The sequence below is a fragment of the Gabonibacter chumensis genome, assembly GCF_024741215.1.
Lineage (GTDB): Bacteria > Bacteroidota > Bacteroidia > Bacteroidales > Marinifilaceae > Gabonibacter > Gabonibacter massiliensis.
Map to the genome: position 1 here is coordinate 807,400 of NZ_JANSKB010000001.1, position 57,671 is coordinate 865,070.

Annotated in this window: 45 protein-coding genes and 1 riboswitch (2 of these 46 only partly in view); of the genes, 15 read left to right on the top strand and 30 right to left on the bottom strand. The window is 42.6% G+C overall.

Annotated elements, in window-relative coordinates:
- Positions 1-657 carry the 5' portion of a glycosyltransferase family 4 protein gene (locus tag NVS78_RS03550; RefSeq protein ID WP_286357953.1) on the bottom strand. 630 nt of this gene lie to the left of the window's left edge, so only the first 657 of its 1,287 coding nucleotides appear in the window; its start codon is at positions 655-657; its stop codon lies off the left edge, out of view.
- Between the two features lie 111 nt (positions 658-768).
- Between NVS78_RS03550 and NVS78_RS03555 the strand changes: the two genes are divergently transcribed.
- The gene (locus NVS78_RS03555; RefSeq protein ID WP_286357954.1) at positions 769-2,454 is read left to right on the top strand and encodes a phosphoethanolamine transferase; all 1,686 of its coding nucleotides are present in this window, start codon (positions 769-771) and stop codon (positions 2,452-2,454) included.
- 102 nt (positions 2,455-2,556) lie between these two features.
- Here the strand turns inward: NVS78_RS03555 and NVS78_RS03560 are convergent, their stop codons facing one another.
- From NVS78_RS03560 to NVS78_RS03590, 7 genes are all read right to left on the bottom strand, one after another.
- Positions 2,557-4,689 (bottom strand): peptidylprolyl isomerase, encoded by a 2,133-nt coding sequence (locus NVS78_RS03560; RefSeq protein ID WP_286357955.1) that lies wholly within the window; start codon positions 4,687-4,689, stop codon positions 2,557-2,559.
- Between the two features lie 113 nt (positions 4,690-4,802).
- The gene (gene topA / locus NVS78_RS03565; protein ID WP_286357956.1) at positions 4,803-7,175 is read right to left on the bottom strand and encodes a type I DNA topoisomerase; all 2,373 of its coding nucleotides are present in this window, start codon (positions 7,173-7,175) and stop codon (positions 4,803-4,805) included.
- Between the two features lie 187 nt (positions 7,176-7,362).
- Complete coding sequence (locus NVS78_RS03570) at positions 7,363-7,983, bottom strand: lipoprotein signal peptidase (protein WP_286357957.1); 621 nt, start codon at positions 7,981-7,983, stop codon at positions 7,363-7,365.
- Positions 7,984-8,077: 94 nt separating this feature from the next.
- The gene (locus tag NVS78_RS03575) at positions 8,078-8,458 is read right to left on the bottom strand and encodes a TraR/DksA family transcriptional regulator (protein ID WP_041503329.1); all 381 of its coding nucleotides are present in this window, start codon (positions 8,456-8,458) and stop codon (positions 8,078-8,080) included.
- A gap of 94 nt (positions 8,459-8,552) precedes the next feature.
- Entirely contained in the window at positions 8,553-11,981 is a 3,429-nt protein-coding gene (gene ileS / locus NVS78_RS03580) for an isoleucine--tRNA ligase (RefSeq protein WP_286357958.1), read from the bottom strand.
- Between the two features lie 134 nt (positions 11,982-12,115).
- Entirely contained in the window at positions 12,116-13,849 is a 1,734-nt protein-coding gene (locus NVS78_RS03585) for a hypothetical protein (RefSeq protein ID WP_286357959.1), read from the bottom strand.
- Positions 13,850-13,862: 13 nt separating this feature from the next.
- Positions 13,863-15,116 (bottom strand): aspartate kinase, encoded by a 1,254-nt coding sequence (locus NVS78_RS03590; protein ID WP_286357960.1) that lies wholly within the window; start codon positions 15,114-15,116, stop codon positions 13,863-13,865.
- Positions 15,117-15,227: 111 nt separating this feature from the next.
- Here NVS78_RS03590 and fbp point away from each other — a divergent pair, with 111 nt between their 5' ends.
- The 8 genes from fbp (at position 15,228) to NVS78_RS03630 (ending at position 25,415) form a co-directional block, all read left to right on the top strand.
- Positions 15,228-16,247, top strand: coding sequence for a class 1 fructose-bisphosphatase (fbp, locus tag NVS78_RS03595; RefSeq protein WP_286357961.1), 1,020 nt, complete (start codon positions 15,228-15,230; stop codon positions 16,245-16,247).
- A gap of 75 nt (positions 16,248-16,322) precedes the next feature.
- Positions 16,323-18,380 carry an acetate--CoA ligase family protein gene (locus NVS78_RS03600; protein ID WP_286357962.1) on the top strand — a complete coding sequence of 686 codons (2,058 nt, stop codon included), beginning with the start codon at positions 16,323-16,325 and terminating at the stop codon, positions 18,378-18,380.
- Positions 18,381-18,622: 242 nt separating this feature from the next.
- Complete coding sequence (locus NVS78_RS03605) at positions 18,623-19,309, top strand: hypothetical protein (RefSeq protein WP_286357963.1); 687 nt, start codon at positions 18,623-18,625, stop codon at positions 19,307-19,309.
- Positions 19,310-19,380: 71 nt separating this feature from the next.
- On the top strand, positions 19,381-20,025 hold the full coding sequence (locus tag NVS78_RS03610) for a flavodoxin domain-containing protein (RefSeq protein ID WP_286357964.1): 645 nt from the start codon (positions 19,381-19,383) through the stop codon (positions 20,023-20,025).
- Between the two features lie 358 nt (positions 20,026-20,383).
- Positions 20,384-20,962 carry a 30S ribosomal protein S16 gene (locus NVS78_RS03615; RefSeq protein ID WP_286357965.1) on the top strand — a complete coding sequence of 193 codons (579 nt, stop codon included), beginning with the start codon at positions 20,384-20,386 and terminating at the stop codon, positions 20,960-20,962.
- Positions 20,963-20,970: 8 nt separating this feature from the next.
- Positions 20,971-21,504, top strand: a complete 534-nt coding sequence (rimM, locus tag NVS78_RS03620; RefSeq protein WP_286357966.1) for a ribosome maturation factor RimM — start codon at positions 20,971-20,973, stop codon at positions 21,502-21,504.
- 284 nt (positions 21,505-21,788) lie between these two features.
- Positions 21,789-24,353, top strand: coding sequence for an adenosylcobalamin-dependent ribonucleoside-diphosphate reductase (locus NVS78_RS03625; protein ID WP_286357967.1), 2,565 nt, complete (start codon positions 21,789-21,791; stop codon positions 24,351-24,353).
- Positions 24,354-24,473: 120 nt separating this feature from the next.
- Positions 24,474-25,415: a bifunctional riboflavin kinase/FAD synthetase gene (locus NVS78_RS03630; RefSeq protein WP_286357968.1), complete on the top strand. Its 942-nt coding sequence runs from the start codon at positions 24,474-24,476 to the stop codon at positions 25,413-25,415.
- 47 nt (positions 25,416-25,462) lie between these two features.
- On the opposite strand, the gene NVS78_RS03635 is transcribed toward NVS78_RS03630, so the two are convergent.
- The 9 genes from NVS78_RS03635 to NVS78_RS03675 all read right to left on the bottom strand — a co-directional run bounded on the left by NVS78_RS03635 (position 25,463) and on the right by NVS78_RS03675 (position 35,450).
- Positions 25,463-26,701, bottom strand: a complete 1,239-nt coding sequence (locus NVS78_RS03635) for a porin (protein WP_286357969.1) — start codon at positions 26,699-26,701, stop codon at positions 25,463-25,465.
- Positions 26,702-26,945: 244 nt separating this feature from the next.
- Complete coding sequence (locus NVS78_RS03640; protein WP_286357970.1) at positions 26,946-28,502, bottom strand: glycine--tRNA ligase; 1,557 nt, start codon at positions 28,500-28,502, stop codon at positions 26,946-26,948.
- 42 nt (positions 28,503-28,544) lie between these two features.
- On the bottom strand, positions 28,545-30,239 hold the full coding sequence (locus tag NVS78_RS03645; protein ID WP_059027004.1) for a Na/Pi cotransporter family protein: 1,695 nt from the start codon (positions 30,237-30,239) through the stop codon (positions 28,545-28,547).
- Between the two features lie 204 nt (positions 30,240-30,443).
- On the bottom strand, positions 30,444-32,075 hold the full coding sequence (gene groL / locus NVS78_RS03650; protein WP_059027006.1) for a chaperonin GroEL: 1,632 nt from the start codon (positions 32,073-32,075) through the stop codon (positions 30,444-30,446).
- Between the two features lie 37 nt (positions 32,076-32,112).
- Positions 32,113-32,382 carry a co-chaperone GroES gene (locus tag NVS78_RS03655; RefSeq protein ID WP_041503344.1) on the bottom strand — a complete coding sequence of 90 codons (270 nt, stop codon included), beginning with the start codon at positions 32,380-32,382 and terminating at the stop codon, positions 32,113-32,115.
- A gap of 150 nt (positions 32,383-32,532) precedes the next feature.
- Complete coding sequence (gene secG, locus NVS78_RS03660) at positions 32,533-32,904, bottom strand: preprotein translocase subunit SecG (protein WP_286357971.1); 372 nt, start codon at positions 32,902-32,904, stop codon at positions 32,533-32,535.
- Positions 32,895-33,632 carry a DUF8458 domain-containing protein gene (locus NVS78_RS03665; protein ID WP_286357972.1) on the bottom strand — a complete coding sequence of 246 codons (738 nt, stop codon included), beginning with the start codon at positions 33,630-33,632 and terminating at the stop codon, positions 32,895-32,897. The genes secG and NVS78_RS03665 overlap by 10 nt, the downstream gene beginning before the upstream one ends.
- Positions 33,633-33,652: 20 nt before the next feature.
- On the bottom strand, positions 33,653-34,171 hold the full coding sequence (locus NVS78_RS03670; protein WP_041503502.1) for an LptE family protein: 519 nt from the start codon (positions 34,169-34,171) through the stop codon (positions 33,653-33,655).
- Between the two features lie 49 nt (positions 34,172-34,220).
- Positions 34,221-35,450, bottom strand: a complete 1,230-nt coding sequence (locus tag NVS78_RS03675) for a sigma-54 interaction domain-containing protein (protein WP_286357973.1) — start codon at positions 35,448-35,450, stop codon at positions 34,221-34,223.
- 235 nt (positions 35,451-35,685) lie between these two features.
- Between NVS78_RS03675 and NVS78_RS03680 the strand changes: the two genes are divergently transcribed.
- The 3 genes from NVS78_RS03680 (at position 35,686) to NVS78_RS03690 (ending at position 37,974) form a co-directional block, all read left to right on the top strand.
- Positions 35,686-36,375 (top strand): DUF4163 domain-containing protein, encoded by a 690-nt coding sequence (locus NVS78_RS03680; RefSeq protein ID WP_286357974.1) that lies wholly within the window; start codon positions 35,686-35,688, stop codon positions 36,373-36,375.
- Between the two features lie 131 nt (positions 36,376-36,506).
- Positions 36,507-37,088 carry an RNA polymerase sigma factor gene (locus NVS78_RS03685; protein WP_286357975.1) on the top strand — a complete coding sequence of 194 codons (582 nt, stop codon included), beginning with the start codon at positions 36,507-36,509 and terminating at the stop codon, positions 37,086-37,088.
- Complete coding sequence (locus tag NVS78_RS03690) at positions 37,072-37,974, top strand: energy transducer TonB (RefSeq protein WP_286357976.1); 903 nt, start codon at positions 37,072-37,074, stop codon at positions 37,972-37,974. Before NVS78_RS03685 ends, NVS78_RS03690 begins: the two co-directional genes overlap by 17 nt.
- Here the strand turns inward: NVS78_RS03690 and NVS78_RS03695 are convergent.
- Together NVS78_RS03695 and NVS78_RS03700 are read right to left on the bottom strand one after the other, a co-directional pair.
- Positions 37,945-38,919, bottom strand: coding sequence for a DUF4435 domain-containing protein (locus NVS78_RS03695; RefSeq protein ID WP_286357977.1), 975 nt, complete (start codon positions 38,917-38,919; stop codon positions 37,945-37,947). The two genes, NVS78_RS03690 and NVS78_RS03695, sit on opposite strands and share 30 nt — an antisense overlap.
- Positions 38,920-38,953: 34 nt before the next feature.
- Positions 38,954-39,790 carry an AAA family ATPase gene (locus tag NVS78_RS03700; protein WP_286357978.1) on the bottom strand — a complete coding sequence of 279 codons (837 nt, stop codon included), beginning with the start codon at positions 39,788-39,790 and terminating at the stop codon, positions 38,954-38,956.
- Between the two features lie 133 nt (positions 39,791-39,923).
- Between NVS78_RS03700 and NVS78_RS03705 the strand changes: the two genes are divergently transcribed.
- The 3 genes from NVS78_RS03705 to NVS78_RS03715 all read left to right on the top strand — a co-directional run bounded on the left by NVS78_RS03705 (position 39,924) and on the right by NVS78_RS03715 (position 43,026).
- On the top strand, positions 39,924-40,292 hold the full coding sequence (locus NVS78_RS03705; protein ID WP_286357979.1) for a DMT family protein: 369 nt from the start codon (positions 39,924-39,926) through the stop codon (positions 40,290-40,292).
- A gap of 222 nt (positions 40,293-40,514) precedes the next feature.
- Positions 40,515-42,329, top strand: coding sequence for a TrkH family potassium uptake protein (locus NVS78_RS03710; RefSeq protein ID WP_286357980.1), 1,815 nt, complete (start codon positions 40,515-40,517; stop codon positions 42,327-42,329).
- Positions 42,330-42,357: 28 nt separating this feature from the next.
- Positions 42,358-43,026 carry a potassium channel family protein gene (locus NVS78_RS03715; RefSeq protein ID WP_286357981.1) on the top strand — a complete coding sequence of 223 codons (669 nt, stop codon included), beginning with the start codon at positions 42,358-42,360 and terminating at the stop codon, positions 43,024-43,026.
- Here NVS78_RS03715 and NVS78_RS03720 read toward each other — a convergent pair.
- The 11 genes from NVS78_RS03720 to NVS78_RS03770 form a co-directional block, all read right to left on the bottom strand.
- Positions 43,006-43,641: an anaerobic ribonucleoside-triphosphate reductase activating protein gene (locus NVS78_RS03720; protein WP_286357982.1), complete on the bottom strand. Its 636-nt coding sequence runs from the start codon at positions 43,639-43,641 to the stop codon at positions 43,006-43,008. The genes NVS78_RS03715 and NVS78_RS03720 overlap by 21 nt on opposite strands.
- Positions 43,623-45,770, bottom strand: coding sequence for a ribonucleoside triphosphate reductase (locus NVS78_RS03725; protein WP_286357983.1), 2,148 nt, complete (start codon positions 45,768-45,770; stop codon positions 43,623-43,625). The genes NVS78_RS03720 and NVS78_RS03725 overlap by 19 nt, the downstream gene beginning before the upstream one ends.
- Positions 45,771-45,872: 102 nt before the next feature.
- Positions 45,873-46,053, bottom strand: a riboswitch (cobalamin riboswitch).
- Positions 46,054-46,210: 157 nt separating this feature from the next.
- Positions 46,211-47,116 carry a cation diffusion facilitator family transporter gene (locus tag NVS78_RS03730; RefSeq protein ID WP_286357984.1) on the bottom strand — a complete coding sequence of 302 codons (906 nt, stop codon included), beginning with the start codon at positions 47,114-47,116 and terminating at the stop codon, positions 46,211-46,213.
- 10 nt (positions 47,117-47,126) lie between these two features.
- Positions 47,127-47,930: a zinc transporter ZupT gene (zupT, locus tag NVS78_RS03735; RefSeq protein WP_059027020.1), complete on the bottom strand. Its 804-nt coding sequence runs from the start codon at positions 47,928-47,930 to the stop codon at positions 47,127-47,129.
- Positions 47,931-48,114: 184 nt separating this feature from the next.
- A complete protein-coding gene (locus NVS78_RS03740; RefSeq protein WP_286357985.1) occupies positions 48,115-49,137 on the bottom strand; it encodes an ABC transporter ATP-binding protein in 1,023 nt (340 codons plus the stop codon).
- Between the two features lies 1 nt (position 49,138).
- Positions 49,139-50,185, bottom strand: coding sequence for an iron chelate uptake ABC transporter family permease subunit (locus NVS78_RS03745; RefSeq protein ID WP_434802117.1), 1,047 nt, complete (start codon positions 50,183-50,185; stop codon positions 49,139-49,141).
- Positions 50,182-51,303: an ABC transporter substrate-binding protein gene (locus tag NVS78_RS03750; RefSeq protein WP_286357986.1), complete on the bottom strand. Its 1,122-nt coding sequence runs from the start codon at positions 51,301-51,303 to the stop codon at positions 50,182-50,184. The genes NVS78_RS03745 and NVS78_RS03750 overlap by 4 nt, the downstream gene beginning before the upstream one ends.
- Before the next feature lie 64 nt (positions 51,304-51,367).
- The gene (locus NVS78_RS03755) at positions 51,368-53,281 is read right to left on the bottom strand and encodes a hypothetical protein (protein WP_286357987.1); all 1,914 of its coding nucleotides are present in this window, start codon (positions 53,279-53,281) and stop codon (positions 51,368-51,370) included.
- Positions 53,282-53,307: 26 nt separating this feature from the next.
- Positions 53,308-55,389, bottom strand: a complete 2,082-nt coding sequence (locus NVS78_RS03760) for a hypothetical protein (RefSeq protein WP_286357988.1) — start codon at positions 55,387-55,389, stop codon at positions 53,308-53,310.
- An 8-nt stretch (positions 55,390-55,397) separates the two neighbouring features.
- On the bottom strand, positions 55,398-57,080 hold the full coding sequence (locus NVS78_RS03765; protein WP_286357989.1) for a PKD-like domain-containing protein: 1,683 nt from the start codon (positions 57,078-57,080) through the stop codon (positions 55,398-55,400).
- Between the two features lie 12 nt (positions 57,081-57,092).
- A protein-coding gene (locus NVS78_RS03770; protein ID WP_286357990.1) for a YncE family protein crosses the window boundary here: on the bottom strand, positions 57,093-57,671 show its end. It continues 591 nt past the right edge of the window; 579 of the gene's 1,170 nt are visible here — the last part of the coding sequence; the start codon falls outside the window, past its right edge — the gene reads right to left on this strand; it ends in the stop codon at positions 57,093-57,095.

Below are 57,671 nucleotides of genomic sequence, written 5' to 3' on the forward strand. Positions count from 1 at the left end.
TTTGATGAAATTGGCAGTTAATACAATATCGCTTTTTTCCAATACCTCTCTTTCGTAAGCCTTGTCAATAGCTTGTGCTATACGGGTGGGGTATAGTTCATGATAGTAGTAGATATCTGTCCATGGATCCCTGAAGTCGGCTATCCATTTTATGGTTTTGCTTTTCTTTAATTTCAGGCCGATCAGGTGGGTGGACATCGGGGGACCGGTTGTGATAACCGTTTGGATGTTGTATTTTTCGATCAGCTCTACGGCTTTAGCATAGGCATATTTATTCCACCCCTTTCGGGCGTCGGGTAAAAAAAAATTTCCTCTGATAAAGCGGGCTACTTTTTGTTTAAAACGGGGTTTCCCCTCGTTAACAAAACCGCTGTAAGGAGCTGTTTTAGCGCGTGTGAATTTTTTGTATAATGAATATAATCCTTTTGCCGTTGTCTTGTATACCAATATGTTAGGATCAACATCTTTCTGTAAAGTAGGGTCTTGTATGGGGTATTCTGCTTTGTACGGATCAACAGTTAAGATGACGGGTATGACTTCCGAAGTCGGCAGATATTTTGCAAATTTCAGCCAACGTTGAACGCCGGGTCCTCCTGCGGGAGGCCAATAGTAAGTAATTACCAATACTTTTTTTATTTTTGTATGCTGTTGCGTCATGATGATCTGCATTAACTTTTTTACAAAAATAGTGTTTTTTCGGAAACAGAGTGAATTGGAGAGAAGATAAGACGGATAAGAGGGCAATAGGGATTTGAAAAATGAGAAATAATGAAAAGATTCGGTTTTGCGTGGAAACCAATAGGGGGAATTTTTGTTCGTAATTTCTATTTTATAGTAGTACTTCTGTTGTTTAATTTTTCTACAGGGGCTTGGATGAATGCGGAACGAGAGATAGGAATATCCATATATACCAAATGGGTGCATGGATTTATCAATGCCTTTCTTGTTTGTTATCTATTGGGTGCTTTTCGGGAATTCATCTCTTCTGTTTGGTTAAAGAGAGTATATACGGGTGTCGTAATTTTTTTGTCCGGCCTATTGTTCGTGTGCGAGTGCTTTACGCTTTATTATTATAAAAGTGGATTTGTTCCTTCAATCGTTTTGCCGTTATTGGCCACGAACCCGGAAGAGGCGAACGAGTTTTTTCAAATGTATGGGGGTGTGAAGTGGCTGGCCGGTGGGAGTATTGTTCTTGTCATGGCCTGTTGGATATCGACGTTTTCTTTGAAAAGAATCTCTTCCCGTACTCTTTTCCGGATAGGTAAATTCGTTGCATTGTTTTTATTGGCGGGCATTCTGGCGATGATATATCGTCAGAACAAGACCCCGTTGTTTAAGACAATGGTTCCGATTCAGCGTTTATGGGTTTCTCAACGAATGGTACGTGACGAGATGAAGGTTTGTAACAAATTAATGAAACAGGTAAGTAGTGATCCGGTAATTACCCGAAACGAACCCGATATAGAAGATATCGTTCTTATTTTGGGAGAATCTTTAGGAAGAAAATACATGGGAGTTTATGATTCTATATATCCGACGACTCCTTTGTTGCGAAAATTGAAAGAGCGGGGTGAGATTTATTTGTACCAGGACGTGATCAGTCCTTATGTCTCAACGATTTTATGTATTCAGTCCTTGTTTTCTTTCTATCATTACGAATCTGTTAAAGCGTGGAATAAATATGATCTGTTGGTCGATGTAATGAAAAAAGCAGGGTATGAAACCTTATGGATATCCAATCAGGAATCTTTTGGTGCTTATGGAAATTTGCCCGCGGTGATAGCTAAGCGTAGCGATGTGACTATTTTTAATCATACCAGGAGTTCCTTTGAACATTGTTACGGGGATTTTGACGAAGAGCTGTTACCTATTATAGACGATCAATTGCAGAAAAATCCGAATCGGAATTTTTGGGTTATCCACCTGATGGGGTCTCATGGTAATTATCAGCATCGTTATCCGGAAGAGTATGCCCGGTTTAAAGCCGACGATGTGACTTGGTTAGAAGAAGAAGAAAAGAAAGAGGTATTGGCGTCCTATTTGAACACGATCCTTTATAATGACCATGTCGTTTACGAAATATTAGAGCGTTTCAGGGAGAGAAAAGCAGTGATCGTTTACCTTTCCGATCATGGAGAAGAGTTATTTGAACGTCGGGATTTTTCGGGGCATACAGAGACTGATCCGAGCAGATATATGGTTGAGATTCCTTTTTTGATTTGGTGTTCTCCCCTTTATAAGGAGATGGAATCTCAAAAAGTGGGACAGATCGCCGCTTCGGTTAAAAGGCCTTATATGACAGATGATTTGATTCATACGATTTTGGATTTGGCGAATATCGGGACTACGGATTTCGATAGTACCAGAAGCGTAGTTAATCCGGCTTTTAATTCAAAAAGGAAGCGAATAGTTAGTCGGATTGATTATGATAGGTTAAGAGCGGTAAGAGAGTAGTTCCGGGGATGGTTGGCCCAAGATCTTCCGAGAGATATGCCATAAAAAAACCTGCCTGAGACCAGGCAGGTTTTTTCACGTTAAGTTTGTTTGTTTGGGTTACTAATAGAATTTGTATCTTGAATCGACAACTCCGGCCTTTTTCACTAATGAAGGAAGTAATTGATAATTTACCCGATAGAAATTAGTTTGTAACATACTTGCTTTAGCCTGAGCAATTTGTTCCGGAGTCACTTCGTTTACATGTTTTGTATTTACCGTGACAATATAGACCCCCTGATTGCCGATGATCGGTTTGGATATTTCCCCCTCGTTCATAGCTACGGCTTCGGCAATGACCTTGGGTTCGATTCCGGCTCCCGGTAATTGAACGGAATTGAAATTAACATCGTTTGCGTCTACTACTTCGGCTTTGGCTTTTTGAGCTATGGAGAGTAAGCTTTGGCTTCCGCTCATGTCTTTTTCCAATTCTTTAGCGATGATTTCACCTTTCTTTTGGCGAATCAGCTCTCTTTTAATGAGGCTTGCAACGCTATTCAGCGGGGCGATGCCTTCTTTTTGTATCTCTGTCAAAACGGCTACCGTAAACTTATTGCCACTTTCGAAGATCGGTGATTTTTCTTTTGTCAGCAATACGTTACCGGTTTCATCCGTTAGATAAGCCTCGCGGATAATCTCTCTGGCATTATCCATACCCGGGATTGTTTTATCGTTTTTACCCAGATTGGCAATCCTTTTTGTTTGTTTGTGATCGGTAACGGCAGTTTCGAAGTCTGTTATCGTGGTTACATTATTAACGAATACGCGGGCATCGTTATAGATGTTATTGATGGTCTGCTGAGACGGAGTGATTTCTTTGCTTATAATTCCTACTAATACCTTTTCCTCCGGTTTTGATCTGTCGGTTACTTGTACGATATGGTAACCATATTGTGTTTTAACCGTTTTGATTTCGTTTTTATTGGCAAAGAACACGGTATCACTAAACGGTTGGATCATGGCATTCTGGGTGAACCATCCCAAATCCCCACCATTGATGGCAGAATTTTGATCTGCCGAGTAGCGTTTGGCAATAGCTTCGAAATCGGCTCCTTTGCGTAAAACTCCGGCTAAGCTATCTGCTAATTTCTCAGCTGCCTGAACAGATCTTCCGTTCTCCGGTACGATCAGGATATGACGGGCTTTCACCGAATCCGGTAACATTCTGCGATCGGCTACCCGTGCGATGTTATAGGCTTGATCTTTTAGATAAGGACCGAATACGCCGTTGTTTTTTTCGACAAAGATAAAATCATCCAATTCACTGTACCCGAGCTCTCCTTTTTTCAGGTAAGCGGTCGGAAATCTTTTTTCGGAAGAGAGAGTGGCGAATTCAATAACGTTTGGAGCCGAAGCAAATTCGTCTTTTAATGAGTTTACCCACTCTTCTGTCTCTTTGATGTCTTCAGGCGAGGCGGTAATATCGAAGCTGACATACGCGATTCGTCTGCTTTCCGGTACTTGGAACAGGTATTGGTGCGAGTTGTAATAATCTTTGATTTCGTTGGAAGTAACGGTTATGGAAGAATCACTGATGGTATTATAGCTTTTCAAAATGTAGCTGATATCGACCGTCGTTGCCGCATTCTCCAGAAAGTTTTTAGCAAGAGCATCTGTAACGTATAACCCTCTTGTTAATAATATATTGTATTTACTTTGTTTTCTGGCGGTTGCTATCTGCTCTTCCATGTTCAACCAGTAAGCTTTTTGTGGAGTTCCCGCCGGAGCTTCGATCAATTGTTTGATAACCAAGCGAGCCCGATCTTTGTCTACCTGTCCTGTTTGAGGATCTGCAAATAATTGTTGGACGGCCGGGTTCATATTGTCTCCGAGAAGAAGGTCGTATAGTTCGTCTCCACTCAGGCCCATCCCGATATTTTCATATTCTTTTTCCATGATGGCGTTGGTAACGATTTGTTGCCACGTATTTTCACGGATCATCTGTTGTTGGTCTTCTGATAAGGCGGAAATGCCATTCATGGATTTTACCATTTCCTCGTTTTTAGTGATTTTTTGCTGGTATTCCTGAATGCTGATGGATTCTCCCGCTATTTCTCCTACCTTGTTTCTGGAGCGATTCATAATGCTGGCACCAGAGCTCAAAGCATCTCCAACAATGAAAGCCACGAGGGCCAAACCAATCACGATACTAACAAGTATTCCACCGCGATTTCTAATTTTTTGTAACGTTGCCATTTATATTAAATTTTAATGTTTTTACACACGATTAATCTATTTTTTCGAGCGTACGAATATATAAAATGGATCGCTTTTTTGCAAATAAATTTTATGTCGTCGCTCGTCTATTGCTATTCCTTCTTTTTTGTTGCTTTTTTTGTCGTTTTTGCCGCTGCTTTACTATTAGTTTTCGTCGTTGCTTTTTTTGTCGTTTTCTTTTTGGAATCTCCGCTCTTTTCGATGATTTCCATACACTCTTCCTGCGTCAGTAGAGCTGCGTCTTTCCCTTTGGGTATTTTGTAATTGATTTTGTTGTAAGCGATATAGGGTCCGAAGCGGCCGTTTAAGATCTGTACCCCGTTTTCAAACACGTTGATTTGCCGGTTTTTTTCAACCTCTCTTTTTTCGTTAATGCGTTCGATGGCTGTTTCCAACGTGATGGTTCCGGGATCGTCAATACTCTTTTTCAGAGATACGAATAGTTGGTCGTGTTTGATGTAAGGACCAAAACGCCCCATGGCAACGGAAACGGTTTTCTCTTCATATGTGCCGAGTATTCTCGGAAATTTGAAAAGAGCTAATGCTTCTTCTAACGTAATGGTCTCCATGAGCTGCCCTTTTAATAGACTGGCATAACGCACATGTTCACCCTCTCCGATTTGTGCCACCGGCCCGAAGCGGCCGATACGAACCGATACGTTTTCTCCTGTTTGAGGATCAGTCCCGAGCGTACGGGCTCCGGTATTACGTTCCGATTCTTTCAATGTCTTTTCCACGTTCGTGTGGAAAGGTGTGTAAAATGTCCCGATCATAGATTGCCATTCCACTTCTCCCTCTGCAATATGGTCAAGTGCCTCCTCCGCTTTAGCCGTGAAATTGTAGTCCATGATGTTGGTAAAATAATTGGATAGGAAGTCGGTGACAACCATCCCGATATCCGAAGGAAATAATTTTTTCTTTTCGCTTCCGAAAAGACGGGTTAACGTATACTTCTTTATGTCGTTACCTTTTAATTCGAAGTTTTGAATTTGACGTTCGATACCTTCCCTGCTCTCTTTAATGATATAACCCCGATTTTGGATGGTTGTAATAGTCGGGGCATAAGTGGAAGGACGTCCGATCCCCAAAGTTTCCATCTTTTTAACGAGGCTGGCTTCCGTATAGCGGGGCGGGTGCATCGTGTATTGTTCTATGGCTTCTATTTTTGTTCTTTCTAAGCGGTCTCCTTTGTGAAGCGGCGGAAGCAAATCGTTTTTCTCGTCTTCTTTCTCGTCGTCTTGCGACTCCATGTATACTTTTAAAAATCCGTCGAATTGAATGACTTCTCCCGTTGCAGTAAAGATTTGCGGGAGCGAAGAGCTATGAATGGGGATGGTCGTTTTTTCCAATTCGGCATCTGCCATTTGGGAAGCCAGCATGCGTTTGCGAATCAGAGTATAGAGTTGCTTTTCATTACGATCTCCGTCAATTTCTTCTTTGTCAATGTAAGTCGGCCGGATGGCTTCATGTGCTTCTTGTGCGCCTTTGGTTTTTGTCGCGTAATTTCTGGGTTTTGAATATTTTTCGCCCAAAGAGCTTATAATGACACTTTTAGCTGAAGAAATAGCCAATTGGGAAAGATTCACGGAATCTGTTCTCATATAGGTGATATGTCCGTGTTCGTATAATTTTTGAGCGACGGCCATCGTTTGTGAAACGGAAAAACCTAATTTCCGGGAAGCCTCCTGTTGCAGGGTAGAGGTTGTAAAAGGAGGAGCCGGTTTCCGGGTTGTCGGTTTGGTTTCTACTTCTCCTACGGTAAAGTCAGAAACTTTACAAGCTTCTAAAAATCGAAGGGTAGCCTCTTCCGTTGAAAAACGTTCGGATAATTCGGCTTTTAGAGAAATCTGTTTACCTTCGGCGTCTTTCGTGTTAAACTGACCGGAAACCTTATAGTATTTTTGTTCGGTAAAATGATTGATTTCACGTTCTCTCTCCACGATAAGTTTTACGGCGACGGATTGAACGCGTCCGGCAGAGAGCGAAGGTTTAACCTTTTTCCAAAGTACGGGGGAAACTTCGAACCCCACAAGCCGGTCCAATACCCGACGAGCTTGTTGAGCATCGACTAAGTTTTTATCTATGTTTCTTGGATTTTCGATAGCATGTAAAATGGCATCTTTGGTAATCTCATGAAAAACGATGCGTTTCGTGTTTTCGCTTTTTAGATCCAATACTTCAAACAAATGCCAGGCGATGGCTTCTCCTTCCCGGTCCTCATCGGAAGCTAACCAAACCGTTTTGGCTTCTTTTGCTAATTGCTTTAATTCTTTAACAATAGCTTTTTTGTCTGCGGATATCTCGTATTTAGGCTGAAAATTGTTTTCAATATCGATGCCTAAATCTTTTTTTTCCAAATCTCGAATGTGGCCGAAACTGGATTTTACTATATAATTATTTCCTAAAAAACGCTCGATGGTCTTGGCTTTCGCCGGAGACTCCACTATTACTAAATTTTCAATCATAGATGATTCCTTTATCTCTGGCCTTGAGGCACAGAATTATCGCTTTCTCAAGCGGTTCACTCTGAATTTAGGCTGCAAACTTACGTAAAACAATTGAAAGTTGAAAAATGAAAATGAATATTTTCCGTGAAAATCCCCTGAAGAGATTGAATGCCTGATCTTAACGCTCTGTTTTAACCGGTTTTATTCAAGCAGTTTCTTGTTTCGTCGAGAAAAATTTGCGGTAAAAAATAATTAATATAAGTACGCCGATCGTAATGTAAGAATCGGCCAGATTGAAAACCGGGCGGAAAAATTCAAAATAGGTGTTGCCCCAGAAGGGAATCCATTCGGGTAACCAACCGCGATACAGAGGGAAGTACAACATGTCTACCACTCGTCCGTGCAGGAAAGAGGAGTAGCCTCCTTCGCTCGGAAAGAGGGTTGCCACTTGGGAAAAACTTTCATTAAAAATCATACCGTAAAACATGCTGTCGATGATGTTGCCTATGGCCCCGCAAAAGATCAAAGCAAAAGAAAAAACGACCCCTTGAGGGGCTTTTTGTTTCATTAGATGACGAATATACCAACCGATACCGATTACGGCAACGATACGAAAGATACTTAATACGGTTTTTCCCCATTTACCTCCTCCCAACTCCATTCCGAAAGCCATCCCATTGTTCTCGACGAAAAGAATCTTGAACCAGTTTCCGAAAACGTTGAACGAGTCACCGAGCTGCATATGTGTTTTAACCCAGATTTTGACAACTTGATCGATGATCAGCAATAGGATAATAAACAGTATTAATTTCTTCTGATTTGTCATTTTTTCATTTGAATTTGATATTGAAATTGAAAAAACCAAGTGAAGAAACCTGGTTCCTTCACTTTTTATTTTTCAATATGAATTTCCGGTGTGCTTAGGAATCTTGTCCCATTTTAGCATCCATACTAAGTGTCGCATGAGGAACAGCGCGTAATCTTTCCTTTGAAATCAACTTTCCTGTTACCCGGCAGATACCGTAAGTCTTATTTTCTATGCGTACCAATGCAGCCTCCAGATGGGCAATAAATTTTGCTTGTCTTTGAGCTAAGCGCCCGGCTTCCTCCTTGGAGAGTACGGAAGCTCCTTCTTCCAAAACCTTAAAGGTCGGAGAGGTATCGGCTATATCGTTTCCATCGCTGCCAGAGATTACGGCCTTTAGAACGTCGTAATCTTTTTTAGCCTTTTCGAGTTTCTCGAGAATTAATTCTTTAAATTCCTGTAACTCTTCATCCGAATATCTTGTCTTTTCTGACATAGTAATAAAGTTTTTGTCTAAGTTAATAAAAAATTCCCTGATGGCTCTCCATTGCGGTAAAATATCCACTTTTACTCTATTTGCGAGCGAGAGGTTACATCCGTTGAATTTTTATAAATGTACGAATATCGTCAATTTCGATTGCCTGAACATCTTCTCCGGCAGATTCCGTTAATGCTATGTTTTCTGCCAGCACCTGACTGGAAATATACTCTTTGAAATGCAATACGGCGTCGTTGATCTGTTCGTGTTTCCCGATTTGCAAGTCGATTTTGTCTGTTACATTAAAATTGCTGTCTTTCCGGAGGTTTTGAATCCGGTTGATGAGTTCGCGGGCAATTCCCTCTTCTTTCAGCTCTTGCGTCAGATTTACGTCCAAAGCAACAGTCAGACGACCCTCGTTGGCTACTAACCATCCCGGAATATCTTCTGAAAGAATTTCTACATCTTCCAATGTTAATACGACGGCTGTTTCTCCCACTTGTAAAGAAAAAGAGCCCTGTTTTTCGAAATTGTAGATATCACTTTGTGTCATGGCCCCTACTAAAGCCGAAATTTGTTTCATGTACTTCCCGTATTTCGGTCCCAGGGTTTTAAAATTCGGTTTGATTTTCTTAATTAAGATACCGGCCGTATCCGTGATGTATTCGATCTCTTTTACGTTCACTTCCGAGAGTATGATATTTTTTACGGCCTCCAGCTGGGCTGTCATCTCTCCATTTAAAATGGGAATCAATAATTTACCTAACGGTTGTCTTACCCGGATTTGGACTTTTCTTCTTAACCCCAAGACCATGGAGGAGATTTGCTGTGCCATCTCCATTCGCTCTTCCAGTTGTTTGTCGATCATACTCGGATCTGCGATCGGGAAGGTCGCCAAATGTACGTTCGTTTGGTAACGGCCTGTAGCTTGATTCAGATCGGCAAAGAGACGGTCCATGTAAAATGGAGCAATCGGGGCCGACAGCAAGGCTACCGTTTCGAGACAGGTATAAAGCGTCTGGTAAGCGGAAATCTTATCTTTCGTATAATCGCCTCCCCAATAGCGTTTCCGGGATAAACGGACATACCAATTGGAAAGATTTTCAATGACAAAATCCTGTATGGCCCGTCCGGCCCGCGTCGGCTCGTATTTCTCGTATGCTTCCGTTACTTCCTGAATTAACGTGTTTAATAGAGATAAAATCCAACGATCGATTTCGGGACGTTCGTTAAAATCTATATCTGTTTCCGCGTAAGTGAATTCGTCAATGTTGGCGTACAAGGCGAAAAAGCTATACGTGTTGTATAAAGTTCCGAAGAATTTCCGTTTTACTTCGTCTACTCCGGTAATATCGAATTTCAGATTATCCCACGGCTGAGAGTTGGTGATCATATACCAACGTAAAGCATCTGATCCCTGTTTTTCAATGGTTGCGAACGGGTCGACTGCGTTGCCCAAGCGTTTGGACATCTTATTGCCCTTGGCATCCAGTACCAGTCCGTTTGAAATGATATTCTTAAAGGCCACGGAGTCAAATACCATCGTGGCAATGGCATGTAATGTGAAAAACCAGCCCCGTGTTTGGTCTACTCCTTCGGCAATAAAGTCTGCCGGGAACCGATAGCGGTTATCGATGGCCTCCCGATTCTCAAAAGGATAATGCAATTGGGCATAAGGCATGGCTCCGGAATCAAACCAGACGTCAATCAGGTCTTTTTCCCGGATCATTCGTCGTCCTGTAGGTGAAACCAGTATAATCTCATCTACGTAAGGACGATGAAGATCAATTTTATCGTAATTAGCATCGGAGTAATCCCCGGGAATAAAATCCTTAAATGGATTTTCTTTCATAAAACCGGCTTGGATGGCGCGTTCGATCTCCTCTATTAGCTCTTTCACGGAGCCGATACACATCTGCTCCGTTCCGTCTTCGCTAATCCATATGGGAAGGGGAGTTCCCCAATAACGTGATCTGGATAAATTCCAGTCTACGAGGTTCTCCAACCATTTTCCGAATCTTCCTTCTCCTGTGCTGGCGGGTTTCCAATTGATGGTTTTATTCAATTCGATCATCCGTTCCTTTACAGCTGTCGTTTTGATGAACCATGAATCCAAAGGATAATAGAGTACCGGTTTATCCGTACGCCAGCAGTGCGGATAATTATGCTCTTGTTTTTCAACCTTAAATGCTTTGTTCTCCCGTTTGAGCATAACGGATAGATCGATGTCTAATGTGGTATCGTCTTCCGAGAGATTGGGATCATAGGCATTTTTTACAAAACGTCCGGCGTAATTGCTGTATGATGTAACATCAATGTTATTTTTGATAAAGTCCGGATCTATTTCGTCAAGGAGAAAAAGTTTCCCCTGTTTGTCTACCATGGGTTGTCTGTTTCCCTCTTTGTCTATGAGCAACATTGGAGAGATGCCGGAAATTTTAGCTACCCGGTCGTCATCGGCACCGAAGGTCGGGGCGATATGTACTATTCCCGTGCCGTCTTCGGTCGTCACGTAATCCCCCAGAATAACACGGAAAGCGTCTCCTAACGGCTTCATCCACGGTATTAATTGTTCGTAACGTATTCCTTCCAATTCCGGTCCCTTAAATCGGTTTACGATCCGGTAAGGAATTAATTTGTCACCTTCTTTATACTCTTCCAAAGCGATAGATTCCGCTTTTTTATTAAAAAAGCTGTTGAACCGCTCTTCGGCTATAATGACCGTGATCGGCTGGAAAGTATACGGATTGTATGTTTTTATTTCAAGATAAGTGATGTTTGGTCCGACAGCCAAGGCCGTGTTTGAAGGTAATGTCCATGGAGTTGTCGTCCAGGCAAGGAAATGGACCTGATCGCTATGAGCGAATAGTTTTTCGGATTTCGCATCGCGAACGACCTTAAACTGGGCGACACAGGTGGTATCCTTAACGTCGCGGTAGCAACCGGGCTGATTTAATTCATGCGTGCTTAACCCTGTTCCCGCGGCCGGAGAGTAAGGCTGGATCGTGTATCCTTTATAGAGCAATCCTTTTTCATACAATTGCTTCAATAGATACCATAAAGTTTCGATATAGCGGTTATCGTAGGTGATATACGGGTTGTGCATATCTACCCAGTATCCCATCTTTTGGGTCAAATCTTCCCATTCGCGGGTATATTTCATCACGTCTTCCCGGCAAGCTTTGTTATAGTCTGCCACGGAGATCGTTTTGCCGATGTTTTCTTTAGTGATGCCGAGCTTTTTCTCAACGCCCAATTCAACGGGTAAACCGTGAGTATCCCATCCGGCTTTACGTTCCACGTAAAAGCCCTGTAAGGTTTTGTAACGGCAGACTACATCCTTGAGCGTTCTCGCCATTACATGGTGAATGCCAGGCATGCCGTTGGCGGAAGGAGGCCCTTCGTAAAAAACGAAAGAGGGATTTCCTTCGCGGGTCTTCAGACTTTCCTCAAATGTTTTGTTTTCTTCCCACTCCTTCAGTACTTCCTGATTGATCCGGGAGAGATCCAAACTTTTATATTCATGGAATTTTTTGTCCATTTTGGTCACTGATTTTTATAGTTATTGTTCGCATCTGAAAAATCAAGTTGCAAATATATCATTTTCTTAGGAAAGAAAAACAGACTTTTCTCTCTTTCTTGTATAAAAATGGGATTTGATAGAATACTATTCTTCTATTTTTGAGCGTTTTCGTCAACGGGAGCTACTCCTTCCGGTTGAAATTCGAATAATAATGTGGGTAATTGCTTATCCGTATTTTTTCCGAATTGAACGATCGGTCGGAAGTATTCCGGGTAATATTTTGCCGCAAGTGGATAGATAGTGACATAGCCGTGACGGAACCATCTGTCTATAATCACGTGAGTGATGCCCTCTTTTTTAAAGTTATTGAAAATAACTTCGGGTTTTCCGTACTGAGGGAAGGAAACCGCTTTTCTTCCGGATGAAAACAGATAGAAAAGTTCCGGTTTCCGACAAGCAATGCGAGCCTCTTCCGGTAAGTTCTTTTTACACCATTGAATGGCATACACGTATTCGATGAAAGCTTCCGGGGCAATCCGTTCGTTCCAGACTTTAAAGGTAGCCAGTTTCCGTTGTGTTTCCAATGCTTGAGAATATTTTGGAAACATGAAAAATACGATGAACAGGACGAGAGCTCCTGTCGGGATGAGTTCCCTGTATTTGTACTTGAAATTAGGGTAGGATGATAAAAGATAGGCGATAAAAGAGATACATCCGTTGAGAAAAAGAAAAATCAATAAAGGGATGATTCCGATCATGTAACGGTGTCCGGCATACTGTTCCGGCCAAAAAAGTAGAACCGCCATGGTAATTCCTAAATAGAGGGATAATAGTAACCTGTATTTTTTCAATCGGCTTAATCCGAAAATAATTAAAGCGATGACACAAAAACCCCGGGCCCATGCCATGGAGTTCGTTTTTTGACGGTCGTAATCAAATGGCCAGATGGCGGAAGGAATCCATTTCACTGAATAACTGGTTATATTGTTTTGAATCCTGGCGGCCCAATCGGAGAATGTCGTCATCTGTTCACCTTTGGGCTTTTTCTTGAAATCATTGAGGTAATCGCTATGTACGACCCCATGACTTCGGTTGCGTATGTCCCATCCGATTTTGGAACAGGAGAAAGACCCGACTAAAATAAGAAGAATCAATGCGTTGCTTATTACGCGTCGTTTGTTTGTTTTTGTCGGATAGGGATTTTCGTCTTGTCGTTTTTCCCGGATATAGGTAATGGCGCGTTGCATGCAAATAATCGAGAAATAGATCATGAATGCCAGAATGATAGAAGCTCCCATCGTTCTGACAAAATAGATGTAGTTCAAACATACGATCAGCAGGATAAATAACATGATTTGGGATTTGGGCCTTTCCCCTCCGAAGAGATTATCGGTATGGATCAAACTGAGTAGGTACAGGGCGGCTATCGACAGGCAGGTAAATAGCATTTCGCTCATAACGATGGTCGAGTAACGTAGGAGTTCGGGTTGCATGCAGCAAAGTAGACAGGTTCCCAAAGCCAGAAGGATGGAGTCGGATATTTTCCGTATGAATAGAAATAGGAATAAAATGGCGAAGAAAAAAAGAACTCCGTTAGCCATCTTTAAAGAAACATAAGAGTGAAAAACAGATAATACAGAAGCCGTGAATAATGGATAACCGGGAGGAAAGTGAGTATGCGGACTTTCTTCAAAACCCATAATGTTGGTATATCCTTTTCCTTCGGCAAGTGCTTTTCCCAAAGCGTAATAATAGACGTTATCTCCGTTTAGGTCCGGTTTGTAATCGAAAATCTTTCCGTAATTAAAAGCAAAAACGATGCCGATCAGGCAGATGCATAGATAAGTCTGTACTTTTGTATCGATTTTGTTGAGAAAACTTGTCATGGTGTTTTTGATTTTAATTGTGTAAGACAAATTGTGCCGTGATGCGGCTTCGTTGTTCAACCAGAATGGGTTGCCGACCGATGATTTCCTGTATGCAATGTTCTGTATAATGTCGAATGGTAATCAGTTTTACATCCCGATTGTACAATACCTCGTACTCTTTTTGCAACTCTTTGATAAAATCGGTAAGGATTGCCTCGTGGTTATCGATGCAAAACGAGAAACTGATGGCCGAATTTTGCATCAGGTTCAGCTTTAATTTGTATTTTGCCAGGATCCCGAAAATTTGGCTTAATTTCTCTTCGGCAATGAAGGAGAAATCTCGTGGTGTAAGAGTCAGTAAGAGCTGATTCTCTTTGTTGATATATATAGGCGGAAGGCTCAGTCGCTCTTCCAGCTCTTGAATAACGGTGCCTTCTGTACCCGGGAACAGAAAAGATTTCACGTAGAGGGGTATCTGCTTGTTTTGTATGGGTTTAATGGTCTTGGGATGAATTACTTTTGCCCCGAAGTGGGATAGTTCGATAGCCTCTTTGTAAGACATCCGGTGTATGACTTCGGCTTGCGCGTACTCTTTCGGGTCCGCGTTCATGACGCCTGGAACGTCTTTCCAGATGGTGACATCTTCCGCATCCAGAAGATTGGCTAATAAAGCGGCCGTGTAATCGGAGCCTTCCCGTCCCAAAGTCGTCGTTTGATTGATTCTTGTTCCGGCGATGAATCCTTGGGTTACGTATAGGGAAGTTGCCGAAAAGGTAAAAGTTTCTTTACAGAACTTTTCCGAAAGTGTCAAGTCGATATTGGCATTCCGGTAATTTTGATCCGATTTTAGGACTTTCCGAATGTCGATGAATTGATTTTTTAATCCTGCCGTTTGTAAATAATCGGAAACGATAGTAGTGGAAAGAAGCTCTCCGAAACAGATGATCCTGTCGTACTCATAGTCGTAACATAGGGAGGATTCTTCGGATAACATGTTTTGAAGAGCAGTGAACCATTTTTCCATGTGCCTGTATACCGGATCATCTATCGGGAATAGTTGATTGACGATCTCCTGATGGTATTTTTTCAGCTCATTCAAAACAACCCATAGTTGTGGATCTTTGTGAAAATAGGCATTGCACAAAACTTCCAGGTGATTTGTCGTTTTTCCCATCGCCGATACGACCACAATCAAATTTTCCCTTTGTTCTTGTATAATGGAAGCTAAGTTCCGGACTCCTTCTGCATCTTTTACGGAAGCACCACCGAATTTGAATATTTTCATTCATCAAAAAATTAATTCGAGACAAAAATAATAAAATAGGCAATAAACTGGGTAAACTTTTTAAATTAAAGATTATAACCTATATTTGCAGAAAATTAAAAACACAGAACCATGATAATGCATAAAGTTACAACTTTAAATCAATTTATCGTTGAAAGACAGGCCGAAATACCCGGGGCTACCGGTGAATTTTCAAGACTTTTGCACCATATAGGAATTGCTGCAAAAAAAGTACATAGAGAAGTAAATAAAGCCGGATTAGTGGATATTCTGGGAAAGGTCGGTAGTATGAATGTGCAGGGAGAGGATCAGCAGAAGCTGGATGTATACGCCGATACGACCTTTATGGATGAGTTGCGTGCAAGTGGTGAGTGTTGTGGTGTAGCGACGGAAGAGAATCAGGATATCGTTATTTTTGAAGAGGGATTATGCCGGGATGCCAAATACATTATCTGTATGGACCCTTTGGACGGTTCTTCCAATATCGATGTAAATGTGTCGGTAGGGACTATTTTTTCTATTTATAAAAGGAAATCTCCTTTAGGAGAACCTCCTATGATTGAGGATTTCTTGCAACCGGGAACGGAACAGATTGCGGCCGGTTATGTTATTTACGGATCTTCTACCATGATGGTGTATAGTTCCGGAAATGGCGTGAACGGTTTCACGCTGGATACTTCTATCGGGGAATTTTGTTTGTCTCATCCGAATATGCAAACACCGGAAAGCGGGAAAATTTATTCTATCAATGAAGGAAACTACGTGAATTTTCCAGTCGGAGTGAAGAAATTTATCAAATATTGTCAGGAAAAAGACGATGCGACGAAACGTCCGTATACCTCCCGTTATATCGGTTCTTTGGTGGCTGATTTTCATAGAAATATGTTGAAGGGAGGCATTTTCTTGTACCCGCAAACGAGTTCTCATCCGACGGGGAAATTGAGACTGTTGTACGAATGTAACCCGATTGCTTTTATTGCGGAACAGTCGGGGGGAATGGCGATAGACGGTGAAAAAAGGATATTGGAAATTCAGCCGGAAGCCATACATCAAAGAGTGCCTTTGTATACCGGATCAAAGAACATGGTGTTGAAGGCTCGGGAGTTTCTGACATTTTTTAATCATATCTAAAAATTGTAATAGATTCGAATGGATGATCTTTAAGGAATCATCCATTCGGTTTTAAAGATAAATAGCAGTATTTTTATGGTAACAAAACAATTAATAGATCCGAAAAGCATCGTCGTTGTTGGCGGTTCGGATGATATTCATAAACCGGGAGGCGCTGTCTTGAGGAATCTGCAGGATGGAAACTTCAAAGGAGAGCTTTATGTGGTAAATCCTAAAATGGATGAAGTACAGGGGGTTAAATCTTATAAGGACGTGAGGGATCTTCCCGTGGTGGATTGTGCGATTTTGGCTATTGCCGCTAAGTATTGTCCTGCTGCCGTAGAAGTATTGGCAGAACAGAAAAATACCCGGGCTTTTATCATTTTGTCCGCCGGTTTTCATGAAGAGAACGAAGAGGGAGCGAAATTGGAAAAACAAATTGTTGATACCATCGATTCCGTGGGAGGTGCGTTGATCGGGCCGAATTGTATCGGGGTATTGACGAATCATTATAGTGGGGTTTTCACCCAACCGATTCCTAAATTGGATCCTCAAGGGGTAGATTTGATTTCCGGTTCGGGGGCAACGGCTTTGTTTATTATGGATACGGGAATGCAGAAAGGTATTAAATTTAATAGTACCTATTCTGTGGGTAATTCCGCTCAAATGGGTATTGAGGAGATTTTAGAATATATGGACGAATCTTTTGACCCGCAGACCAGCTCGCGGGTTAAATTACTGTACGTGGAGAGCATTGATAAACCTGAGAAGTTATTGAAACATGCTTCTTCATTGATTCGGAAAGGATGCCGTATTGCGGCTATTAAATCCGGCGGGTCTGCTGCCGGAAGTCGTGCCGCTTCTTCTCATACCGGTGCGATGGCCAGTCCTGATGTTGCCGTAGAGGCTTTATTTAAGAAAGCCGGTATCGTGCGTTGTAACGGTAGGGATGAGTTGATGACGGTTGCCGGAATATTTATGCATCCTGAGTTAAAAGGGAAAAATATGGCGGTCGTAACGCATGCCGGGGGACCGGCCGTGATGTTAACGGATGCGCTTTCTAATGGGGGTATGGATGTTCCGCGTATCGAGGGCGAAAAAGCACAGGAACTGTTAACGAAATTGTTCCCGGGCTCATCGGTAGGAAATCCGATCGATTTTCTGGCGACAGGTACGGCCGAACAATTAGGGTATATTCTGGACGCTTGTGATCGCGATTTCGATCAGATCGACGGGATGGCCGTTATTTTCGGAAGTCCGGGATTATTTCCTGTTTTCGATGTATACGATGTACTGAACGAGAAAATGAAGAGTAGCAAAAAGCCGATATTCCCCATATTCCCTTCTTCCAAGATCGTGAAAGACGAGATAGATGCTTTCGTGGCCAAAGGACGGGTCTATTTTCCGGACGAAGTTCTTTTCGGAAACGCGTTATGTAAGATCATGAAGACGCCTGCTCCTCAGCCTGAGTATTTTGAGATGCCTGATATGGACGTGAAGAAGATTCGGGAAGTCGTTGATCGGGCTTCCAATGGCTATTTAGCTCCTGAAGATATACATCGATTGTTGGATGCGGCAGGTGTTGCCCGCGCGAAGGAGGGTGTTTCCGATAAAGAAGAGGAGGTTGTGAAACTGGCCAAAGAGATCGGATTCCCCTTGGTAATGAAGGTCGTAGGTCCGGTACATAAATCCGACGTGGGAGGAGTGGTGCTTAACGTGAAAGACGAAGAGACCGTTCGACGTGAATTTAAGCGGATGATGCAGATCAAGGACACCTATGCGATCATGCTTGCCCAACAATTGCGCGGAACGGAGGTGTTTATCGGTGCCAAACGCGACGATAAATTCGGCCATATGGTGCTTTGCGGTTTGGGAGGTATTTTTATTGAAGTGTTGAAAGATGTGAATGCCGGATTGGCCCCTATCTCGAAGAAGGAAGCACAGACTATGATACAGGGTTTGAAATCCTATAAGATTATTCAGGGTGTCCGCGGACAAGAGCCGGTAAATGAGGATAAATTTGCCGAAACGGTCATGCGGATATCTGCATTAGTTAAAGTAGCACCCGAAATTTTTGAGATGGACCTGAATCCGTTGTTAGGAAATAAAGACGGGGTTGTGGCCGTGGATGCCCGTATCCGGATCGAAAAATAAGTTCTTTTGAAGCCTGGCAAGATGTACAGAGTAGGAAAAAGAGAATGATCATCGTATTAGGAGTATTGTTTATGGCAGTACTCCTAAGTTTTGGTCGCATTAGCCGGGCATTCGGAAGAGGGATTTCTTGGAAAAAGTAAGCTCTTCCGATTCCGTGGGAGAAAAGAGAGCGGATCGATCTTAATAATGGAATAATTTATATAGGGTTTTGTTGGGTGTGTACGAAACCATTATGGAGTAAAATGAAAAAGAAAGACATTATTTTTATAGGGTGCGTGGTCATTTGTCTACTTCCCTTTTTCGTGTCGGAAGACGTATACTCTTTTTATAAGACGTTCAACGCGGAGCATGGTATGATCATGAGTTTTCTGAAGTTTGCGATTTTATCGACTTTAGGAGAGTGTATAGGATTGAGGATCAGTGCCGGCGTGTATAATCGAAAAGGTTTCGGGATATTGCCTCGGGCTTTTGTATGGGGTATTTTGGGTATGGGTATAAGTATGGCGATGACGATATTTGCCAATGGTGTGCCTGCTTTTCTGACGACGATGGGAATGACCGATGCGATGACCGTTATGGGTGCTTCTCTCTCGTGGCCAAAGGTGTTTGTGGCTTTTTGCATATCCGTGGCAATGAATACGATTTTTGCTCCTGTGTTTATGACTCTGCACAAAATAACGGATACTCATATTATCAATAACGGAGGGACTTTACGCGGATTTTTTACTCCCATTCCCATGGGAGAGATCATGGCCAATTTAAATTGGCGGGTACAATGGAATTTTGTGTTTAAAAAGACGATACCCTTTTTCTGGTATCCCGCTCATACCATAACTTTTTTGTTGCCGGGAGACATGCGCGTGCTTTTTGCCGCTTTGCTGGGTGTCGCCTTAGGGGTTCTGTTGGCCATAGCGACGCATAAAAAGTAAAGTCCTGTTAAACCTTTCATATTTTCCATCGTATAGTTTAAGGAACAAAGCATTAACTTAAACAAAAAGATATGGAAAGAAAAGATACAGGAAAAAGCAGTAAGCAAAAAAGTACACAGAAAGAAAATGAGGCTTTACGTTTAACAGCGGATCTGGAAGGCAATTATCTGTTGGAAGAACGGGTTTCCGATTTGAAGTGGTTAGGGATATTTTATGCCCCGACAGGAGGAAGTGTACACCGTGTCGCTAAAATCTTAAAGCGAAAAATAGGTGCTAAGCGGGTGGAGATGTTTCATATTTCGGAGATTCCAGCGACGAGGTTGTTGGATTACAAGAACATCATCATCGTGTGTTCTTCTTTGGGGCGCAGTACTTGGGAACGGGAACAACGGGACCAGTGGGCCAAATTTTTCCCGGCCATGCGGAAGCTTTCTTTACGTGACCGCCGGGTGGCCTTGGTCGGTTTGGGAGATCACGTAACCTATCCTGCTAATTTTGTAGATGGCATGGGATACATGGCCGAGTTGGTAACCCAATTAGGGGCTGAATTGGTCGGAAAAACTTCAACGGACGGGTATGTTTTCAGCGGTTCGGCGGCAATTGTGGATAATCTTTTTGTCGGCTTGCCTTTGGATGAAGATTACGAATCCGAAAAGACCGAACCCCGCTTGGATAAATGGCTCTCCTTGGTGTTGCCTGAATTTGAAGATATTTAATTATATGGAAGTTCGATACATAAAAAGAGATTGCTTGTCATCGGCGGTCTCTTTTGTTTTTAATGAAGTACGTTCCTATGCTATATGAGACAAGGAATGTACATGGAGCTTAGCGATTCGTTATCAATTTAATCGCGTAAAGGAAATTAGATTGAAAACGATAAAAATCTACGATGGAAAAATGGCTTCTGAATAGGCTGCCTTCGGGGGCGGGGAGAGAGGGAAAAAGAGAGGTGTCGGGCCGGGAAAGTAAAAATAGCATTTGTGTTTGAATTTAATTTTTTTACTTCGATTAAATGACTATATTTGCACCGCCTATCGAGAATAGGCAGTAATTCAATCATTTAAATTTGACTAAATGGCAACTAAAATTAGATTAGCAAGACACGGTCGTAAAGGCAGACCATTCTATCATGTAGTGATAGCAGACAGTAGAGCTCCGCGTGACGGAAGATACATCGAAAGAATCGGTTCCTATAATCCGATGACCAATCCCGCTACGATCGATTTAAATTTCGAGAGAGCGTTGTATTGGATGAATGTAGGAGCTCAACCGACAGATACGGTGAGAAGTATTCTTTCTTATGAAGGAGTTTTGTTGAAAAAACATTTGTTGGAAGGGGTGAAAAAAGGTGCTTTCGATGAGGCTGCTGCCGAAGCGAAGTTCGAAGCATGGAAGAAAGAGAAAATGGCCAAGATCCAATCCAAGATCAATCGTTTGGCCGACGAGTCAGAAAGTGCTTACAAGGCACGTGTAGAAGCTGAAGCTAAAGTAAAAGAAGCTCGGGCAGAATTGATCGCTAAAAAACAAGCTGAGATTGCTGCTGCTAAAGCAGAGGCTGAAGCCGCTGCCAGAGCAGAGGTCGAAACGGCTGCTACTGAGGCTGCGGAAGCTGCGGAGACGCAGGCAGAGACTGAAACTCCCGCTGCAGAATAAGGTTTGCGATGATCAAAAAGGAAGATTGTATAAAGATTGGTGAGGTTGGCAAAACGCATAGTTTGCAAGGTGCTGTTGTTGTTTATTCTGATAACGATCTTCTCGAACAATACAAGGAAGAACCGGTGTTTATTCTTTTGGAAGGAGCGCCGGTTCCCTTTTTTATAGCCAAAGACGGATTGATGAAGAGAAATCATTCGTCCTATATCATCAAGTTTGATTATGTCGATTCAATGGCTCAGGCGGATCGTCTGATTGGCAAAGAGCTTTTGATGGATAAAGATTTAGTGGGGGAGAAAGAGGAGGAAGATTTACCTTTTGAACTTTCCGAATTAATAGGATTTTCCGTTCAGGATATATTTACGCGAGAATCCGGCGAAGTGGTCGATGTAGCCAATTATTCCGGTAATATGCTCTTGTCTATTCGAATCTTCTCGAAAGAGATTTTACTTCCGCTTTCCGAAAGATACGTGAAAGAAATCTCGGAAAACGAACAACTTCTTCGAGTGGAAATACCGGAAGAGATCAAAGAATTATACTAATTCTTTTGAAGCGATTGTTCCATTCTACGTTTCATTTGTCGAATATTGGAATTTAATGTTTACATGATGGGGTTATTGTAAAATTATCTGTAGTTTATAATGAATTTATATTTTGGAAATTTTTTTCATGTTTCATGAAATTATATGTAGTTGATATACAATAATATAACTCATTATTATGGAAAACTTTTTATTGATGTTAGTAAAAATATTTTTCCAAGAAGTTTTTTTTATTTAGTTTTGTTTGATCGGAAGTGAACATAAAAAAAGACTTATTATATAAAATGGAAAAAACTACTACTCTGATTAAAAAGCAAAAAGAGACCGTGGAACAGAAAAAGATTTATACGCAGGAAGAAGCTTACTCGAGCTCTCTTGACTATTTTAAGGGAGATGAATTGGCAGCGAGGGTCTGGGTTAGTAAATATGCTTTAAAAGACTCTTATGGGAATATCTTCGAGTTGAATCCGAACGATATGCATCGTCGGTTGGCATCTGAAATAGCCCGGATAGAAAGAAGATATTCGAATCCGTTAAGCGAGGAAGAAATCTTTGAGGTGTTGAAAGATTTCAAGTACATTGTACCGCAAGGCGGACCGATGACAGGTATTGGTAATGAGTTTCAGATTGCCTCTTTATCCAATTGCTTCGTTATCGGGAATGAAGGTCCGTCCGATTCTTATGGAGGAGTCATGAAGATTGATCAGGAACAGGTACAACTGATGAAACGAAGGGGAGGAGTAGGACACGATTTGTCTCATATCCGCCCGAAGGGATCGCCGGTTAAAAATTCGGCTTTAACTTCAACCGGAATCGTTCCTTTTATGGAGCGTTATTCCAACTCGACCCGGGAGGTGGCACAAGACGGCCGTCGGGGGGCTTTGATGTTGAGTGTATCTATCAATCATCCGGATTCGGAAAGTTTTATAGACGCTAAAATGACGGAAGGTAAAGTGACCGGAGCCAATATTTCCGTGAAGATTGACGATGAATTTATGCAGGCTGTCGTAGAAGAGCGGGAGTATGTTCAAAAATATCCGGTTTACTCCGAACACCCGAAAAATATAAAACAGATCAGTGCTGTTAAATTATGGAATAAAATCGTCTATAACGCCTGGAAGTCGGCTGAACCGGGTATTTTATTCTGGGATACGATCATTCGGGAGAGTGTACCTGATTGTTATGCCGATTTGGGTTATCGTACCGTTTCCACAAATCCTTGCGGTGAGATACCGTTATGTCCTTATGACTCTTGTCGGTTGCTGGCGATTAATCTCTATTCATACGTAAAAGATCCTTTTACTCCGGACGCTTCGTTTGACTATGAGCTGTTTGACAAACACGTGGGAATCGCTCAACGTATCATGGACGATATTATCGATCTGGAATTGGAGAAAATAGATGCTATTCTGGATAAGATCGACAGCGATCCGGAGGAGGAAGAGGTGAAAGGCGTTGAAGTCCGGTTATGGCATAAAATTAAACAGAAAGCGAAAGAGGGAAGACGTACCGGAGTGGGCATTACGGCGGAAGGAGATATGTTGGCGGCGTTGGGACTACGTTACGGAAGCGATGAGGCTATTGATTTCTCCGTGGATGTGCATAAAAGATTAGCGATTGCGGCGTACGGTTCTTCTGTTGATATGGCTCGCGAGAGAGGTGCTTTTAAGATTTTTGATGCCGAAAGAGAGAAAAATAATCCGTTTATCTTGCGTTTGAAGGAGGCTGCCCCCGAGATGTATGAAGAGATGTTAAAATACGGTCGGCGGAATATTGCCTGTCTCACGATTGCTCCCACGGGAACGACCAGTCTGATGACACAAACCACCTCCGGAATCGAACCGGTTTTTTTGCCGGTATATAAACGGAGAAGGAAAGTGAATCCGAACGATAAGGATGTACACATCGATTTCACGGATGAAACGGGGGATTGTTTCGAGGAATTCATCGTGTTCCACCATAAATTTATGGTTTGGATGGAGAAAAACGGATATGATATTCATAAACGTTATACCAACGAAGAGATTGATGCCATGGTGGCTAAATCTCCTTATTACAGAGCAACCTCCAATGATATTGATTGGGTCGCCAAGGTCCGGATGCAAGGACGTGTCCAGAAGTGGGTGGACCATTCGATCAGTGTAACCGTAAACTTACCGGCTGATGTGACGGAAGAGTTGGTCGGTCAACTTTACATTGAGGCATGGAAAAGTGGGTGTAAGGGATGTACGGTTTACCGGGACGGTTCTCGTTCGGGAGTGTTGGTAGCCAATAAAGAGAAAAAGCAGGAGGCCGGAAGTATGCCTTCGAAACGTCCGAAAGAGTTGGATGCGGAGATCGTTCGCTTCCAGAATAATAAAGAAAAATGGATTGCTTTTATCGGATTGTACGAGGGAAAACCCTATGAGATCTTTACGGGTATTGCCGACGACGAAGAGGGAATCATGTTGCCGAAGGCCGTGACGGATGGTAAGATCGTGAAAAATGTGGATGAGGATGGAAATAGCCGTTACGACTTCCAGTTTTCCAATAAACGGGGGTTTAAAACAACAGTGGAAGGATTATCCTATAAATTTAACAAAGAGTATTGGAACTATGCCAAATTGATCTCCGGCGTTTTGCGTTACGGAATGCCTATCACTCAGATTGTGGAGTTAGTGGCTGCCATGGAGTTTGATAATGAAAATATCAATACTTGGAAAAACGGAGTGGAGCGTGCATTGAGGAAATTTATTCCGGATGGAACGGAGGCTACAGGGTCTGTTTGCGAAAATTGCGGTTCGAAATCGATTGTTTATCAAGAAGGATGCCTGATCTGCAAGGTTTGCGGATCCTCTAAATGCGGTTGATGCTGTTATTTTTTGATATAAAAGTGAAAGAAGCTGTTCGATAAATGAATCCGGACAGCTTCTTTACTATTTTTTTGTATTACTTTTGTGGTAAGGATTCTAAGTAATTAAGGGTTGATCATGAAGGTTCATTACGGTGTTGAAAATATAGAAATAAATCGTCCGGTTCTCACGATCGGTAGTTTTGATGGGGTACATTTAGGGCATTTAAGTGTGATTGAGCATTTGAAAGAAAAAGCCCGGCAAATGGGAGGGGAGTCTGTGATCATAAGTTTTGAACCTCACCCGCGGGAGGTTCTCTATCCCATGGAAAAGAAACCGGGGATATTAACGACCTTACCGGAGAAGATCTCTATTTTAGAGCGTTGTGGTATTGACCACTTGATTATCCTTGAGTTTACCCGGGAGTTATCCGAACTGTCTTATGCCGAATTCGTGGAGTCGATTTTAATCGGTAGGATCGGTATAAAAGCTCTGGTGGTGGGATATGATCATCGGTTTGGAAAAGATCGAACCGGGAATTTTGAAAATTTGCAGCAGCTGTCTCGAAAATATCATTTTTTACTGGAACAGGAAAAAGTGTTTGTGACGGAACACGTGAACGTAAGTTCTACGAAGATTCGTAATGCCTTGGCTATTGGAGACATCAGACGGGTGAATCTGTTTTTGGGTTATCCTTATTCCGTTACGGGGGAGGTGATTGAAGGGCACCGGTTAGGGAGGAAATTAGGGTTCCCCACGGCTAATTTGCAGGTAGATAATGAACGAAAATTATTACCGGCGAATGGAGTATACGTCGTGCGCGTGAAAGTCGGCGAAGAGGTTCATCCCGGGATGTTGAATATAGGGATTCGTCCTACCGTCAGCAATGACGGAAGAACTTCTCTTGAGGTTCATCTGTTTGATTTTGCACGAGATATATACCGTCAAATGTTAACGGTGGACTTTGTAGCCCGGCTTCGCGGAGAACAGAAGTTTGACGGGGTGGATGAATTGAAGGAACAGTTGGAAAGGGATAAGAAGGAGGCTATCCGTTTACTGCAAGAGGGCCATTCCCGATAACTGTTTGCTTTTCAGGAATGGCCTATTGATAAAAATAGCAGTAATCTTTAGAACCTGTATTGTATCATCGTATTGATACGGTTTGCATTACCATACTCTTTGTTGAAGTCGTTGCGGCGTCCGTACACGTATTCTATACCGCAACTTCCATACTCGGAAAAATCCCAAAATAAATTGGCTGCGGCATATTGAGCGTATTTATATGATGTGCTTGGCATTCCGTATTGTTCCAGTACCCTGGCATAACTATACATGATGTTTGAGGAGAGTTTCTCATTCCATTGATGAGTGAAGCCGACAAAGCCTCCCCAGGCGTTGAATGCTTTTAAACGGGAGTCGTCCGTCTCACTTGGAACCAGGTCCAGACCTGTGCCGGAAAGATCCTGAATGTAGTTGGAAATGCCTTTTCCGTAAACCCCCTGAAAGTTGAAAGAGGTATTTTTTGCCAATTGCCAGATACCGCTTAAGGCAACTCCCCAACCGGTTACGATTTCGTCTTTATCTTTTGCCGTATTTTTATAGTACATGTTTCTTAGGATTCCTCCCGCCTGTAAATGACTGCCGTCTTTGAAAGTGTATTTTACAGTTAAGGGGATATCCGGAATTCTTTGATGAATATATTCTGTGGATTTGGCCTCCGTGTAAGAGGGCTCCACGTACTCTATGGCTAAAGAAGCTTGTAGGTTTTGCGTGAAATCGTAGGTATAACGGATTTGAGGTTGGCGTAATGCGATTTCGCTCGAAGGACCTTCTTCGTCTATCGTTGCGGGGCCTGCAGAGATATCACAGAAAGTGCTCCAGGTTTTACCGATCGTAAATCCTTTGAATTTAATAAAAGCTTGTCTTAAAATAGGAGTATTGTTCTCCCCTTCAAATTCCATTTCCATATAGGTCACTAAACGACCGACTTCAGTATCTCCGACTAACTTGAAAAATAGACGGGATTGACCTATTGTAATGCCGTAACGTCCGCCTGCTTGTTGTCCTTTAAGAGCGATGGAATTCGTTGTGAAATAGTTATCGTTGGGAACTCCGTTAAAATCATATAATCCTTGAACCTGAACGAAGCCGCCTACACCGAAAACAAAATTTTTGTTTTTATTGAAAAAAACAAATCGCGGGGAGGCAGGATCATTGAAAGAGAGAGGAAAAGCCTCCTTCATCATTTTGTAAAAGTTATCCGCATCATTTTTGGCCGATACGGAGGTTACGTTGACCTGTGCGCGAGTTTCGGAATAGCTACCGCATATTACGGCGATCAACAATAGAAAAATCCATTTTCTCATAGCATTACAATTATTAGGTTATTATAAATTTCTAATAGAATATCATAGAGCTATATACGACGTGAAAAATTGAAAGTTGAGAGGGTGGAGTTAAAAGAAACGAAGCCTGTAATATAAAAAGATAAAAGGATTCAAATTGTTTGTATTTTATAAAAAGGACGTTTATAAACCTTGGCAGAGAATGGGGATAAAAAAATCGCTATCCGATAAGACAGCGATTTTCAGTATATGGTTCTTTACAAATTTACAGGGTAACTTGATTTAATAATTGCTTTATATCTGTTTTGGCTTTCAGTATATCGAAGAGACGATCGATGGCAACCCGCTCCTGTTCCATGGTATCCCGATAACGGATCGTAACGGCATTGTCCTCTAATGTTTGATGATCGATGGTGATACAGAACGGAGTACCGATGGCGTCTTGCCGACGGTAACGTTTCCCGATGGAGTCTTTTTCGTCGTATTGACACCTGAAATCTAAGCGTAATAGTTTCATGATCTCCTCTGCTTTTTCCGGCAGACCGTCTTTCTTCACTAATGGCATGACGGCTAATTTTATAGGAGCTAAGGCTGCCGGTAATTTTAGGACGATCCTGGAATCTTTCGAACCGCCTTCTTTGCTGATCTCCTCTTCGTGATAAGCAGCCGAAAGGACTTGTAAAAACATCCGGTCTACTCCGATAGAGGTTTCAACCACGTAAGGAACGTAAGATTCATTTAATTCGGGATCGAAGTACTGTATCTTTTTGCCTGAAAACTCCTGATGACGTTTTAAGTCGAAATCAGTACGGGAATGAATCCCTTCCACCTCTTTAAAGCCGAAAGGGAAACGGTATTCAATGTCTGTGGCTGCATTTGCGTAATGGGCTAATTTCTCGTGGTCGTGAAAACGATAATTTTCTGCACCGAAACCCAATGATTGATGCCAGCTCATCCGGGTTGTTTTCCATTTTTTGAACCACTCTAACTCGGAGCCCGGCCGTACAAAGAACTGCATTTCCATTTGTTCGAATTCCCGCATACGGAAGATGAATTGTCGTGCCACGATTTCATTCCGGAAGGCTTTTCCGATCTGGGCAATACCGAAAGGTATTTTCATCCTTCCGGTTTTTTGTACGTTTAAGAAGTTTACAAATATCCCCTGGGCTGTTTCCGGGCGGAGATAGATCTTACTTGCTCCTTCCGCTGTCGAACCCATTTCGGTAGAGAACATCAGATTGAATTGACGAACTTCCGTCCAGTTACAAGTCCCGGAAATAGGACATACGATTTTATGGTCAATAATGATTTGCCGTAATTCTGCCAGATCATTGTCATTTAGGGCTTTAGACATTCTTGCTGTCAATTCCTCTTTTTTTCGGAGAGTCTCCGATACTTGCGGATTGGTTTGTTTGAATAGATTCTCGTCGAAGCTCTCTCCAAATCTTTTTCTGGCTTTGGCAACCTCTTTTTCGATCTTGTCCTCGTACTTGGCAATATGCTCTTCGATTAACACATCTGCCCGGTATCTCTTTTTGGAATCTTTATTATCGATCAGAGGATCATTGAAGGCATCTACATGTCCGGAAGCTTTCCATATGGTCGGATGCATAAAAATGGCAGAATCCAAACCTACCACGTTCTCGTGTAGCAATACCATAGAATCCCACCAGTATTTTTTTATGTTATTTTTTAACTCCACTCCGTATTGCCCGTAGTCGTATACAGCCCCTAATCCATCGTATATTTCGGAAGATGGAAACACATATCCGTATTCTTTACAATGTGCGACCAATTTTTTAAATACATCTTCTTGTGCCATATTATTTAAGAATTATGATTTATAAATCATTAAAAATACGAATCAATTATCTCCGCCGATCTCTTTTATTGCCTCCGTTACGTTGATAGCATAATCCCCGATTTTTTCACATTCGAAGAAAATGTCACTATAGATAATACCTGTAGCGTAATCGTATTTTTTCTCTTCGATTGCCGTGAGGTGTTCCTGTTGTAAAATCGTTCGGTAATCATTGATTGTTTGTTCTACTTCATAAGCTTTTTTGGCCTTTACTTCTTTATACTCCGTAGCCAGATTAGCACACATAACAACCAAAGCTTCGTCCACGATATCGAGCATGTGTTGTAACTTCTCGTCTATGAAATCTGGAAAAGTGATGTTTTGACTGTTTCTTCGCCCGATGGCTTTGGCTATATTCAAGGAAGAGTCGGCAATACTTTCTATCTCGGAAACAATACGGAACATGGCCCGGACACGCTGGGAGTTCTCGGTAGAAAGCTTGGATTCCGAAACTTTGGTCAGGTAATCGGCGATCTCGACCTCCACCAAATCACTTTCATCTTCTAATTTATCGATCTTATTGAATTTTTTCTCGAAATCTTTCGTCGGAGTATGTAAGCATTCCACGACGAGCCGATACATATCCAAGGTATTATTTCCATAGTGCGTGATCTCCTGTTTCGCTTGGAAAAGAGAAGCATCCGGAGTAGATAGTAAACCGATTTTGATGTGTTTCAAGGTAAAAGCGTCATCTGCCGTCTCTTTTGATTTGATGATGCGGGTAACCAGTCGGGCAATCACTTTTGTGAAACCGATAAGAATAACGACGTTAGCTACATTGAAGCAGGTGTGAAACAAAGAGAGGGCAACGGGAACGGAACCGATATTGGTAAAAGGATCGCCGATCCCGAGGTGTTCGCTAAGTCCCGCAACCCATCTTAAGAAAAAAGGAAAAATGGCAAGGACCCAGATGACTCCGAATACATTAAACAGGAAATGGGCGAAAGCCGCTCTTTTGGCCGTTGTGTTAGCTATCATGGCAGCCAGGTTGGCCGTAATAGTCGTTCCGATGTTTTCGCCTAATACCATGGAAGCGGCAATATCGAAGCCGATCCAGCCGTTGGCGCACATCACCAGGGTTAAAGCCATGGTGGCTGAGGAGGATTGGATAAGGATGGTTAAAGCCGTTCCGATCAGCATAAATAGAATATAGGAACCGTATCCTAAATCCGTGTAATTGTGTAAAAAGTTTAGAATCTCCGGGTTTTCGTGGATGTTAGGCATCGATTTTTGTAAGAAATCCAACCCGATAAATAGTAATCCGAATCCGATAATTAACTCTCCCCAGCTTTTTCGAATTCGTTTGGCTGAAAAGAGTAAAGGTAGACTAAGTCCGATTAAAGGGAGGGAGAGGCTGACCATACTGACCTTAAATCCGAGGATGGAGATTAACCAGGCAGTAAAGGTGGTTCCCACGTTGGCTCCCATGATGACCCCTATGGAACCGACTAAGTTTAATAGTCCCGCATTCACGAAACTGACAACCATAACGGTAGTCGCCGAGGAACTCTGGATAATAGTCGTAATTAATAGTCCGGTAATGACACCTTTAACCCGATTGGAGGTCATGGCTGCCAGTATGTGTCTCATTTTGTCACCCGCAACCTTTTGTAAGGCCTCGCTCATCATCTTCATTCCGAAGAGAAACACTCCCAGCGATCCGATTAACTGGAGAAAATCAAGAATGGAATAATTCATAAATATACTTTTCCTAACAAAAATAAAATTTGCGACGGTAAAGGTATATAAAGTAAATAAAAAAAGCCTCTATTACTACCCCTTTTTTGTTTTTAACCAATTAAATCCTGTGAAATTGTATTAATACCCTCTATTATGTCGTAACGGGGATAATAAAAAACCGATCGAAAGCTCGATCGGTTTTTTATGGTCATATGCATGTTTTTACATCATTCCGGGCATTCCTCCGCCCATAGGAGGCATTGCCGGTGCTTCTTCTTTCTTTTCTTCAACTAACACACATTCGGTTGTTAAGAACATTCCGGCGATAGAGGCCGCATTTTCCAAGGCGACACGGGCAACTTTCTTCGGATCGATCACTCCGGCTTCCAACAGGTTCTGGTATTCGTCGATACGTGCGTTATATCCGAAATCTTTTTTGCCTTCTTTTACGCGATTAACGACAACAGCTCCTTCTACTCCCGCGTTGTGGGCAATTTGACGAAGCGGTTCTTCAATAGCGCGTTTGATGATTTCTATACCTGTGGTTTCGTCTTCGTTTTCACCTTTTAAGCCGTTCAAGGCTTCAATGGCGCGGATATAGGCAACACCCCCTCCCGGAACAATTCCTTCTTCAATGGCAGCACGGGTTGCGCTTAACGCATCGTCGACCCGGTCTTTTTTCTCTTTCATTTCCATTTCAGAAGCGGCTCCGACATAAAGGACGGCTACTCCACCGGCTAATTTGGCTAATCTTTCTTGTAATTTTTCTTTATCGTAATCGGAAGTCGAATTCTCGATCATCTTCTTGATTTGATTTACTCGTTCGACGATGGCTTCTTTTTTGCCGGCTCCGTTTACGATGGTTGTATTCTCTTTGTCAATGGTCACTTTTTCAGCTCTACCCAACATATCGATGGTTGTGCTTTCCAATTTCAATCCTTTCTCTTCGGAGATAACAACTCCACCGGTTAGGATGGCTAAGTCTTCCAACATCTCTTTTCTGCGGTCTCCGAAACCGGGGGCTTTAACGGCGGCGATCTTCAACGAACCTCTCAAACGGTTCACCACTAATGTTGCCAGAGCTTCGCTTTCCACGTCTTCGGCTACGATCAATAAAGCACGGCCTGATTGAGCTACCGGTTCCAGAACTGGAAGCAACTCTTTCATGGTGGAGACTTTTTTATCGTATAGCAAGATGTAAGGATTATCAAATTCGACTTGCATTTTTTCCGTGTCGGTTACAAAATAGGGAGATATATATCCCCGGTCGAATTGCATTCCTTCTACTACTTTCACCTCGGTTTCGATTCCTTTCGCTTCTTCCACGGTGATAACTCCCTCTTTGGTTACTTTTTTCATGGCTTCGGCGATCAAAGAACCGATCGTATCATCTCCATTAGCGGAAATACGGGCTACCTGACGAATTTTTTCGTAGTTTTCTCCTACCTCCTCTTTTTGTGCTTCCAAACTCTTAACTACGGTTATGACTGCTTTGTCGATTCCTCTTTTCAGATCCATCGGATTAGCTCCGGCTGTAACGTTCTTAAGACCTACGTTAATGATAGATTGGGCTAAAATGGTTGCGGTTGTGGTCCCGTCCCCGGCATCATCTCCCGTTTTGGAAGCGACTTCTTTTACCATTTGGGCTCCCAGGTTCGCATAGGGATCCGATAATTCAATTTCTTTTGCCACGGAAACCCCGTCTTTCGTGATATGAGGAGCTCCGAATTTTCTCTCGATTACAACATTACGACCTTTCGGACCGAGGGTTACTTTTACTGCATCTGCCAACTCGTCAACACCCTTTTTCAGTAAGTCGCGGGCTTCCATATTGAATTTTATCTCTTTTGCCATAACGATTTTTATTTAAATTTTGATTTACGATTTGAGATTAGAGGACAACCAAAACGTCCGTTTGATTCATTACTAAATATTTCTTATCATCAATGTGAAGTTCTGTTCCGGCGTATTTTCCGAATAAAACGGTATCGCCAACTTTAATTTCCATTGGTTCATCATGTTTTCCATTACCTGTTGCGATGACAACTCCTTTTTGTGGTTTCTCTTGTGCTGAATCCGGAATGATAATTCCAGATGCTGTCTTTGTTTCTGCCTCTACCGGCTCTACGATGATTTTGCTAAGAACAGTCTTTAGTGCCATAATTCTTATCGTTTAAAAGTTTATATTAATTATTTCGATTCGTTTTTAATTACGACAGGAAACTTGCATTTTCCGTGCCAAACAAAAAAATGTCAGTATGACTGACATACTGACATTTTTACTTTACGAGTTTTGTCGTTATAATGTTTCCTATTTTTCTTCCGGAGTTGTAGTTTTATTTTCTTCAGATGACGTATTATTGTCTGTACTTCCCGTTGAAAAGTCGGGCATGGACTGTTGTATTGGGACGGTCATATTACCGATTTTTTCCTGAATGGCAGATTTACCTCCCTGTTCTTCTCTGGGAATAAGCATAGAGGCTGCAACACATAGAACCAACATGGCTCCTGCTAATGTCCAAGTCGCTTTCTCCAGAAAATCCGTTGTTTTTCTTACGCCCATAATTTGGTTTGAGGAAGCAAAAGTGGAAGATAACCCACCTCCTTTTGAATTTTGCACCAAAACAATCAGTATAAGTAAAGCGCAAACAATAAAGATCAAAACAGAAATAACTATGTACATGATGAATTCGTATTATTATTTATTATCTCTTTAATTTTTTCGATTTGGTTTGCAAAGTAAATACTTTTTTCCGGATATTTCAAACTTAATTTTAGATAAGTTGCGATAGCCTTGTCATATAGTTTTTGTTTCACGTATATTTTAGCTAACGTTTCTGAAAAGAAACTTTCGTTTTCTTCTATGGCTATCCCGGAGTTTTTACTCGAGTCTTCCGGATCTTTCAGGATGGGTCTGCTCTTTTGCTCGGGCCCTTCCATGGGAACATCCCGATTGGTGTTTTTGTTTTTTGAAGGTCTTCTTAAAACATGTGCAATCTCGCTTATCGGCAAGATTTCTTCGTCGGGAAATTCGTTTTCGATTCGATAAGGTATCAGTAACGGTGTCGCGGGTGATGAGGGATCTTTTTTCAGGTTGACCTCCTCCGTGTCTTTGATGAATTCAATGGCCATGTGGTTTTTTGCGTCAGACTCAAAAAAGGTAAATGCCATTTTTTCCTCTAAAGGGATCATATCATGCAGAAACCGGTAAAATTGTTTGTGATCAGGGATATGGATGGTGTTTTGTTTCAATTTTTCAGTATAAGCGATTTGTCCTGAAACATGCAATAGTTTCAGGTATATCATCCGGGGAACGGCGAAGTAAGGAAATTTTTCTATTAAGCTCTCCAATGCTTTTAATTTTTCATCTTCTGCCTCATGCGAATGAATGAATCCGATTAGTTCGTTCAAATTCACTGATCTGTTAAATGTTACCAGTTGACAAATGCTTTATTGTATACGTCTTCGATAATTTCATCAACGATTTTTTTGATTAAATCGGCTTCGATAGCATCGTAATCTTCATCGATACCGTAGTTTTGATAATGGGAAAACCGGGAATCGAAATTTGATTTGCCTGTTTCGTCTTTCGTGTTGGTATATTTTACCCGTATCTCAATGGTTAATCGGTTGGAGGCTGCCACTTCGTTGTTCTGTATCTCCATCGGACGTTGGGAAAACCCGACAATCTGCCCTTCGAAACGTACGTCTCCGTCATTATTGGTTACTTCTGTCAGGTTGGTCCTGGAACGGAGGTAACTTTTCAATGCTTCTGTAAAATTTGATCCTAAATCCGGAGCGAATGCGGTTTTGTTCGAAAAATAATCGACGGAAAACGTTTTCACGTCGGGAGATATCTGGGCTCCGGTAAATGAATAGCTTACGCTCGCTAACTTGCAACCGCTAAAACCAATAGCCAATAATAATACAGGTATAATTTTTTTAATCATAAGCAGTTTATAAAACTTAGTGAACAAAAGTAATAAACTTTTCCAAGAATCAATTTTCAATATCGTATTCTTTCAATTTTCGATATAAGGTCCTTTCCGAGATACCGAGATCTTGTGCCGCTAATTTTCGTTTCCCGTGGTTCTTTTCCAGAGCCTTTATAATCATCTCTTTCTCTTTTTCTTCTAAGGAAAGAGATTCTTCAATAACAGCTTCGGTGTCTTCGATGTGTTCTTCCTCTTTAGGGAAAATTTTTGTAACAGGCGGTTTCCCGAGTTCTGCCGGGGCCGTATCGTATAAATTCCGGAGAACAATAGAGGTCGAAGGTTTGATATCTGTTTTTTCTATCTGCTCTTTTTGCATGATGTCGTACACGAGTTGCTTTAAATCATTCATGTCTTTTTTCATGTCGAAAAGAATTTTATAAAGGATCTCTCTTTCATTGGCAAAACTCTGATCGTTCTCCGGGAGGTTGGTAAGAGTCGGAAGGTTGTTACCCTGTTGGGGAAGATACTCTTTTAGTGTTTGGGCATCGACGATTCTTTCCCGTTCCAGGATAGAGATTTGTTCGGTAATGTTTTTCAATTGCCTGACATTACCCGGCCAGGAGTAATTTTCCAATACGAAAGCGGCTTCCTCTGAAAGTTTAATCGCCGGCATGCGGTATTTCTCGGCAAAATCTGCCGCAAATTTGCGGAAAAGTAGGACAATATCTTCTTTACGTTCCCGAAGCGGGGGAATTTGAATGGGGATGGTGCTGATCCGATAATAGAGGTCTTCTCTGAATTTACCGTTTTTTACTGCCGAGGGGAGATCCACGTTGGTTGCCGCGATAACTCTCACGTCGGTTTTTTGCACTTTCGAAGAACCGACGCGAATGAACTCCCCGGCTTCGAGTACGCGTAACAATTTAGCTTGAGTGGATAGAGGCAATTCCCCTACCTCATCCAGAAAAATCGTTCCCCCGTTGCTTACTTCGAAATATCCCTTCCGGTCTGCCAACGCTCCCGTGAACGAGCCCTTTTCGTGTCCGAACAGTTCGGAATCGATAGTCCCTTCGGGGATAGCTCCGCAGTTTACTGCAATGTATTGAGCGTGTTTACGGCTACTGTAACTATGAATAATACGCGGGAAGATCTCTTTCCCCACTCCGCTTTCTCCCGTTATCATGACGGTGAAGTCCGTGGGGGCGACTTGTATAGCTTTTTCTATTGCCCTGTTTAATTTTAAATCGTTACCGATAATTTCGAATCGTTGCTTAATGGCTCTTATATCTTCCATTTTCCAATTTCTGTTTTAGAATTATGCCTATCTGCAAAATTAGCAGTTTTTACTGACATAATTACATTGTCAAAAATAGTTTTTATCATCTTTTCCGTTTAACGGATAACTTTGGAAAATGACTTACGTAAAAGTAAAAGTTTGAATTCGGTGACGTGGATAGAATATTTTATTAATTTGATTTTTTTTTGGAGTTAAATTTATATATTCGTGACAAATTAAAAGCACAGAAACAATGAGAAACACATTAATGATTGCGGCACTCTTGGCCTTTGTTTTGGCCGGATGCCAACCCAAGGTTCAAAATCTGAACGTTAAGCAGGATCATTTGTCTCATACGACAGGTGATTGGAGTATCGAAGTAAAGCATTCGGTTTTCTCCTCTTCGACTCCGGCCGTAAACAAGAGTTGTGAGGTTTTGAACGGAGAAATCCAGAAATGTTTAAACGGTTTGATCGATAGTTTGAAAGCAGATGCGACCGATTTTTTTAAAACCTATGTCACGGATACGACAAATCGTCCGGTATGGAGTTATGAGTTGGTTGCGGGCGATAGCGTATTCATGGCGACAGACGAATACGTGAGCGTTCTTTTAACGGTCTATACTTTTACGGGGGGAGCGCACGGAATGACAAGCTTTTATGCCTTTAATTATGATGTGAAAAATCAAAAACTGCTGTCTCCGAAGGACGTTGTAAATTATTCCAGGGAGAAAACAATCAATACCCTGTTAAAAGCACATTTTAAAAATCCGGATGATTGTTTTACTACGGACCCAACATTGGATGCCGTAACGGCGATTAATTTTAATCAGAAGGAGTTGTGTTTTACTTATGCGCAATATGTATTAGGAGCTTATGCTTGCGGTGTGGCGCAAATAAATGTTCCCCGGACGGAGTTGAAAGGAGATTTATTCATTCATTAGCATATTGTAAATTGTCTCTTTTGCCTGATCTCGGTTCTTATGAGAAGCTGAAGGTAAAAGAGACAATTTTATTCTGATGGGTTGAATTACTCCGACTTTATTCATATATTTGTGGAAAAGAGTGTGTAAGCGTGATTCCTGTAGATAGATATAGAAGTGATGAAGAACTTTTACAACTGTATTGTAAGAGCGGGAAACTTATTTATCTAACCGATCTGTACAAGAGGTACATGCCTTTGGTATATGGTGTTGCGTTGAAATACCTCAAAAAGCCGGAGGATGCTCAAGATGCTGTCATGCAGTTGTTCGAAAATACGGTGGAAAAAGCTAAAAGTACGAAAATAGAAGTGTTTAAATCTTGGCTTTATACCTGTACGAGGAATTATTGTCTGATGGAGTTGCGAAAAAAAACATGGAATGTTTCTTTAAATTTAGATCATTCGTTTATGGATTTCTGTGAAGATTTGCATCTTGAATTCGATGGAGAGAATGAAGAGCGGGAAAAAGCGGTGCGGGAGTGTATGGAGGAGTTACCCGAGAAACAGAGAATTTGTATTAATCACTTCTTTTTTGATGAACTTTCCTATAAGGAAGTGGAGATGCGAACGGGATTCTCTTCTAAGAACGTGAAGAGTTTTATTCAGAACGGGAAACGGAATTTGAAGCTTTGTATAAATCGGAAAGGCTTGGGTGTCTATGATAGGGAGCAATGACATAAAAGAGTATCTTCGAAGTAATCGAAAAGGCCAGGCGGCTAATCGCCTGGAAAAAGATGCTTTGTCCGATCCTTTTTTGTATGAGGCGATGGAAGGATTGTCGCAGATTTCCGATCCTATGGATGGTTTGATACGTTTGGAACGACAGCTCGATGACCGGGCTTCGGAGGAGAATCACTTTAGGCAATGGGTATGGGGAATCGTTGCCGGAGTCATTGTCGTTACGGGTATTGCATTGTGTTTTTTATGGCCGGTCAACGAGACGGAACAGAATGTGATGTTGAGCAAGGGTGGCGAAAAGGCCAGTGTACCGGGGGGGGAAATAGAGAGCCCTGTCGCATTGTCGAGAAGTATGATGCCGGATTCTTTGGCAAAAAATGCAAAGCCGGTCATAATGGCCGATGCGGAAAGAGCAGATACGGTTAATACGGAGAAAGAAGATGAGATGATGGATCGTACCGTTCAGAATATCAAGGAAAAAGAAATTCGAATGAAAAGAAGTGTAATGGGGAGTTCGGTAAAAGTTGATTCCGGAATGCAGAAAACGAAAGGAGATTCTCTTATGGCAGAAAATGTCATCCGTTTTAATCGCTACGCGGAGAAGAATTTGAAATACCCGAAGGAAGACGTAGAGGAGAATAGAGCCGGAGAGGTCCGACTCTCTTTCGAAATTAATCAAAAAGGCGTACCTTCCCATATACGGATAGCTGATGGTTTTTCTTATCCCATAAATGATGAAATCATCCGTTTGCTCGTCGACGGTCCTCGGTGGAAAAAGGTCGATGGGATAGGAAGGGTGGAAGTGATTGTCCGTTTCGAATTAGGAAAAGAACGAAAGGATGATCGTGCTGTTTTACGTTTGGTAGACTTCGTTGAAAAATGAGCGGATATCTCCTTCTATTTTCAGGATGGCCGGGTAAGCCCCAAAATGTAAATTTTTTTTCAATTGTTCGTCGATACTGTTTCTATAACCGAAAAGATTGATTTTTGAAATCTCTTTGCCGGATGATTCCCGGGCTGATCGTAAAATCTTTTTGCAGACCTCTTTGTGCAAAGAGTAGATCAGATCGTAAACATTATGTCCCCTGACGAAAAAATAGGTATTCTCCGGGACTAAGCCTAAGTTTTCGTATTTTTCCTTTAACATATCGAGATCGGCTTTGGGATATTTACGGTGTAAATAATTTGTTTTCTGTCTGATACGTTGTTGTAGCTCTTGAAGCAGTCGTTGGGCGTTATGCCGGATGTCCGGATGGGGACCTCTCCACCGGGGAGTGATCAATTCGTTGAATTCGGAAATTGGAAAACGTTTGGGATCTGCAACGAGAAAATAGAGATGCCATAAGAAAAGTTCGTAAATAATACGGGAAAATGCCTTTATGAATCGGTCGAAATCAAAAATCGTATTGGGCAATGTGGTGATTCGTTGGCAAATTTCATTTAATCCCTTTCCGTAACAATGGTGGTTTTCGAAAGAATAAGTATAGGTTTGAAAGACAAAATGCTTTATGCTCATTTCCCGTTCTTGCAGTAAGTAGCGGTAGTCACTGTCGATGCAGATAAAAAATTTCGGTCCTAAAAATTTCAGGTATTTCAAGCATTGAGTTACTCCTTTCGTTTCGTTTCCCCTTTCGTTTCGGGAGCCTGCGATGAAGTGAAAACGGTCCCGGGGACGGAAATGATTGAATATTTTGCTCCAAAACAGGATATCATCCTTATCTTCAACATGTATGGCGGCTCGACAGCGTAACATTTGCGCATCCATCATAAAACGTTTGGCCGCATGATAATAATATTTCTCTTTATTAATATCGACAGTAGGGAACATGTAAATTAGTGCTTTAGGTGGTTTTCCATGATTTTTATTGAACGATCAGGTCCTCAATAAATACCAGTTTATCTCCCCATCCATCGCCGAACAAGCTGGGCGAATGGGTAGACGTAATGATTTGACAACAGGGATTTAATTTTTGAATCTCTTCGAACAGCCGGTATTGCCATTCGATATGAAGGGAGATTTCCGGCTCGTCCATCAATAGCACGTAAGGTTGTCCGTCCATCAGGAAAACACGCAATAGAATAATCAATAGTTGCTTTTCTCCGGAAGAGAGTTTATGAAGATGGATGGTCTCTTTGCCGTCTTTGAAGATCAACTGATTGGTCATGGGATCGATCTCTATGGTCTTCCCCGTTCCTGCAAAAAGGTGGTTGACCGTGTCATAAAAATGCCGGATCCGGGTATTTATCTCTTCCGCTTGTTCGGGGAAATTGGTCGCTTTTAACCGGTAATCCGAAAAAGAGGCATTATTCTCTCCTACGCTGTAAACAATCTCTTTCAATTCGCTTAATAACGGGCTATCTTCTTTTCCCATTTTTCGGCGGTCCTTCAAAGGAACATCAAAAGTGCTTATTTTCATGTAGTTGAAGCCGGATAATTTTTGTTTGATCTCGTTTGGCGTCGTTTGGCGATGGTAGAGAACGGCAATGTCGTCGATGATGATTTCCGCCTCGATATTGTAATTTCTCAGCCTTTTTACGTCTGCGGATAGTAATGCGTCCATTACGTTGAAAAAGGTAGTTTTCCCGCTGCCGTTGATTCCGGTCAGAATGTTAACATCCGGATTGAGGTTTTCCCATCGGAAATTGTATTTTCCCCAGACATTCCGTATCTCGATTTTTTGAATTTTATTGGCTTTCATGACAAATGGCGATTAAAAATGAACTTTGCTCCCAATCATTATCAACAAAGGTAATAAAATTTATATTTTTGTGCTGCTTTGAGGAAGATTATCATCTATATGTCGAGAATATAAATGTGTTAACAAGAAGAAAATGAAAGGGGTTTATACGATCGGATTACTTTTGGTGTCTAATATGTTTATGACTTTTGCCTGGTATGGACACTTGAAATTGCAAGAGACAAAAATAATTAGTCATTGGCCGCTTATCGGCGTAATCCTCTTTTCATGGGCGATTGCTTTTTTCGAGTATTGTGCTCAGGTTCCAGCCAACCGTATCGGTTTTGAAGGGAATGGCGGTCCCTTTTCGTTGATGCAGTTAAAGGTTATTCAAGAGGTAATCACATTGGCGATATTTATCCTTTTTTCTATGTTGTTCTTCAAAGGTGTTTCCTTTCAATGGAATCATTTGGCGGCCTGTATCTGTCTCGTTTTGGCCGTTTATTTCGTGTTTATGAAATAGAATCACGGGGCTCATCCCATTTTCCTACCTATACGGGAAGGGCCTAATGGTGCGGATGCCGTTCTATCTATCGGGTTTTCGGTCTTGCCTGTTCAAACATGAAAAACTACTTGGTCAAATCGAAACAAATGGTTACATTTGGAAGCAGGGGATCGAATTTCGCAGAAAAAAATGAAACTAAAGAGATTTTAATAACGTTTACTCTTGCTGAAAATAGGAGTTATGTTTTCAACGGAAATACAATATCAATTTAGAAAATTTTACCGGATAACAAAAACGATTTTGGAGGGAGCGGGGCGTGTCGTGTTGTTTATGGCTTCATTTGTGGCTATCTTTTTAGTCGTCTATAAATTCGGTTTTAAAGGGGCTTCGGCGTATCAGGAGGAGATTTATAGCATGTACAAAGGGATAACCAATCTCTTTTTTATTTTTCTTACCATCCGGTTCCTCCTTAATTTTAAATTATTGCGGGAAGAAAAAGGTTTCTGGTTAGAGGTCTTTTTTTTGATTGTTTTACTTGGTTTGATTATTGCCGAATACCGGTTTTCGATCCCTGAGGTGATAACGCGGAATCCGGTACTGTACCGGTTGAATCGAATCGTAACCTATACGGTCGTTTTGATTCTGAGCACGATCTATCTTTCAAAAGAGTTTTTTGTCGTGCTTAAAAGTAACGTCCGTCCCGAAATGATGTTCGTTATCAGTTTTCTGATGTTGATTTTGATCGGGACCTTCTTGTTGAAACTACCCACGGCCACTTACGAGAAAATCAGTTTTATCGATGCTCTTTTTACGGCGACAAGTGCGGTGTGCGTAACGGGATTGACGGTACTTGATACGGCAAAAGTTTTTACCCCGACAGGGGATGTGATCCTTTTATTATTGATTCAATTAGGCGGGATCGGGGTGATGACGTTTACCAGTTTTTTCGCCATGTCCTTTTTGGGGAAAACGACGTTCCGGGATCAGTTGGCTCTTAAAAACTTGTTGAACGAATCTTCCCTGAATAATATTTTCAGAACCTTGTTCTACACGGTAACGACCACCTTACTGATAGAGGCTGTCGGGGTATATCTTGTTTATTGGCAGATTCAAGATGTAGAAGGAATTCCGGATAAGTTTTTCTTTTCTCTTTTCCATGCCGTTTCGGCATTTTGTAACGCTGGTTTTTCTACTTTGCCCGGAAATTTGTATGATCCTTTGGTTCGAAATGTTTATGGATTACAAGTTTGGTTAGGTCTTCTGATCGTTTTCGGCGGCCTGGGATTTCCTATATTGTTTAATTACGGAAGTTATTTTAAATATAAGTTACGGTGTTTTTTAGTGTATTTGTTTCATGGAAAACGAAAAGTTGAGTATAGGGCTCATATCGTGAGCACCACTACTCGGATCGTGTTGCCGACAACTCTGGCCTTATTGGTGTTGGGAATGGTGTTCTTTTTGTTTTTTGAAGATGGTAATACCCTGGAAGGTCTCTCCTGGCAAGGAAAGTTGGCAACCTCGTTTATGGCTTCCGTGACGACTCGAACGGCAGGATTTAATAATGTGGATATGGCTGCGTTACATCAGGCTACGATTTTTCTATTTATCTTATTGATGTGGATCGGAGCTTCTCCGATGTCTACGGGCGGGGGGATAAAAACGACCACCTTCGTTATCGCTTTAAAGAATGTTATCGCTATTCTGCGGGGAGAAGATAGAGTGGAGATCGGTAAGAGACAATTAACCCGCTTAAACGTGAATCGGGCTCAGGCGATTATCTTTTTGTCTTTGGCGTGGACGGCTTTGACCGTTATGCTGCTTTTGATACTGGAACCTCAGGGGAGGTTTGTTCAAATCGTATTTGAAGTTTTTTCTGCTTTGGGAACGGTAGGGCTTTCGTTGAATTTTACCCCGTCTATGAGTGATGCGGGAAAAATAATCATTAGCCTCACGATGTTCGTGGGGCGGGTTGGATTGATTACGTTGTTATCGGGTGTCGTCAAGCAGCGGCAGGAGAAGCTGTACAGGTATGCGGACGATACGGTGATTTTATAAATACGAATGAAGTTAATGTTTGAATGATATGAAGTGCATTGTTATTGGATTGGGACATTTTGGACTGGCTTTGTCACAGCGTTTGACGGCTTTGGGACATGAGGTGATCGGAGTTGACAACGATTTGAATAAAATCAATCAGTACAAGGACAGCATTACGACGACCATTGCCTTGGATGTTCGGAGCGAACAGGCTTTGGGATCTTTACCTTTGAAAAATGTGGATATCGTGTTTGTGGTCATCGGTAAGGATTTCGGTACCTCTTTGTATGTACTTGCCCTGTTGAAACAATTTGCAGTCAAGCGTATCGTTGCCAGAGCCATGTCGGAGGTTCACAAAACGATTATGGAGACGATGGGTATCACGGAGATTATCAATCCGGAGTGGGAATATGCCGATTTTTTTGCCCTGAAGGTAGAGTTGGCAACGACCATCGATTCTTACGTGGTCGATACCGATCACGTGATTATCGAATGGGAAGTTCCTGCCGGATTCGTCGGCCGTAAATTAGGCGATGTGGATTTCGAGCGGGAGTTCGGTTTGAAATTGATAGTCCTGAAACGTTTACAGGAAAAAGAGGATAAGCCTACGGTTCTTCCCGAGCTGCCAAGTGATCTGATACTTGAAAGAAGGGATATTCTGGTGCTTTTTGGATTACACAAGAACTTCCGGAAGTTAGGAATTCAGTTGCAATAAGTAATTTTTTAAAATATCCCCATTCCGGAACTCCTGTAAAAGAAAAGGATCTTTTTCGAACTCCTTTTTTACATTTTCCAGTTCCTTTTCCGTTTGTAAACCCGGAATAACGGTTGTCCGAAAAAGATACTCTATACCTGAAGCCCGAATGATACGAATAGACACTTTTATTTTGTCCAGCAATTCGGAACTTATATTCGGGCTTATTTTCCGGTAGGCAGTTAGGTTTAACGCGGATTTTACGTCCATGGCAATCGCATCGATCCGTTTCCCGGCAATAAGTTCCCGGAGAAGGTCGGGATTGCTCCCGTTCGTGTCCAATTTTATGTCGAACCCTAACTTTTTTATTTTTTGGACAAAAAGAATAAGGTCAGGTTGAAGGGTTGGTTCGCCTCCGGAGATAACAACTCCGTCCAACCATTGTCGACGTTTGGACAGAAACGAAAATAGTTCCGCTTCTGTCCATTTTTGATTTTTCGTGAAAAGTTCCGGTAGAACAAGGGAGGGATTGTGGCAATAACCGCACCGGAAATTGCATCCCTGGGTAAATATAACGGCGGTCACTCTCCCTTCCCAATCGATCAGGCTCTGTTTAATCAATCCTCCGATTCGCATATCGCAACTTCTTCCGTGATACTGTTGTCAAAATGTTTCCGGTCGTCAAACTCGGCCCGTTTTCCGTTGTTCCATTGACTCACTGGTCGCATGTAGCCGACGATCCTGCTGTATACTTCCGACTTCGCTCCGCATTGGGGGCAGGTAAAATGTTCTCCGGCGACGTAACCGTGGGAAGGACATATGCTGAAGGAAGGCGAAAGCGTGATATAGGGCAACCGGAATGCGGAAGTTACTTTCCGTATCATGTTTTTGGCGGCTTGGGCGGAAGTCCGGTGTTCCCCGGTAAAAACGTGGAAGACGGTTCCTCCGGTATAAAGGGTTTGAAGCTGATCCTGTTGTTCGAGCGCTTCGTACAGGTCTTCCGTAAAATGTACCGGTAAATGGGTGGAATTCGTGTAATAAGGTTGTGCTCCCTTTTCGAATTCTTTCCGGTTGGCCACGATAATGTCCGGATACGCGGCCGTGTCCAGTAAAGCAAAACGGTAAGAGGTACTTTCTGCCGGAGTGGCTTCCAAATTATAGATGTTGCCGGTCTCCTCCTGAAATTCGGTTAAGATGTCCCGCATGAAAAGCATTGTTTTTTGAGCGAATTCTATGCCGTCCGAATGGGTGATAGGTACTCCTAAGAAATTGAGGCAGCATTCGTTCATTCCGTTTATCCCGATGGTAGAGAAATGGTTTTTCCAGAAACAGCCGTAACGTTCGTATACGTGTCGGAGGTAGTATTTGGAATAGGGATAAAGTCCTTTTTCGGTATAACGTTCAATGACTTTTCGTTTGATCTCCAGGCTGTCTTTGGCGATTTCCATCAAATAACGTAGACGTTGATAAAAGTTTTCTTCCGATACGGATTCATAACCTAAACGAGGCAAATTGATAGTAACGACACCCACGGACCCGGTAAGCGGGTTGGCAGCAAACAGTCCTCCTCCCCGTTTCATCAATTCCCGTTTGTCCAAGCGTAAACGGCAGCACATGCTGCGGACATCGTCCGGTTTCATATCGGAGTTCACGAAATTGGAAAAATAGGGAATTCCGTATTTGGCCGTCATCTCCCATATCCCTTCGTATTCAGGATTGTTCCAATCGAAATCCGGAGTGATATTGTAGGTCGGGATAGGGAAGGAGAAGAGACTGCCGGAAGCATCACCTTCGTACATTACTTCGGCAAATGCTTTATTCAATAAAGTGACCTCCGCTTGGAAGTCGCCGTATACTTCTTCCTTGATTTCTCCGCCGTGGACAATCGGTTCGTTTTTTAAGAAATCCGGAACAGTTAAGTCCATGGTGATGTTGGTAAAAGGAGTTTGGAAGCCGACGCGTGTCGGTACGTTTAAGTTAAACAGAAACTCCTGTAAGCATTGTTTTATCTGTTTGTAGTCCAATTGATCGTAGCGGATATAAGGAGCCAGGAAGGTATCGAAATTGGAGAAGGCCTGAGCCCCGGCGGCTTCTCCCTGCATGGTATAGAAAAAGTTGACAATTTGTCCTAAAGCTGTCCGGAAATGCTTGGCCGGTTTACTTTGGGCTTTTCCCTCAACACCCCTGAAACCGACCGTTAGTAAGTCTTTCAGATCCCATCCGACACAATACACGCTTAAAAATCCGAGATCGTGAATATGAAGGGCCCCGCTTTTGTGAGCTTCGGATATTCTTTCCGGATAGAGATTGTTTAACCAGTAATTGGACGTGATTTGGGTGGAGATATGTTGATTTAACCCTTGTAGAGAATAGGACGAATTAGCACTCTCTTTTACTTTCCAGTCGCTTAATGTCAGGTAATCGTCCATCACTTCGATATTGGTAAGCAATACCTTGGAGTTCCGGATCTGTTCATGTTGTTTCCGGTAGAGCAGATAAATTTTCAATAAATTGAAATCTCCGTGTTGAAAGAGTACCTGTTCAACCGTGTCCTGTACGATCTCCACGTGAGGAATGACTCCTTCCGGGGTGTCGGTTTTTAGAATTCCAATCACCTTGTTGCAGAGTTCGCGTGCTGTTTTACGATGAGGGTTTCCCGTTGCTCGCGTGGCTTTAAAAATCGCTTGTTCGATTTTCTCCGCTTTAAAATCGCAAATCTCCCCGTTGCGTTTTACAATTTTTGAAAAAGAGCTGTTTTCGTTCATTCTTAAAGGTTTTAGTAATGAATAAATAAATTTACTATAACCTTGGGTAAAATGAGAATAGTCTGATAGGCAAGCCTTCTCCTCACTTTTCACCCGAAAGTTACGGATATATCGCAATCGGCAGGTCTTCTGACTCGCTATTTTCGACCTCCTTCCCATCGGTTACCCGACAGTGGATCTCTTGATCGAAAAACAAAAAAAGCTTACAGCTACGGGTATAGTCCCGGATTTTCACCGGATTCCCTATTAATCACAAACGTGAACCGAATGCATGACGAAAGTAAGTAAAAATAAGATAGGATATATCGTAATTTTTATTTTTAACAATAATTCTGAGTGAGATATATTGTTAATAAACTTATATTAAGTTATTTGTGTATATGAATGGGGAAATTTTGTATGATATTTATTTGATAAAGTTTTCATTTTTGGGAAACATTTTAGTCTGAATATTCTTTTGGGCAATCCTTGCAATGAGATCCCGGTGCTTCAAATTCCAACGTGGCATGAATGATGTCGATATGTTCCAATTCATGTTTTAAATCGCATTTTACGGTTTCCATTTGGGACATGTCATCGATGACGACGTGTACGGTAAGAGCGGTTTCTGTCGTGCTTAAAGCCCAGATATGCAAATGATGAAATCCTTTTACCCCGCGAACAGAGGCAATGGTTTTTTCGACCTGCCTGTAATCGGTTCCGGCGGGAACCCCGTCTAAGGACAAGCGAATGCTGTCTCGCAGCAGTCCCCAGGTGGAATAAACGATGATGACGGCAATTCCGATCCCGATAAGCGGATCGATGATATTCCATCCCGTGTTGGCGATAATCAATCCGGAGACCACAACACCGATGGAGACCAAGGCATCTGCTGCCATATGTAGATAAGCTCCTTTTACGTTCAGGTCCTTTTCTTTATCTTTCATAAACAACCAGGCCGTGATCCCATTGATGACTACTCCGACTCCGGCAACCCAGGCGACGGCGTCTCCGTCGACCGGTTGAGGGTGGAATAGTTTGTTGATGCTTTCTCCCAAGATGAAGCCTACGGCAATCAACAGGATGACGGCATTTAAAAGGGAGGTTAAGACCGTGCTTTTTTTGTAGCCGTACGTGTATTTGGTATTGGCTTGTACGCGGGAAAGCCGGAAAGCCAGCATGGCCAATACAAGACTGAAGACATCGCTTAAGTTGTGTCCCGCATCCGAGAGTAAGCCCAAAGAATTAAACCAGAATCCGGCAACGAATTCAACGACCACGAAAGCCGTGTTTAACGTGATCCCTATGATAAAAGCTTTATTTAGACTGGTGATTTTATGGTGGTGATGTTCGTGCGTATGTTCCATATCTTTTTGGTTATGCCAATAAAATTAAACTTAAGGCCATGATTCCCATCCCGGAGATAAGTCCGTAAATGGAGATGTGGTGTTCTCCGTATTCCCGGGCAGCAGGAAGTAATTCATCTATGGAAATAAAGACCATGATGCCTGCGACGGCTGCGAAGATGCATCCCATCAGGACGGGCGACATAAAGGGCATGAGTACTAAATAAGCCAGAAGAGCACCGGTCGGTTCCGCCAGGCCGGACAGAAGGGAATAACGAAATGCCTTTTTACGATCTCCGGTTGCATGGTAAATAGGAACGGAAACGGCAATACCTTCCGGGATATTGTGGATGGCGATGGCGACGGCGATAGCAATTCCTAAAGTCGGGCTTTCCACTGCAGCCGTGAAAGTAGCGATACCTTCCGGGAAGTTATGGATGCCGATGGCCAGGGCCGTCATCAGTCCCATGCGCATCAATTTTGTATCCTTGGGGGGAGGGGTATCCATGCTTTCTACGGAACGAACTTCATGAGGATTTTCAAAGGAAGGTACCAGACGATCGATGATACCGATCAATGACATTCCCGCGAAGAAGCAGAGGACCGTCATGGTCATACCGTATTTTGAACCTAACTCGGCCGTAAGGGAAGTTTCCGCCTGTTGGAAGATTTCCACGAAAGAGACGTATATCATTACTCCCGCGGAGAGTCCCAGCGAAAAGGAGAGAAAACGTTTGTTCGTGTGATGGGTGAAAAAAGCGATCAGGCTACCGATACCGGTTGCCAATCCTGCAAGTAAAGTCAATAATAACGGAATAAATAAACTTTCTTTCATGAATTCGATATTATCCGGATTATACCCGATGTTTTTCCGGAGATTTCGTTTGATTTATTTTACAAAGATAGATTTTTTACGGGTATGAAAAAGCCTCGGTAAAGAAAATGAAAATTCATTTTTTGAACATGGGATGGACGTTTTCGGAGTTCCGCGGAGCCATCGTTTCTCGGGAAGGTTTAAATTAGGGTAGGGATTTTAAAAGATCGGTCAACTCTTCGAACGAGTGTACGGGGATTTTTTCTCCCCCGGAGGGAAGGAAACTCATCTCCCGGGCCGTTTTCAGTTTTAATATCGGGTAAAGAGTGGAAGGGTGGGGAGGGGAAAGACAGGTGTAATGGTTTCTGTTTAAAGCGTTGATAGCCCAATGTTTTAAGGTTTCGTCTTCCGCCTCGACGATGATATGGCGATCTCCCCGTATGGGCGGATAATAGTTTCCCTGGGCACGGTCGAATTTTATTTTTTCCCGATCGAATAGCGTATCCATGCTGTTATCGAAAATCAGGTCTTCCGTTACCCCGCGACGCAATCCTTCCGTTTTCGATAGCAACCATAGCCGATCCGCCAGCATAAGGGCTTGTTCTATATCGTGGGTAGATAACAGAATCGTTTTTTGTTGTCGGTAAGCAAGGGTATGCAGGAGTTGCATGATCTCTATTCGGCTCGTTACGTCTAAAAAAGCGGTGGGTTCATCTAAAAGAATTACCGGACATTCCTGAACCAATGCTTTGGCTATCATCGTTTTTTGTCGTTCTCCGTCGGATAGTTCGGCAACATAATTATTGAATTTGTTTTCTATTCCCACGGAACTCATAGCCTCTTCGATGATTTTATGATCACGTGCATGGAGTCGTCCGAAAAATCCGGTATGCGGTTGACGCCCTAAAGAGATTAATTCATAGACGGTCAATCCTCCGGCCTGTGTCCGGTCCGTGAGTACTACCCCTATTTTTCGGGAACGCTCTTTTTCCGAATAGTCGGATAAAGGTTTCCCTTCAAGCTGCACTTCTCCCGTTAATGGGGGTTGGAATGATGCGAGTGTACGTAAAAGCGTGGATTTACCGGCCCCGTTGGGTCCCAACAGACAAACTAATTCTCCTCTACGGAGTTCGAAAGAGAGGTGTTGCTGGATTGGATTCGTCTCTTTCCGGCCTTTCTTATATCCGATGGTCAGGTCCCGCGACCGTATGATGGGATTATTTTGCATATTAGTTGAAGTATTGGATCTTGCGTTGTTTAATGATGACGTAAATGATGACAGGGGCTCCCAACACCGGCGTTACGGCATTTAACGGGATGATGCCCGATTCCCCCGGTAATACGCATATCAGATTACATAATAGGGCAATGGCCCCTCCGAGCAGCATGGTGTTCGGAAGGAGAGAATTATGGTTCGAGGTGCCCAACAGGAGTCGTGCGACATGAGGAACGGCTAAGCCGATAAAAGCGATAGGACCGCAAAAGGCCGTTGTGGCTGCTGTTAATAGCCCGGTAGCGATCAGTAGCATATTACGGATGCGGCGGATGTTTATACCTAAGTTCTCGGCATATCGAGTACCTAACAGAAGAGCATTCAGGGGTTTTGTCAATGATAAGGAGAGAAGCAATCCGACGAGACAGGTAGCGGAGAAAAAGGGCAATTGTTCCATAGATACTCCGCTGAAATTTCCCATCCCCCATATAATATAAGAGTGTACCCCTTCCGCCGTGGCAAAAAAGTTCAACAGGGCAATGACGGAAGAAGCTATATAGCCGATCATAATACCGATAATTAACAACATGGTATTGCTTTTCGTCAGTGTAGAGAAAAACAGGATCATTCCCATGACTACCATGGAACCGATAAAAGCTCCCAGAATGACGGAAAAAAAACCGGATAAATCGAACACGCCCGCTGAAATAATGCCTCCTCCCAATAACATGACAAGGGCGACTCCCAGGCTGGATCCGGTCGTAATTCCTAAGATGGAAGGACCGGCTAAAGGATTGTTGAAGGCTGTTTGTAACATCAAACCGGAAGCCGCTAATGCCGCTCCGCATAATAGGGCCGTAATACATTGGGGAACGCGGGATTCCCAAATAATAAATCTCCAACTCGCTTTTTCGACTTCCTGTCCGCACAAGATGTCCCAAACGGCATCAACGGGTATATGGACGGAACCTATGATCAGGTTACCATACAACAACACGAGGATGGTACCTGTTAGTAATATTCCGAATTTTCGGCCGGGAGATGTCATGTGTGAGGTATTCATTCCTTCAGTTTTTGGAAATAATATGCTTGATAATCTTTCACTAATTCAGGATGAAAAATACGTATCAGGTCTTTTAATAATAATTCGGGGTGGAAGGGCGACTCTTCGTAAAAAGCGACCTTACCCGTGTTGCATCCGTACACGTTCTTCTTTCTGAAGGCTTTGAATCTGGCGTAGGGAGCGTAATCCGATTTTAATTCGCGAAGAGTCTTGTCTGTTTGCTGATTGTATTTTATCAGCCAAAAATCGGCATCGTGTCCCTTGTCGAAAACGACTTCGAAGACCAGGGGAATGGATCCGCTCCGGGGGTCGTCGCTCCATAGATAGCGGGCGCCGGCATCCGAATACAGTTGTCCCATCGTGCTTTTTCCACCCGGCACGTACCAGGCCGATCCGCTTTTTAGTTCGCTGATAACGGAGGGTTTTGACGGTGCCGTCAGGGCCAGTTGACATAATCGCTTATACTCTTTTGTTACCGCTGAAAAGAGAGAGTCTGCTGTTGCTGCCTGTCCGAATAGTAATCCGTAAAAGCGCATCCATTCCGCCCGTCCCAAGGGAGAGGTTTCCATGTAATCGGCACATTCGATGACCGGTACGTTCAATTTTTCAATTCGTCCGTGGCCGCCGCTATTTTCGAAAGGAGAGAGTAAGATGGCATCCGGGTGAATGTCGATGATTTTTTCGATATCGGGATTCATACTGCTTCCCAAATCGGCGATTTTCCCTGAGGAACATCCTTCTTGTATTTCCGGTATTTTGATATACTGGAGATCGCAAACACCGACGATACTTGTTATCGAACCCAATTGCCGAAGCAGGCTGCAATGGACGGAAGAGTAGACGATCGCCTTAGACAACGGGATTTTCACTACGGTTCCTTCCGGGAGATGAGTCGGAACTTTTTTTTCTTTCGGAACCAAAATGTAAGTATGTAATATCTTAGTAGTATCCCAGGGATTACGCAGTTGGACTATCGTGTAGTCTTCGATCGGGAACAGCACGAGATTCTCGGCGTATTTCAGAGGGATCGGAGACCCGGTAGCGTTCGAACCGGATGGTTGGTTTTTGCAGGAAAAACAAAGAAGAATAAGACCGACGAATAGGATATGAATCTTCATAGATATAAAAATAGATAAATATAGTGTGATTGTCCTGCCTGTTTTTTCAGGCAGGACTTTTCTATCAGGGTTTATCCCATAAGCCATTTTCCATATCTTGGAAAGTCGGATCGTATCCGTTACCGGAAACCTTCCATTGGGCTGCATCCAAAGAGGAGATGACGCCTTCTATTCCTTTAAATGAGGTCAACATCATGTTGTGTTGAATTTTAATACTGCCTACGCTCTTCAAGGAACTGAAACCGTTTAGGGCGGTTATGTATTTGTTGCTGTAGTAAGAGCTGAAACCGCATAAGGCAAACAGGCCGCCCACGCTTTGCAGTTTGGGAGCCTGAACATCCGACATATTGCTTTGATAGTTTGCCGTGGTTATATTGAAATCACCTTCTACCGTTTCCAATACCGGGAATGCTAAGATATCGACGTTGACTCCTTCTGCTTTTATACTTCCTAATTTTTTCAAAGCGGATAAATCGAGCGTGATCTTATTCTGGATTTGGATATCCAGCTTTCCGCCGATTTCCGTTAACCGGGGTAAATTGAAGCTTCCTGTAAGGCCGTAGACCAATAACGTGAAATCGCCGTTTACTTTTTCAATATCCAACGTTCTGTCCTGATCCGGTATATTGATGTAATACTTCAATCGGTCGACCTCTTTAATCCCTTTTATAAGGATATTGGATGTGGTGACATTGATGTAGCCCGGGAAAATTTCTTTACCGGTTAAGGTCGCTTCATTTTTTATCCCTTCGAATTCCATTGAAGTAAGATTTTCCAAATTCGAAATATTTACATCTTTCAGGGCATCATTATTTTTGATAGCCAATTGGGGAACTCTTTTTAATGAGGAGAAATCGGAGAATGACTCAAAAGGTACGGAGTAAATAGTTAAGGTACCTCTTACCTCTTTAAGAGAGGAGAACCCGTTTAGGCGAGTAATCAACGGGAGCCTGTACATCCAAAAATCTCCTCCCACGTAAGAGAGCGCTTTCAATCCGTCTAAATTTTCCACTGCCGATAAGTTATCCAGGGTGAATTTTCCACCGATGAATTCCAGCGCTTTCAATCCGTCCACGTTTGTGATCTTACTGATATCGGAAAGATTCAACTCTCCGTCGACTCTTTTTAACGAGGATAGATCCAGTTCGACCAAAGAACGATCGGAAGATAGATTCAATGCGCCCCAAATCTTTTCCACCTTAGGTGCTGAAAGGGTTTCCAAGGTCGAGAGCGATCCCAAAGTAACACTTCCCCCAATATTGGTTAACTTGGGAAAGTTTATGGTTACGATCTTACTCTGACTGCTTTCTACATATAACGTTTGGGCGATATCTTTTAATTGGGGGAGGTTTACCTCTTCCAGTCCGGTCCCTTTGTTGATGCGTATGGCCCCGACCGATTCTAAATTTTCTAATCCTTCTAAATTCGTCCCGCCGTATGTAGAGTTAATGATGAGGTCGTATTTTACTTTCCGAAGTTTGGCCAAGGGAGCCAGAGAGGTGACGGTTTCCTCGCCTTCTGCTTCTCCGATGGTCAGACTTCCGTTTACTTCATTTATGTCCTGTGCGGCGAAGGCTTCCAGATCGGCTTGGGTTGCCAATACGACATTGCCTTCATGAGCGACGGATCTCTTCTCTACGACATAAGTATAGGTACGTTTATTCCCGTTATACGAAGTAACCGTAAACGTCTGTTTGATATTCCATGCCTGGACTTCCGAAAGGGACGGAGAGAGGGTAGCGTTTTCACTGGTCGTAATGGCGGCGGAAATGCCGTCGAAAGTAAAATTTTCGGGAACGATCAGTTTGATGCTGTCCCCGTGAATTGTCGTGTGCAGTAAAGCTTCTCCTTGTTTCAGACGAAAGGAGGTTATATAGTTGTCTCCTCCCGTGAAATCACTTTCGTCGTCGCTACAACTCGTCACGAAAAGCGAGATAAACAAAAAGAAAAAAACTCTTTTTATAGATAACAGTTGCATATTCTTTTTCATTTACGAATTAAACTTCAATTTTGGTTGGGTGCTGTCCATTGGCCGTTTTGTAACATTTCGAGTGTCGGATTGTACTTGTTTTTCTCCGTTTTCAAACTGGAAATGCCCGGAATCGCCTGTTTTAAGCCTAAAAATGATACCAATGCTGCCTGACTGGTGATCTCGACCTCTTTTACGCTCGCGAGAGCAGAGAATCCGTCCAGATGGGTCAATGCCTTATTGGTATAATAACTACTGCTCGTGTTTAGTGTCAGTTTATTACCAATGCTTGTTAAAGCCGGCATTTCGATGGAGGCAAAAGAGTTGCTATAGTCGGCCGTTGAGATGGTCATATCTCCGCCGACTGCTGTTAAGGCCGGTATTTCCAGGGCGAAGTTTTTGGAGAAATTGTTGATCTTCAAATTTGCTCCGACCTTTGCAAGCAAGGGTACTCCGAATTCGGTTAAGCTACTCAGGCTTGACTTTAAGGTGAAGTTTCCGGATACCTCTGTCAGATGCGGAAATTTTAGTGTCTTAAGTGAACTTGTATTTGCAGTAAGATCCCCGTTGATTTTGGTTATGCCTTGGGCGTCGATGTTGTATAAGGCATATCCGTTTAAATCCAAGCCTCCGATCTCTTCTATACCTTCCAATAAGGGGAACAGATTATCTGTTTGGGAGATAGAGGAGGTGCATTCCAGACGAAGGATACCGTTGAATACCTTGTCTCCGATTACTTTAGCGGTGGCTAATGTTTTGTTCAACAGGTTGAGTGTCGCGATGTCCAAGCCTTTGATATGGATCTCGGTTATATTATTCAGATTAGATAACTTTAGTTCGTTGATTTTCTTTAAAGTTGCCGGGGCTTCGAATTTTTCAAAATGGGTTATGGACTGAATCGTGAATATGCCTCCGATCGATGCCAGAGCCGGGAACCCGTCTAAATTTTCCAGGTGGGACAAGCTTTCGAGGGTTAGGTTACCGGTTATTTCGCGGAGGAGAGGAAATTTGCAGGCAAGAATGGAGTTATTTCTTAATTTGATCTCTGCAACCTGTTCCAGTACGGGCATCTCCAGTTCGAGGATTTGACAATACCTGATATCCAGTGTCCCGGAAACCTCTTGTAAAGCGGGAGTGTTTAATATCTTAAGCGTGGCCTTGGAAGTATTGGCAAAAATAGACATTCCTCCGCACCTTTCTAAAGCGGGTAGATCGATCCGCTCCACCTTTTCCAGTTTTTCGATGGAGAAATTGGCTCCGATTCGGACTAAATTAGGGAAATAGATAGTCGGAATCAAAGAGAGAGAACCTGAAGAGGTATAGGTCAGGCCTCCTTCTATTTCTTCCAACGCGGGGAACTCTGTTTGAGCTAAATTTCCTGAAACATTCAAATGACGTCCGATACGGTTTAGCTTGGGACACACGATTTGTTCTACCTTCGCGTGATTTACCGTAAAGTCTTTTCCCACGGAAATCAGGTTCGGAAACTCTATCAGTTCCAGGTTTTTGCCTGCCTGGATAGAGACTCCTCCCACTCTCTCCAAATTCTCTAATCCCAACAGATCTTTTCCGGTATACCGGTCATTGACGATCAAATCGTATCGTATCTCCCGAAGGTTATGTAACGGAACTAAAGAGGTGATCGAGTCTTCGCCGGAAGTCGATGCAATGATCAGATTTCCGTTGATTGCCGTGATTCCGTTTGTTTCGAATGCATTAACCTCCTCTTGTGTCGTGAGTTGTACGCTTCCTTCCAGTACGGATTGTTCTTTTTTTACCAGATAGTAATAGACTCTTTGTTCTCCGTTCGCGGCATTGACTTTAAAAAGCATTTGTTCGTCCCATTTGTCGATCTCTTCCGGGGAGGGTGTAATACGTGCCCGTTCGCTCAAAGTCAGTTCTGCCTTGGCCCCTTCCAGTGAAAGAGCCGCGGGGGCTGTGATGATGATACTGTCGTTGATCAACTCTGCTTTTAAAGAGCTACTGCCTTGTGTCAAAATAAAAGAGGTGATGTAATTATCCATTCCGGTAAAGGGATCGTCCTTGTCGTTACATCCCGTGATTCCGAGTACGGCAAAGAGCATGAAAACCGCCCCTGTTATATTCCATTTTTTCATATTCATGATCATTTATTCTTTAAGTGATAATCGTAGGCTGCACAACACTCGGTGGAAAGTTCTCCGATGCTTTCCGCTTTGGAACTTATTCCGGTTTGTACCATGACAAAATCGATGTATTTTAGTTTTATAGGGGTTCCGTCGCGTTGAACGGCATTACCGATGTCGAAACAATCTTTATTTGTTCCGTAGTTATCCACGTATCCCCATTCGTAATCCCGATTGTACCAGATTCCTCCGACATTCTCGGTAAGGGGAGCCAGTTTGGTACCATATAGGGTATAGCTGTTCCCTTGGATAAACATCGGAAAGTAATAGTCCTGGGAGTGGTAGCTATTGATATCCACACTTCCGGTTTTTCCTTCGTTGTCGACCCAGATTACGTTGGCATGAGCCTCTTTCGGTTTATAGTAGGTTATGGCGTATTGGCGGGTGGTTTGTTCCGGGGTGGCGCTTCCTTTCAATTCGTACCATGTATCGTTCGGTAGTCCGTCTCCGTTTTCATCCTGCATGACCCATACGATAGCCGGTTCCGAATTACCGGAAAAAGCATTTCCCTTAATTTCTAAATCATATTCGCCTTCTTTGTTCTCCACGCTATGGTCGAAGCCCATGACGATGTATCCCCCGTAAGCCCCGAGGAAAGTGTAACTCTCGTTGGTAAGTATGGAACGGGCATCGTTTAAAGCTTGGGTGAAAGTAGAACCGATCTGGTATGAATTGAATTGATTCGGTGCGGGGATATATTCGAAAATGTCGGTTACCTTTGCAGAACTTGAGGCGGTGATCGTCCGACGATGGGTCTCCTCCGGTTCCGTACAGGTAATATCGGCTTCTGCAAATACTGTTTTTTCTCCCTCTTTTACAGAGACTTTAAGACGATAGGTTTTCTGTTGCGTAGGTTCAAAAGTGAAAAATACCGATTTTTCGTTTTGTACGGTTCCGTCCACACTCCATTCATAAACAGCGTTGGGGGAAATACCGAATGTGGTCGGAGATAAAACTAACTTTCTTCCTTGAGGAACCGTGAATTGGGGAATCCGGTTGTCCGAGGGAGTCCGGTAACGGCCGTCGCTAAAGATCAATTGTGCTTCTATGACGGATAAGACCATCACTTTATTCATGTAAACAGCCTCTCCGTCTTCGTTTTTTACGGTCAAAGCCAATTGGTATTCTCCTGCTTCGGGTTGATTGAAGATGAGTACGCTGTCCGTACCGGATATTTTTCCGTCTACTCGCCAGAGATAACTGGCACCTTCACTGTTCTCTACTGCGGGGGCTATCGGATAATCGATCCCGGCAAACGGTGCAAGGGAGCCGTTGATGGAGACCACGGGAAGGGCTTTCTCTACCACGGAGATTTTTACCTGTTTTTCTATACTTCCGTTATCCGCATCCAATCGAAAGTTGACAAAGCTCTCGCCGATTTGCTTGCCGAAGAACAGGAATGTCGTATCGGTGGAGACGATCTCGCCGTTTATCTTCCAGGAATAGACAGGATTTACGGCATCTTTTATTTTTGCTTTTAACGTGATCTCTTTACCGATTTTGACTTTATATTCTCCACTTCCGTTGTTGAAAGTCACGTCAGGAGAACCGATATGTACCTTATCGTCGTCGGAACAGGATTGAAGGGTTCCGAGGAAAAGGCCCCATAACAAGAGGATAAGTAAGAATTTGTTTTTTTTCATAATGAGCGATTTTTATTTTAAATCTTTCAATGGTTTTGTGGTAAAAACGATGTGTGCCGGAATATCTCCCGTGGTCACTTCCCATTTTTTCTTACCGTCCGGGGTAAAACAATACAGAGTGCCCGGGGTGACATAATCTTTGGCGTCAGAAATGTATATCTCTCTGGTTCTCGGATCTACGGCCAAAGAGTAGGGGACCTTTATCGATAGTTCCGTTCCGTCCTTGATAAAGTTTCTGGTTACGATACGTTTTGTTTTGGTATTGTATATGGCATAGGTGACCGTATTCTTTTCGGTGATTTTGCTGTATTCCGTGCTGTAGGCGTAAAGCGAATCCCCGCAAAGGTATAGCTCGCTTGCCGGGAAATTCAGAACGTCGGTGACGATGTCTTTTCTGGGATCGATGACATAGGTGTTGGAGTGTATGTTTTTATAGTCTCCCCGGGAGGTAACATAGATATTGGCATTCCGGTCGATTTTCATTCGGTGGAGGTTGATGGCTACCGGAATTTTTTTAATCTCTTTAAAACTGTTCAGGTCGATGACCGATACCGTATTGTCGTAGTTGGGAAAGCGATACCCTCCGGAGTT

Bases quoted from the DNA above. Each gene is read 5' to 3' on its own strand.
- NVS78_RS03730 (WP_286357984.1), bottom strand. From the start codon at position 47,116: ATGGAACATACGCACGAACATCACCACCATAAAATCACCAGTCTAAAT.
- NVS78_RS03720 (WP_286357982.1), bottom strand. From the start codon at position 43,641: ATGCGAATCGGAGGATTGATTAAACAGAGCCTGATCGATTGGGAAGGG.
- groL (WP_059027006.1), bottom strand. From the start codon at position 32,075: ATGGCAAAAGAGATAAAATTCAATATGGAAGCCCGCGACTTACTGAAA.
- NVS78_RS03670 (WP_041503502.1), bottom strand. From the start codon at position 34,171: ATGATTAAAAAAATTATACCTGTATTATTATTGGCTATTGGTTTTAGC.
- NVS78_RS03625 (WP_286357967.1), top strand. From the start codon at position 21,789: ATGGAAAAAACTACTACTCTGATTAAAAAGCAAAAAGAGACCGTGGAA.
- NVS78_RS03745 (WP_434802117.1), bottom strand. From the start codon at position 50,185: ATGAATACCTCACACATGACATCTCCCGGCCGAAAATTCGGAATATTA.
- NVS78_RS03725 (WP_286357983.1), bottom strand. From the start codon at position 45,770: ATGAACGAAAACAGCTCTTTTTCAAAAATTGTAAAACGCAACGGGGAG.
- NVS78_RS03570 (WP_286357957.1), bottom strand. From the start codon at position 7,983: ATGACAAATCAGAAGAAATTAATACTGTTTATTATCCTATTGCTGATC.
- NVS78_RS03605 (WP_286357963.1), top strand. From the start codon at position 18,623: ATGAAAAAGAAAGACATTATTTTTATAGGGTGCGTGGTCATTTGTCTA.
- NVS78_RS03655 (WP_041503344.1), bottom strand. From the start codon at position 32,382: ATGGCACTAAAGACTGTTCTTAGCAAAATCATCGTAGAGCCGGTAGAG.
- NVS78_RS03560 (WP_286357955.1), bottom strand. From the start codon at position 4,689: ATGGCAACGTTACAAAAAATTAGAAATCGCGGTGGAATACTTGTTAGT.
- NVS78_RS03630 (WP_286357968.1), top strand. From the start codon at position 24,474: ATGAAGGTTCATTACGGTGTTGAAAATATAGAAATAAATCGTCCGGTT.
- NVS78_RS03675 (WP_286357973.1), bottom strand. From the start codon at position 35,450: ATGGAAGATATAAGAGCCATTAAGCAACGATTCGAAATTATCGGTAAC.
- ileS (WP_286357958.1), bottom strand. From the start codon at position 11,981: ATGGACAAAAAATTCCATGAATATAAAAGTTTGGATCTCTCCCGGATC.
- NVS78_RS03635 (WP_286357969.1), bottom strand. From the start codon at position 26,701: ATGAGAAAATGGATTTTTCTATTGTTGATCGCCGTAATATGCGGTAGC.
- NVS78_RS03700 (WP_286357978.1), bottom strand. From the start codon at position 39,790: ATGAAAGCCAATAAAATTCAAAAAATCGAGATACGGAATGTCTGGGGA.
- NVS78_RS03755 (WP_286357987.1), bottom strand. From the start codon at position 53,281: ATGCAACTGTTATCTATAAAAAGAGTTTTTTTCTTTTTGTTTATCTCG.
- NVS78_RS03600 (WP_286357962.1), top strand. From the start codon at position 16,323: ATGGTAACAAAACAATTAATAGATCCGAAAAGCATCGTCGTTGTTGGC.
- NVS78_RS03690 (WP_286357976.1), top strand. From the start codon at position 37,072: ATGATAGGGAGCAATGACATAAAAGAGTATCTTCGAAGTAATCGAAAA.
- NVS78_RS03615 (WP_286357965.1), top strand. From the start codon at position 20,384: ATGGCAACTAAAATTAGATTAGCAAGACACGGTCGTAAAGGCAGACCA.
- secG (WP_286357971.1), bottom strand. From the start codon at position 32,904: ATGTACATAGTTATTTCTGTTTTGATCTTTATTGTTTGCGCTTTACTT.
- NVS78_RS03645 (WP_059027004.1), bottom strand. From the start codon at position 30,239: ATGAATTATTCCATTCTTGATTTTCTCCAGTTAATCGGATCGCTGGGA.
- NVS78_RS03765 (WP_286357989.1), bottom strand. From the start codon at position 57,080: ATGAAAAAAAACAAATTCTTACTTATCCTCTTGTTATGGGGCCTTTTC.
- NVS78_RS03610 (WP_286357964.1), top strand. From the start codon at position 19,381: ATGGAAAGAAAAGATACAGGAAAAAGCAGTAAGCAAAAAAGTACACAG.
- NVS78_RS03740 (WP_286357985.1), bottom strand. From the start codon at position 49,137: ATGCAAAATAATCCCATCATACGGTCGCGGGACCTGACCATCGGATAT.
- NVS78_RS03715 (WP_286357981.1), top strand. From the start codon at position 42,358: ATGAAGTGCATTGTTATTGGATTGGGACATTTTGGACTGGCTTTGTCA.
- NVS78_RS03575 (WP_041503329.1), bottom strand. From the start codon at position 8,458: ATGTCAGAAAAGACAAGATATTCGGATGAAGAGTTACAGGAATTTAAA.
- fbp (WP_286357961.1), top strand. From the start codon at position 15,228: ATGATAATGCATAAAGTTACAACTTTAAATCAATTTATCGTTGAAAGA.
- NVS78_RS03705 (WP_286357979.1), top strand. From the start codon at position 39,924: ATGAAAGGGGTTTATACGATCGGATTACTTTTGGTGTCTAATATGTTT.
- NVS78_RS03710 (WP_286357980.1), top strand. From the start codon at position 40,515: ATGTTTTCAACGGAAATACAATATCAATTTAGAAAATTTTACCGGATA.
- NVS78_RS03640 (WP_286357970.1), bottom strand. From the start codon at position 28,502: ATGGCACAAGAAGATGTATTTAAAAAATTGGTCGCACATTGTAAAGAA.
- NVS78_RS03695 (WP_286357977.1), bottom strand. From the start codon at position 38,919: ATGTTCCCTACTGTCGATATTAATAAAGAGAAATATTATTATCATGCG.
- NVS78_RS03555 (WP_286357954.1), top strand. From the start codon at position 769: ATGAAAAGATTCGGTTTTGCGTGGAAACCAATAGGGGGAATTTTTGTT.
- rimM (WP_286357966.1), top strand. From the start codon at position 20,971: ATGATCAAAAAGGAAGATTGTATAAAGATTGGTGAGGTTGGCAAAACG.
- NVS78_RS03680 (WP_286357974.1), top strand. From the start codon at position 35,686: ATGAGAAACACATTAATGATTGCGGCACTCTTGGCCTTTGTTTTGGCC.
- topA (WP_286357956.1), bottom strand. From the start codon at position 7,175: ATGATTGAAAATTTAGTAATAGTGGAGTCTCCGGCGAAAGCCAAGACC.
- NVS78_RS03590 (WP_286357960.1), bottom strand. From the start codon at position 15,116: ATGAAAATATTCAAATTCGGTGGTGCTTCCGTAAAAGATGCAGAAGGA.
- NVS78_RS03760 (WP_286357988.1), bottom strand. From the start codon at position 55,389: ATGAAAAAATGGAATATAACAGGGGCGGTTTTCATGCTCTTTGCCGTA.
- NVS78_RS03750 (WP_286357986.1), bottom strand. From the start codon at position 51,303: ATGAAGATTCATATCCTATTCGTCGGTCTTATTCTTCTTTGTTTTTCC.
- NVS78_RS03585 (WP_286357959.1), bottom strand. From the start codon at position 13,849: ATGACAAGTTTTCTCAACAAAATCGATACAAAAGTACAGACTTATCTA.
- zupT (WP_059027020.1), bottom strand. From the start codon at position 47,930: ATGAAAGAAAGTTTATTTATTCCGTTATTATTGACTTTACTTGCAGGA.